Origin of the sequence: Vibrio satsumensis (assembly GCF_050337435.1) — a bacterium.
Lineage (GTDB): Bacteria > Pseudomonadota > Gammaproteobacteria > Enterobacterales > Vibrionaceae > Vibrio > Vibrio satsumensis.
The window spans coordinates 345578-391147 of the sequence record NZ_JAKJSX010000007.1; the positions used below are offsets into that span (position 1 = coordinate 345578).

Consider the following 45570-nt stretch of genomic DNA (forward strand, 5'->3'; position numbering starts at 1 on the left):
GCGAAGATAATCACAAGCCATTGTGGCATCGAAAGTTCTAAGAACTGCCACACAACCTTGCTGCAGTCGCCGTAAGCCTCAAACATCCACGGAGCCCATTGGTTTAAAGGTGCCCAGCTTGGGAAAGTCACGAACAGATCACAAGTCGCAAAAGGAGACGGATTAAACTGGTAGTCAACATGTTCTAAAGCCAGCGTCAAACCTTTGTATGCGCCAAACCCCCAGCCAGCAAGGCCTAACCAACGTGATATTGGGTTATGAGGGGCGATAGCACCAATGATTGCAGCAACACCGATAGCAAGCATCGCAACGCGCTCATAGATGCACATTACGCAAGGGCCAAGCATCATCACGTGTTGGAAGAAGAGAGCGCATGCCTCAAAAAAGACAATAAAAGCCAGCAGTAAAAGCCAAGATAAACGTCCCTTAGAGAAGTCTTTAAGCATTGCAAAAAAGTTCACGAATTTAATCCCGTCTATAAAATAAAAAAGCCCTGATTACTCAGAGCTTTTTATCTTGGATAAGTTTCCTAATCAACTAATATTTTTGATTAGTTAGTTATAGTTATTGTGGTTTGCGACACAGTGTTTAGCTTAGTGACCACCAGAGATAACTGGAGCGACGACTTCACCAGTGCGTTGAATGATCCAACCAGCATCGTAGAACCATGCTGTCATTGGCTCTACGAAGAACACAATGCCTGCTAGGCCAACCAGTGCCAATACGATGGTGTATGGCAGCGCCATGATAACCATGCGACCGTAAGACAATCGAATTAACGGAGCAAGTGCTGATGTTAATAGGAATAGGAATGCAGCTTGGCCATTTGGTGTAGCAACAGAAGGTAGGTTAGTACCAGTGTTGATAGCAACAGCAAGTAGGTCAAACTGGTCACGAGTGATAATGCCTTCAACCAGTGCAGTTTTCACTTCGTTGATGTAAACCGTACCTACGAATACGTTATCTGAAACCATCGACAAGATACCGTTGGCAACATAGAAGAGTGCGAGCTGTGCGCCTTTATCTTCAACGTGAAGTACAGCATCGATTACTGGCTTAAATAGAGCTTGGTCGATGATTACAGCAACAACCGCGAAAAAGACGGCAAGAAGTGCGGTAAATGGCAGTGCTTCTTCAAAGGCTTTACCCATTGAGTGCTCTTCGATAACGCCAGTAAATGCCGTTGCCAAGATGATCACTGAAAGGCCAATCAAACCTACTTCAGCGACGTGAAGCGCAAGGCCAACAATCAGCCAAACTGCGATTGCACTCTGAACCCATAGTTTTGCTACGTCTTGCTTTGTACGGTTTGCACGTTCTTTGTTGTCAAACTCAACTAAGATTTGGCGAACATTCGTTGGCAGTTCTGCACCGTAACCAAACACTTTGAATTTTTCGACAAGTGCGCAAGTTAGAATACCGCAGAAGAAAACAGGCAGTGTTACTGGCAGCATACGGATGATAAATTCACCGAACTCCCAACCCGCTTGCTTAGCAATTACTAAGTTTTGTGGTTCACCTACCATGGTCATTACGCCACCCAGTGCAGTACCAACACCGGCGTGCATAAGTAGTGAGCGTAGGAAAGCACGGTAGTTTTCTAGGTCATCACGAGTTAGCTCTGAGATCTCTTCATCATGAGTATGATCGTGCGCAGATGTTGTGCCTTTGCCCGATGCAACTTTGTGGTAGATAGAGTAGAAGCCTACCGCAACGCTAATAACTACAGCGATTACTGTCAGCGCATCTAGGAAGGCAGACAAAAACGCTGCAGCGACACAGAAAGCGACAGAGAGTAAGATTTTTGATTGGATGCCGAGCAGGATCTTCGTGAAAATGAACAGAAGTAGTTCTTTCATGAAGTAGATACCAGCAACCATGAATACAAGTAAGAGTAATACTGGAAGGTTTGCTTGTAGCTCGTGATAAACCATTTCTGGTTTGGTCATGCCAATGGCGACGGCTTGAATTGCCAATAAGCCACCCGGTTGAAGAGGGTAGCACTTTAGAGCCATAGCTAGAGTGAAAATAAACTCAACCACCAACAGCCAGCCCGCAACAAATGGGTCAACTAGGAAGAAAACAAACGGGTTGATGATTAAAAAGGAAATGATGGCAAGTTTATACCAATCAGGAGCTTTACCAAGGAAGTTCTTGATAAAAGCGTTTCCGAGAGACATCGGCATGTTAATACTCTTTTATGTTGATTATGAATAGACAAGCAATACAACATTTTGAGAATCGAGCTATAGAAATTGTTAAAAACTATAACTAACAGTGACTTAGAAAAACTACATTCCATGTAATGTTCTGTGGTCTTGCCAAGTCACTCCCTTAGAAACTCAAGCACTGCTTATTTTTGAGCGCAACTCTACTCTTAGATAACATTTAGTCAACAGGAAAAGCCCTGTAGCCCTAAAAATACCTCTTTTTTGTTGAGAAACGCGATCAAAGTAGCGCAAGCATACCACTTAAAATGTGATAAAAACCGACTAGAATCAATATTTCAGCGAAATGATTGAAATTTACAGAATAACGACGGTTTATATATGATTATTACAACTTAATATTGCAAATTAATAACTTTGAAAATATGACCAATCTCGTTGATTTAAAAGAAAATTTGTTGTGTTAATGATTTGTTGAAATGGTAGTTTGTAGTCGCTTGCTTTCTAAATCTAGGGTGCAAAGGTGTGCTGAACTTTAGAGTTTTAACTCTACTGCTATTTTGAGTGAGTAAAATTTTTGCGGGTGTTTCCGCTAGGTGTGAACTAGTGGTATGATGAGTAAATTAGAACAGAATAATTAAATTGGATTGAAGTGTAGATGGTCATTAAGGCGAAGAGCCCGGCAGGATTTGCAGAAAAGTATATCATTGAAAGTATTTGGAATGGCCGTTTCCCTCCAGGTTCTATCTTGCCCGCAGAGCGTGAGCTTTCTGAGCTGATTGGTGTTACACGTACTACGCTTCGTGAAGTACTACAACGTCTTGCTCGCGACGGTTGGTTGACAATCCAACACGGCAAGCCAACTAAAGTTAATCAGTTTATGGAAACCTCAGGTCTTCATATCCTAGATACGTTAATGACGTTAGACGTTGATAACGCAAGCAAAATGGTAGAAGACTTGCTTGCTGCGCGCACGAATATCAGCCCGATTTTTATGCGTTATGCATTTAAAGCAAATAAAGAAGCTTCAGAACGTACGATCAGTAACGTGATTGAATCTTGTGAAGCGCTACTTGCGGCACCGACTTGGGATGAGTTCTTAGAATCATCGCCATACGCTGACAAGATCAAACAAGCGGTAAAAGAAGATTCGGAAAAAGATGAAGCGAAACGTCAGACGATTTTAATCGCGAAGACTTTCAACTTCTATGACTACATGCTTTTCCAGCGTTTGGCATTTCACTCAGGCAACCAGATTTACGGCCTGATCTTTAACGGTGTGCGTAAACTGTATGACCGTATCGGTAGCTACTACTTCTCTAACCCAGAAGCACGACGTTTAGCGATGGACTTTTATAAAGAGTTGTTCATTATCTGTGAAAGTGGCGAGCGCGAAACTTTGCCATTAGTGATTCGTAACTACGGTATCGCAAGTGCGCAAATTTGGAATGAAATGAAAACGACATTGCCAACGAATTTTACAGAAGACGACAGCTAAGTCTTTTCATTAAAGTACGGTTAGGTTGGTTTACTTATTAAGTAAACGACGTAAAGAAAGCAAAAAAGCGGCGAGATAATTTGATTATCTCGCCGCTTTTTATTTATTGATAGTTGCTAGAACTTACCAGTGGGGCAGATACTTACCTATAAATAGTAACTTATCTATGAGTAGCAACTTACCCCGCAAACTCTTCTGAGTCTGGGCGGTTGGTAAATTGCACACCGTTTAGAAAATCGCAAAGTAGTTGGTCTTCACACACTTTGTAGTTTTTGTTTTCTGGTTTGCGGAAGTAAGCACCGATTTCGTACTTGCTCAAGTTAATGCCAACCACTTCTAGTACGTCCAAAACATCTTCCGCTTTCATGTTTAATGCAATTCGAAGCTTCATGAAAATCATGTTGTTAGTCAGTGCAACTTCAGGTTTAGGTTGTTCGCCTTCTTTTTTACCACGCTTAAGGTTGATGAAACCATTTAGGAATACTGCTAACTCTTTATCTTTCATCTTAGAGCATGACTTGTCGTTGTCGTCTTTTAGCCAGTTAATCACTTGGTCATGAGCAACGGTTACATCAGCTTGTTCAATTGCTTTGATGATTTGTGCATTTTTAAGGTTTAGTGCGTGTTGAATACGACGCAAGATTTCGTTGTTAGTCACTGGGGATTCCTAAAAAGGGTTTTAGAGTAAAGAGGTGTTGGTTAGTCCATTATCGTCGACAAACCAATTTCTACTCTACATAGCATAGTTGACGGCGACTCTAACAGAGAACGCTTATTTTCGGTAGATATAAAAAATCCCCAATGCTTATTAACTCTTTCAAGTTAAAAGTGCATTAGGGATTTAGTTATGAGTGCTAGTTATCTGACTGAAATCAGAATTACATTACACGCATACCAGGTTGAGCACCTTCGTGTGGCTCAAGGATCCATAGGTCGCTGCCGCCAGGGCCCGCTGCTAGGATCATGCCTTCCGACATACCAAACTTCATCTTACGAGGTTTTAGGTTTGCTACCATTACGGTTAGCTTGCCTTCTAGCTCTTCAGGTTTGTATGCTGACTTGATGCCAGAGAATACTTGGCGAGTCTCACCACCGATGTCCAGCTGGAACTTCAGTAGTTTGTTCGCTTTTGGTACTTCTTCACAAGAGATGATACGAGCAATACGCATGTCTACTGCTGCAAAGGCATCGAACTCAATCTCGTCTGCGATTGGTTCTTTGTCTAGCTCAGTTTGACTTGCTTGTTCTTTTTCAGCTTCTGCTTTTTCTTTCGCTGCTGCTTCAGCGGCTGCATCTTCTTTAGAAGACTCAACCATTGCTTCCACTTTCTTAGGATCAATACGGTTGAATAGTGCTTTGAACTTAGTGATCTCGTGATCAGTTAGTGGAGTCGCAATCGCTTCCCACGTGAGCTCTTCGTTTAGGAAAGCTTCAGTGCGAGCTGCAAGCTCTGGCATCACTGGTTTCAGGTAAGCCATCAGTACGCGGAATAGGTTAATACCTACAGAAGACACTTGTTGAAGCTCAGCTTCTTTGCCTTCTTCTTTTGCAAGAACCCAAGGTGCTTTTTCATCGATGTACTGGTTAGCTTTATCCGCTAGTGCGGTGATTTCACGAATAGCACGGCTGAATTCACGAGATTCGTATAGCTCACCGATACGCTCAGCGGCAGCAACGAATTCGTTGTAAAGCTCTGGTTCTGCAAATTCAGCAGCTAGCTTGCCTTCGAAGCGCTTAGTGATGAAACCTGCGTTACGAGAAGCTAGGTTAACAATCTTGTTTACTACGTCAGCGTTTACACGTTGAGTGAAGTCTTCAAGGTTAAGGTCTAAATCATCGATACGGCTGTTTAGTTTCGCAGCGTAGTAGTAACGCAGACACTCAGGGTCTAGGTGGTTTAGGTACGTGCTCGCTTTGATGAATGTGCCTTTCGACTTAGACATCTTCGCGCCGTTTACTGTTACGTAGCCGTGTACGAATACGTTGTTTGGTTTACGGAAACCTGCGCCGTCTAGCATTGCTGGCCAGAATAGGCTGTGGAAGTAAACGATGTCTTTACCGATGAAGTGGTAAAGCTCAGTTGTGCTGTCTTTCTTCCAGTATTCATCGAAGTTTAGATCGTCACGCTTGTCACATAGGTTCTTGAAAGAAGCCATGTAGCCAACAGGTGCGTCTAGCCATACGTAGAAGAACTTGTCTTTTTCGCCTGGGATTTCAAAGCCAAAGTAAGGTGCATCACGTGAGATATCCCATTGTTGCAGACCAGACTCAAACCATTCCTGCATTTTGTTTGCAGTTTCATTCTGTAGAGAGCCAGAACGAGTCCACTCTTTAAGCATGCTTTCGAATTGAGGTAGGTCGAAGAAGAAGTGCTCAGAGTCTTTCATTACTGGAGTTGCGCCAGAAACCGCTGATTTAGGGTTAATCAGTTCAGTTGGGCTGTATGTCTCACCACAGTTATCACAGTTATCACCATACTGGTCTTCTGACTTACACTTAGGGCAAGTACCTTTTACGAAGCGATCTGGTAGGAACATCTCTTTCTCAGGGTCGAAAAGCTGAGAAATAGTACGGCTAGAAATGAAGCCGTTCTTTTTAAGTTCTAGGTAGATGTGTGAAGCCAGTTCACGGTTCTCTTCGCTGTGTGTGCTGTGGTAGTTATCAAAGCTGATATCAAAGCCAGCGAAGTCTTTTTGGTGCTCTTCACTAACAGCAGCGATCATCTCTTCTGGCGTGATACCCATCTGTTGAGCTTTAAGCATAATTGGCGTGCCGTGAGCATCGTCAGCACAGATGAAGTTTACAGTGTTGCCACGCAGACGCTGGTATCGAACCCAGATATCAGCTTGGATATGCTCAAGCATATGGCCAAGGTGAATAGAGCCGTTAGCGTACGGAAGCGCACAAGTTACCAAAAGTTGTCTTGGATCAGTTGCCATACTTAATAATTCGCTTTTTTGATAGGTATAAATTTGAGAGGTAATACTACTTTATAACGTGTGATACGCCAAGGTATCAGACAAAGGATTCCCTTAGTTTTTTAGGGGTTCAGTCTTCATCTCGTGGGTGATAGCATAAATAAAAAAAGGAGCCCCAATGCGTAACTTTACTTCTAAGCAAGATTTCTGTTCATGGTTGAATGAGTTCGAGTCACCAATCCTCATCCCAGAGTGGGCGCTACACCAAAATATTGTCTCGGTTGATCCGCGTGGATCATTTGTTATCACCTTACCTTTTGCTGCTAATCAGCTCGCGGTTGAATTGGAACAGTGGATCCACTCTCAGATTGAACAACAACTTGTTAGCGCTTTTCAGTTTGAAGTAAAAGTGAAGCCGTCTGCGCTGGAAACCACTGTCGCGACGCCATTGAAGGGGGTTAAGAATATAATCGCCGTCACGTCGGCAAAGGGTGGGGTGGGTAAATCGACGACGTCAGTTAACCTTGCGCTTGCGTTATCTAAGTCTGGTTCAAAAGTGGGTTTGTTGGATGCGGATATCTACGGCCCATCAGTGCCTATGATGCTCGGCCAGCTAGACGCAAAACCAGAAGTACAGAACAACAAATGGATGATGCCAATCGAAGCACATGGCATTTTCACTCACTCTATTGGCTATCTTGTGTCGAAAGACGATGCGGCAATCTGGCGAGGCCCAATGGCAGCTAAGGCTTTGGGGCAGCTTGTTAATGAAACCGTATGGCCAGAGTTGGATTACCTTGTTATCGACATGCCACCTGGTACGGGTGATATTCAACTGACATTGTCACAACAGATCCCAGTGACAGGCGCGGTAGTGGTGACTACACCTCAAGATTTGGCATTAGCGGATGCGCGTAAAGGCGTAGCGATGTTTGATAAGGTGAGTGTGCCAGTCGCAGGCTTAGTTGAAAACATGAGCTATCATATTTGTAGTCACTGTGGTGAGAAAGAGCATATCTTTGGTGCTGGTGGTGCTGAAGCCATGTCAGAAGAGTTTTACCTCGATATTTTGGCACAGATCCCTCTTCATATTGATGTGCGAGAAGACATCGATGCAGGTTGTCCGACGGTGATTCGTCGTCCAGATAGTGAACATACACGTCATTACTTAGAGCTTGCTGAGAATGTGGCTGCGAAGATGTTCTGGACCGGCAAGGCGAGACCAGAAGTGATTAACTTCTCGATGGTTGAATAAAGTTAGCCACTCTTAATGTCGTGTAAATCGTGTTGGATTAGATAAACAGCGGTTGGATTTAGGCTGATAGCCATTGGGGTTGTGCAAATAGTTGTAGGCAAGTTATTTGAAAGCAAACGATTGTCTTAAGTAAATGTATTAAGATCATCAATTTGACTGCAATTAGCTAAAATCGCGACTAGAATCTATGTGCTTTAGCCCCTATAATCAGGCGGTTTATCTCTTCCCACCACCAAACCATATCGGGTGCAAAATTAATGTCTGATAATAATCAATGTGTCATCGTAGGTATCGCTGGCGCTTCAGCTTCAGGAAAAAGTCTGATTGCTAGTACAATTTATAATGAATTGCGCGAAAAAGTAGGCGACCATCAAATTGGTGTTATCACGGAAGATTGCTATTACAGCGACCAAAGCCACTTGAGTATGGAAGAGCGTGTTAAAACTAACTACGATCACCCAAATGCACTAGATCATGATCTTTTATGTGAACATCTACAGCAGCTAATGAGTGGCAACTCCGTAGAAGTTCCTGAATACAGCTACACAGAGCACACACGTACTTCTGAAACGACTACACTTACTCCTAAGAAAGTGATCATTTTAGAGGGTATTCTGCTTCTAACAGACCCGCGTCTTCGTAAACTAATGCACGCAAGTGTGTTTATGGATACACCATTAGACATCTGTCTACTACGCCGTGTTAAGCGTGATGTAGAAGAGCGTGGTCGTACAATGGACACTGTACTTAAGCAATACCAACAAACAGTACGTCCAATGTTCATGCAGTTTATCGAGCCTTCAAAACAACATGCAGACATCATCGTTCCTCGTGGTGGTAAAAACCGTATTGCGATTGATGTGCTAAAAGCGCACATTGCGAAGTTGTTGAAGTCTTAATCGAATAAAATTTTGCCTAAGTGACTCACTTAGCTTTATTTTTTACCGAATCAGTGGCACTTTTATAGTGCCACTTTCTTTTGGAATCTAAGCAAGGAATATGCGGATGAAGAAACTACTCATTTTCATAGCTGTACCAGTGTCTGTTGTCATTGCAGCAATTCTGGCACTAGTGCTGTTAGTGAATCCCAACCAATTTAAGCCATTAATTGTCGAACAAGCCCAAAAACACACTGGCCTAGAGCTCGTGATCGAGGGCGATATCAGCTGGCAATTCTTCCCATCTATTGGCTTTGAACTTGGTCAAACTGAATTACGTAACCCAGAAGGGTTCACTCAACCAAATCTATTCAAGGTTGATACCGTTGGCGTTGATGTTTCGGTTACTCCGCTATTTAGCAACCAACTAGAGATCGGCAACATCACTCTAGACGGTGCAGAATTTTATTTAGAAACGCTTAAAGATGGTCGCAAGAACATTGATGCGTTAACACAAGCGTCAGCGCCTCAAGAGTCTGAACCAGCTGCAGATACCAATACTGAATCAGCTCCAGCACCTCAAGAACAAAGCGCAACGGAAGCATCTGGTTGGACGATTAACCTAGCAGGTGTCACTGTATCAAACGCACTGTTTGAAATGGACGACAAGCAAGCGGGTTCATTCACTAAGTTATACGATGTGTCTTTGAACTTATCTGAGTTCGCTGTGGATACATGGACAACGGCAACCTTCGCCGCTTCTGGTGAAAACAATCAACAGAAATTCTCTGCACAAGGCAGTGCAGAATTCAAGTTAGCTGAAGGCTTCGCAAGTTACGCACTTCGTAATATTGACTTAAACGCTAAGTTCAATGATCCATCGACGTCGATTGAGTCAGCAAAAATTGGCTTGAATACGTTTGAGTTCGATAAGGTAAACCAACTGACTTACGCTGTAATCGGTAACGCGGCTGGCCTTGACCTTGATCTTAAAGGTGGCGGTGAACTTACTGTTGATAGCGCGATTTCAAAAGTAACGCTGAACAAATTAACGTTAGACTCAACATTCAAAGGCGACACGCTTCCTCAGTCTCCAATGAAAGTCGACATGCTGTCTGACTTAAGCTTCGATCTTAACAAGAGCCACCTGAGCTTTGTGTTAGAGAAGCTACAAGCTAACGCTATTGCATTAGATGGTAAAGCAGACGTAACCCTATCTGAAATACCAAAGGTTCGTTTCTCTCTTCATAGCCCGAATATTGATTTGGACGAGTTCCTAGGCTTAGGCAATACAACAGAAACAGCGAGCACTGCTCCTTCTGGTTCTGCTGGTGGCTCAACGTCAAACTCTGGTAGTTCAGCTCCAGCTAAAGAAGTGGAACCTGATCTGTCGGCTCTGAAAACGTTAGACGTGAAAGGTGACATCACGATTGATAAGTTCAAGGCGAACAACGCGAAAATGCAGAATGTTAAAACGGCATTTTCAGTTAACCGCGGTGTGGCTGAATTGACTTCATTCACATCGAATCTTTACCAAGGTTCTATTTCAGCTACGGCTAAGCTAGACGCTCGTAAAACACCGGCGACTTACACGGCTAAGAAGAAAATCAAAGGCGTGAAAGTACAACCGTTACTGATTGATGTTGCGGATAACGATATGCTGGAAGGTACGGGCAATATCGATGTTAATGTGAAAGGTAAGAGCCTGACTCCGACGGGTATTAAGAAGAACCTAGTTGGTACTATCGCGATTAACTTTGAAGATGGTGCAGTTAACGGCATCAACGTAGCTCAACTGATTCGAGAAAACTACGCTAAGATCAAGGGCGAGAAAGTTGAAAGCACAAATGAAGCTCAAAAAACGGACTTCAGTGCAATGAAAGCGACGCTGAAAGTGGATAAAGGTTGGGTTTCAACTAACGACTTATCAGCACAGTCGCCATTGTTACGCGTGACAGGTCAAGGTAAAGCAAACTTCATCAATGAAACGGTCGATTTCCTGGTGCGTACATCAATTGTGGGTTCACTTGAAGGTCAGGGCGGTAAGAGTATTGACGATCTGAAAGATGTGACAATCCCAATTAAGGTAACTGGCCAGTGGGCTGACCCGAAATTCGCACTTGTTTTTGATGATGTGTTGAAGCAGAAAGCACAGAAAGAAATTGACCGTGGTGTGAACAAGCTAACGGACAAGATCAAAGACGAGAAAACTAAAGAAGCAGTTGATGGTTTATTGAAAGGTTTCTTTAACTAAACGTTTTTAACTCGTATATAAAAGAAGCGCCATTCCTACGGTAGGAATGGCGCTTTTGTTTGGGTGCTTATAATACTTTCGAAAGATTCTCTATGACACGCGTCACTCGCTCTAGGGAATGACGATAGGTGGTTAAGAGCGTGACAGTCTAGTGGGCGTCATCCTCGAGAGGGAAGAATGAGCGAGAAGGGGATCTCTGGTTTAATGTGATTACCAGTCAACGCCTTGCAGAGCTTTAACTCCAGACTCGAAAGCGTGCTTTACGTTACGAACTTCAGACACGGTATCGGCCATGTCCGTTAAAGTGCGATGTGCTCCACGGCCAGTAATGATCACGGATTGCATTTTCGGACGGTTATTCAGTGCTTCTACCACTTCATCCAGTTCAATGTAGCCGTAACTCACCATGTAAGTCAGTTCATCAAACAGAATCACATCAATCGACTCATCGGCTAGCATGCGTTGGCACTCTTTCCACACGCGCTGTGCGGCTTCGATATCTTGAGCCTTGTTTTGAGTTTCCCAAGTAAAGCCAGTACCCATCACTTGAAACTCTACATCGAGCTTTTGCAGGACATTCTTTTCGCCGTTATCCCAAGTTCCTTTTACAAACTGAGCGACGGCACACTTCTTACCATGGCCGACTGCACGTGTAATCGTACCAAAACCGGATGTTGATTTACCTTTACCGTTACCAGTAATAACCAACAATAGGCCTTTTACTTCTTGTGCTGCAGCGACACGAGCATCGACTTGTTCTTTTACTTTCTGTTGTCTTGCTTTGTGGCGTTGTTCTTTGTTGTCTTCAGTCGACATAACAAATCCTTTTAAGTTGTGATTGCGCCTATCATAGCCTAACTTAACGATAGCAAAAACCATCGGAAGAACAGGTGATTAGGGATGAAAAAGATACTTGTGGTTTGTATGGGGAATATTTGCCGTTCGCCAACAGGTGAAGCGGTACTAAGGAAGAAAGCGCAACAACTGGATATTGACGTTGTGGTTGACTCTGCAGGGACGATTGGTTTTCATCAAGGCAACCCGCCAGACTCGCGTTCGAAATCTGCAGGAGAGAAGCGAGGCTACAGCTTTAAGGGGATTATTTCTCGTAAAGTGGTTGATAATGACTTCGAAGAATTTGACCTGATACTCGCGGCAGATAGAGCCAATTTAGACGACTTAATGAGCCAGTGTCCAGCTCACTTCCAATACAAGCTTGCGTTATTTTTAAGCTTTGGAGAGTCACAATATCAAGAGGTCCCCGATCCCTATTATGGTGAGGGAAATGGCTTTGAATTGGTGTTGGATTTAATCGAAGAGTCTAGCGAAGCGATATTGCGTTCATTGTAGTGTGTAATCACGCTGAGTACGCTTAACGTAGGTAGTATTTGAAGTAGTCATAATTCGTCCTCAATGTGTAAACACATTTTAGGACGGGACATAGATATAAAAAAAAGCCGACATTGAATGCCGGCCTTTCTAAATCTAACTTAAAGCTACTGCTAAGATTACTTAGACATTACTTTGTAGATTGGGTCTTCTGCAACGTTCGCTTCAACTAAGCTACCTGCTTTGTGCAGCATAGCAACACAGTCTTGGCTTAGGTGGCGAAGGTGAAGTGTTTTACCTAATGCCGCGTAACGTTCAGCAATCGTATCGATCGCTTCAATTGCAGAGTGGTCAGTAACGCGTGAGTTTGCGAAATCAACGACTACATCTTGTGGATCGTTATATGCGTCAAACAACTCTAGGAAGTTAGCCGTTGAACCAAAGAAGATTGGACCGTTAACTTTGTACTCTTTAGAGCCTTCAGCGTTTACAGACGTGTCTGCGTAGATGTGTTTAGCATGTTGCCAAGCAAACATCAGCGCTGAAGCTACAACACCCACACCTACTGCGACAGCAAGGTCGGTCAGTACTGTTACTACGGTAACAAGAACGATAACGAAGAAGTCTTGCTTAGGAACGCGACGTGCAAGCTTGAAGGTTGCCCACTCAAATGTACCGATAACAACCATGAACATTACGCCCACAAGTGCTGCTAGAGGAATCATTTCAATCAGTGCAGAACCGAACAGGATGAACATGAGTAGTGCAACTGCCGCTACAATACCTGAAAGGCGACCACGACCGCCTGAGTTTACGTTGATCATCGATTGACCGATCATCGCACAACCACCCATCGCGCCAAATACTGAACACGTTACGTTAGCCATACCTTGACCAACACATTCACGGTTAGATTGACCACGAGTGTTTGTCATTTCATCTAGTACTGTCAGTGTCAGTAGAGACTCGATCAGGCCGATAGCCGCAAGAATAATTGCGTAAGGCAGGATGATCTGTAGTGTCTCAAAAGAAAACGGAACAGCAGGAATAGAGAACGTTGGTAGAGAACCCGCTAGCGTTGCAGCTTCGTCACCAGACATCGTACGTAGGAAGTCGACAACAGTTCGAGTTTCAAGGTCAAGACCTACAACCAAAGCTGTTACTGTAACAATAGCAACCAATGAAGATGGTACCGCTGTTGTTAGCTTAGGTAGGAAGTGGATGATAGCCATTGTAAGGGCTACTAGACCCAGCATTAGTGTCATTTGACCGCTTGGTAACCAAGTTAGTGCACCTGTTACGTCTGGTGCTTTAAATTGACCAAGCTGAGCTAGGAAGATAACAATTGCCAAACCGTTCACGAAACCAATCATTACTGGGTGTGGAACGATACGGATAAATTTACCTAGCTTAAATACACCCGCTGCAATTTGCAGAAGGCCGGCTAGCATAACTGCCGCAAATAGGTATTGAACGCCATGGGTTGCCACTAGGCTCACCATTACAACAGCCATTGCGCCAGTTGCACCAGAAATCATACCTGGACGACCGCCGAAGACAGAAGTAATTAAACCTACGATGAATGCTGCGTATAGACCAACCATTGGGTCAACGCCTGCAACAAAGGCGAATGCTACGGCTTCAGGTACCAGAGCTAGGGCTACTGTAAGACCTGAAAGCACATCATTCTTTACAGAGTGCTTTGAAAATTGTGGGAATTCGAACATGTTTGCTCAGCTATGCTTAAGATGGATTTACCGACACGGGTGTATTGCGTAGCCAAACAGTGATGGAAAAGAGCGGCAATAGCGAAGTGTCGAAAAGATAAGTGCGCGAATGCTACCCAAAAATGTGATTAAGTTCAAGGTTGAACCTAACTTTGAGTAATATATCTGTTAATTTTTATTCGATTATTAGATATGAAAAAGGCTGCTTTAATAAGCAGCCTTTGATTCTATTTACTTGCGATTATCTATCAGTAATCACTAGTAGTTTGGCTTTGTCATCGCCGCGCCAGCTTTGTTCGACGCTGCCTGACTGCCTGCACCTTTCGATACAAAACGTTCAGTGCGGAACGGAGCTGCAATCACTTCAATCTCTTTGATCTCTTGAGGACCAGGAGCTTTAGTCATTGGTGAACCGGCTTGTTTCTTAGCAACTGCTGCCTTTGGTGCCGCTTTAGGAGCTTCTGTTTTTACAACAGGTGCTTCTTCAACTTTTGCACTTTCAGCTTTAGGCGCTTCAGCTTCAACAACTGGTGCTGCTTCTGCTACAACAGGCGCTTCAACTTTCGTCGCTTCTGCAATCACTGGAGCTTCAACTTTCGCAGTTTCAACGACCACTGGTGCTTCTTCAACGACTGCAGGAGCTTCAACAGCAGCTTCTTCGCGACGGATAATCACTTTGCCCATAGCTAGTTCAGGACATGCGAAGCCGCCAGCCATTGCTACGTTGCTTTGTGGTGCCGTCTCTAGAGCAACACTCTGCTCTTGAACAGATGTTTGAGCTTCAGCTACTACTTGAACTTCAGCCACTTCAGGTTTTGTCTGCTTGTGGTGAGGTTTTGGAATGAAGCGAGGCATCACTTTACCCATAGCCATCTCTGGAGAAGCTACACCACCTTTACGTAGGCGGAATGGGTTAGGGCGACGATCACGACCGCGACGACGACGTTGACCACTTGCACGTAGGTGACGTGGAGAACGACGGTTACGACGTTGTTTCGGCTCTTCCTGTTCAGTTTGCTCTGCATTCGCTTGAGTTGCTTCTACTTGTTCCGCAACTTTTTGCTCTTGAGCTACTGATTGTTCTTTTGAAACAGATAGTTCTTTAGCAGCAACTTGCTCTTTTGAAGCATTATCTTCAGCTTGAGCTTGCTGGTCTTTAACACGAACTTGCTTGTTCAGTTTACGACGCTGACGACGCTCTTTAATCTTAGCTGCTTTCGCTTCAGGCTTAGCCTTAGGCGCTTCCGGTTTTCCAGCTTGTGCTTCTGCCGCTAGCTGTAGACCTTCTTCTGCTAATTTAGATGGTGCTTGCTCTTCGCGTTGCTTCTGTTCATCACGTGGCTTATTGCGACGGTCTTGCTTAGGCTTACGAGGCTGACGATTTTGCTGTGGAGCTGCCTCTTTCTGCTCTTCAGGTTTCTCATCACGTGCAGGCTTACGACGACGTTTGTTGTCACGGTTTTCGTTACGATTGTCACCACGCTCACCACGTTGGTTACGACGACGGTTATCGTTACGATCACGGCGTTGACGGTTGCCGTTGTTGCGATTGTTTTTAGGTTTTTCTTCTTGCTTCTCTTCTTCTTTCTTCTCTTCTTGAGTTGAAGAGCCAAATAAGAAGCTACCGATAGCTTTGAAGAAACGACCAATTAGACCTGATTCTTGAGTTGCTGATGGCTCAGCTTTTTTCTCTTCTACAGCTTTAGGTGCTGGAGCGGGAGTTGGTGCCGATTGAGCCGGAGCTGCAAAGCCTTTCAGAGCAGGTTCTTCGATCTTCTTAGGACGAATAGTCTGTTCAGCTGGCTCTTTGCTTTCCGCTTCTTTTAGAGCTTCTAGCTTGTTAGGCAGCAAGTAAGAGAGTAGATCGAACTCTTCACCTTCACGAACACGGATAACCTCAAAGTGCGGCGTTTCCATGTCTGAGTTAGGAACAACAGTGATCTTAACTTCTTGGTTCTTCTCGATGTGGTTTACTGAGCGACGTTTTTCGTTCAGAAGGTAAGAAGCGATTGGAACAGGTACAACAGCAAGTACTTGTGCTGTGTTGTCTTTTAGAGCTTCTTCTTCAATCAAACGTAGAACAGAAAGTGCTAGAGATTCGTTATCACGAACAACACCAGTACCTGTACAACGAGGACAAATGTGGTGGCTTGCTTCTGCTAGTGATGGGCTCAAACGTTGACGAGACATCTCTAGAAGACCAAAGCGAGAAATACGACCAATCTGAACACGTGCGCGATCTAAACGAACGGCATCACGTAGACGGCTTTCTACTTCGCGTTGGTGACGAACCGGAGTCATATCGATAAAGTCGATTACAACAAGGCCACCTAGGTCACGCAGACGTAATTGACGGGCAATTTCATCAGCTGCTTCTAGGTTAGTGTTAAGTGCTGTTTCTTCAATATCGCCGCCCTTTGTTGCACGAGCAGAGTTGATATCGATAGAAGTCAGTGCTTCTGTTGGGTCGATTACGATAGAACCACCAGATGGAAGACGAACTTCACGTTGGAAAGCAGATTCAATCTGGCTTTCAATCTGGTAATGGCTGAATAGTGGCACTTCACCATCGTATTTCTTAACGCGATTCATGAAATCTGGGCGTATTAATTGAATGTGCGCTTGTGCACGTTCAAAAATAGTATTGCTGTCGATTAGAATCTCGCCAATATCACGACGTAGGTAGTCACGAATCGCACGAACGATAACGTTACTCTCTTGGTGAATTAAGAAAGGAGCTGCATTTGAATCAGAAGCTTGCTTGATAGCGCCCCAGTGATTCAGTAGTACGTTTAGGTCCCACTCTAGCTCTTCTGCACTTTTACCAACACCCGCTGTACGCACGATTAGGCCCATACCTTGAGGAAGCTCAAGAGTGCTTAATGCTGCTTTCAGTTGAGTGCGTTCATCACCTTCGATACGACGAGAAATACCGCCTGCACGAGGGTTATTAGGCATAAGAACTAAGTAACTACCAGCCAAAGAGATGAAAGTTGTCAGTGCAGCACCTTTGCTACCACGTTCTTCTTTCTCTACTTGTACGATTACTTCTTGGCCTTCTTTTAGCACTTCTTTAATGCTAGGACGGCCTTGGTATGTATAACCTTCAGGGAAGTATTCGCGGGCAATTTCTTTAAGAGGGAGGAAACCGTGACGTTCTGCGCCGTAATCAACGAATGCCGCTTCTAGGCTTGGTTCAATACGGGTAATACGTCCTTTGTAGATATTCGCTTTCTTTGACTCGTGACCTGGACTTTCGATATCTAGATCGAACAGTCGCTGGCCATCAACCAAAGCGACACGCAACTCTTCTTTTTGAGTTGCGTTAATTAACATTCTTTTCATTTAGAAATTCTCATTGTCTTTTCTTATTTTCATCATTGTTCTTATCGCTTTATTTCGTTTCTCATGGTGCCAGATCCCATGGCTTTATCGGTGCAGCCTCCCGGCTGGAGAGGGATGCTCTGGGGCACGTCAGTCATCATAGGGAGTTAGCCTATGATCCGCGATGTGGCGGTGAATACTCAACATGAGCGTACGTGAGTAGAGCGATAAGGAACCCAGTTGACCGTGTCTTACGCCGATTGCAGCACTGTCTAATCTGAGTTATCTACTCATTTACTTGCTTATGAATGGTTAGCTGTTTAAATAATAGTCAAACCACTGATAGCAGCTGTGAACTATAGCAGCGGTCGGTAAACACAGCAATCTGCTTTGTCGGAATGCTGTAAAAAAAACAGTTTTTGTTTGGGTTTTGATAGCTCTAACTCACTGTCTATAAATAATTTATCAATTGATATTTTAATTTGCAGGAATCTTGGTGCTTTTTTGTTCGAAGAATCAAAGAAATATAGAACTTCAACGAGCATTTGAGGATAGATCGGCAGGGATTAAGGATAAATAAGTTCGGAATAGAGCTAAGAAAATCTCAATTATCAAAAGTGACAGTGATACAATAGCCCAATGAGCGAAATTAGAACCCAAGTCCAATTCGTCGACATTGACGAAGATATGGCTGGTCAGCGTATTGATAACTTCTTACGCAACCAATTAAAAAACATCCCGAAAAGCATGATTTACCGAATCGTGCGTAAAGGCGAAGTCCGCGTAAACAAAAAACGCATCAAGGCTGAGTACAAACTAAAAGCTGGTGATTTAGTTCGTATTCCGCCAGTTACCATTGAAGAGAAAGTTGAAGAGAACGTGCCAAGCACGAAACTCAACAAGGTTTCAGAATTGGAACAGTGCATCATCTATGAAGATGATCACATGCTGATTTTGAATAAACCATCAGGTACTGCGGTTCATGGTGGTAGTGGACTTAAGTTCGGCGCAATTGAAGCGTTAAGAGCACTTCGTCCCGATGCTCGCTTTCTTGAATTAGTGCACCGTATCGATAGAGATACGTCTGGCATTTTGCTTGTTGCTAAGAAGCGCTCGGCGCTAAGACACCTTCAAGCACAGTTCCGTGAAAAAACCGTACAGAAGTATTACTTTGCTTTAGTGATGGGTGAGTGGAAGAACAGCTGTAAGGTTGTAAATGCTCCATTGCTAAAAAATGAAGTAAACAGCATTGTTCGCGTGAACCCAAACGGCAAAGCTTCTGAAACCCGCTTTAAGGTTTTAGAGAAATTCCAAGAGGCGACGTTGATTCAAGCTAGTCCAATTACAGGCCGTACACACCAAATCCGTGTGCACGCTCAGTATACTGGTCACCCAATTGCTTGGGATGATCGCTACGGTGATCGTCGTTTTGACGCTTACACGGGCAAGGTTGGTCTTGATCGTCTGTTCTTACATGCCGCGAACATCAAGTTTACGCACCCAGGTAGTGAAGAGAAGATGGATATCTCGGCGCCAATGGAAAGAAGGTTAGAGAAAGCCCTCACTGGATTACGTAAGATCTAAGAAGATACGAGATACGAAAAGAAGATATTCTTTTTAAATCGAGTGTGTACATAGAATCATAAAGGTTGGCGAATATCGTCAACCTTTTTTGTTTTCTGCTGGAGAAGTTCCTTCAACTCGCTCGCTCCTCGCTCTTGAGGATGACGATTTTTCCTGAGTAAAGTCAGTCCGTGTTGCTATCGAGTTAATCAATTAGCTGATTGGATAATGTAGCGATTTGAGTGATTCCCTAGACTGACGAAGGAGAGAGTAGGGAATCTCTAACAAAAGAGAGAGTATCCATTATAGCACATTCATTCCTTGCACTTCTAACATATCGACTAGATCGATCAGCGGTAAACCGATCAAAGTATTTGGGTCTTTGCCTTCCATCTGTTTAAACAACGCGATGCCTAACCCTTCACACATAAAACTACCGGCGCAGTAATAAGGCTGTTCTTTCTCAACATAACTAATGATCTGTTGCTCTGTTAAATCGCGGAAATGCACTACGAAGGTGTCGAGACGCGTGTCAGCTTTGTTAGCCTCACTGTTCCAAACCGAAAGCCCGGTATAAAAAGTAATACTCTTGCCGCTTTGGCGAGATAATTGCTCGATCGCTTTTTCTCGAGTACGAGGCTTACCTATGATCTCTCCGTCAATCACACAAACCTGATCAGAGCCAATGACTAAGCTAGGCAGCTCCACAGCACAAGACTTAGCTTTGGTCTCAGCAAGGCGCATCACCAACTGTTGAGGTGTCTCTTCGGGAAGCGGCGTTTCATCGCAGTCAGGCTTAGCTGTGACAAAGTTTAACTGTAGTTTTTTGAGGATCTCTTGCCTAAATGGAGACGTAGAAGCTAAAACTAGTTGGTAATTTCTCATTTTAATTTACAATTCGAGTAAGCATTTAGTTCAGGATAACGTAACTTATCCTGCTATTCATAATGCTCTGAACAGGAAAGGTAGGAAAGTACATTTTTTTTGCCATTTCCTTTGACTAAACATGATTTGGAAGATAAGATTCGCGCCCTATGCAAAAGGAAAAAATACCGCGTACAGTTGATCCGGCAAGAACGGCTCAAAAACGACTTGATGTGAATGGTATCATTCAGGTCAGTCTTTTAAAGCGTTTAACCGAAGCAACTGAAGGCGTAAAACGTGACGCGCAAGTCTCAATGTCATTTGGGCTTGATGAACAACGATTAGTCGTTATCTCTGGTAAAGCTAACGTCGAAGTCGATTTAGAGTGTCAACGTTGTAATGAGGTTTTCGCACATGAGTGCGATGTCCAATTTACTTATACTCCTGTTTACAGTGAGAAAAGTGAAGAGGAAGCACCGGAAGAGTACGATTTGGTAGATCTGAACGAGTACGGTGAGTTAGACCTGATTCAATTAGTTGAAGACGAGTTCATCCTTGGATTGCCACAAATAGCAATGCACGACGATGCGGACTGTAGCGTTAACTCAAATAATTTGGTATTTGGTGAACTTCCTGAAGAAATTGAGGAAGATAAAAAGCCGAATCCATTTGATGTTTTAAAAAACTTAAAGAAGTAACTTATTAATAAGTATCTTTAAGAATTTACATAGGAGTAGGGTCAATGGCCGTACAAAAGAGCAAGAAATCACGTTCAATGCGTGGCATGCGTCGTTCACACGATGCACTAACTACAGCTGCACTTTCTGTAGACGCAACTTCAGGTGAAACTCACCTACGTCACAACGTGACTGCCGAAGGTTTCTACCGCGGCAAAAAGGTTATCAACAAGTAAGGTTGACCTTTGCAAAATCTAACCGTTGCGCTTGATGCAATGGGCGGGGACTTCGGTCCTCGTGTAACAGTGCCTGCCGCCGTGCAGGCACTGTCGTATTTCCCAGAGCTAAAAGTCATTCTCATAGGTGATCGAACCGCGATCACATCTCAATTATCTTCATTAGGTCGAATGCCTGATTCTCGTTTGAGTATCCAGCATTGTGATCGAGTTATTTCCAATTCTGAAAAACCGTCACTAGCCTTACGTAACAGTCAGGGTAGCTCTATGCGTGCTGCTATTGATTTGGTTGCTGAATCACAGGCTGATGCTTGTGTGAGTGGTGGTAACACCGGCGCACTGATGGCGCTATCTCGTTTCAGACTCAAACTTCTTCCCGGCATTGATAGGCCTGCATTGGTTTCAGCTTTGCCTACTGCTTCTGGCAACCGTACATGGATGCTTGATTTAGGGGCGAACGTTTCTAGTGACGCAGATTCACTGTTTCAGTTTGCCGTAATGGGCAGTGCATTAGCCGAACAACATTTAGGTCGCGCGCCACGTGTCGCTATCTTGAATATCGGCGCAGAAGAAATTAAAGGCAATGACCTTGTAAAACGATGCGCTGAAATGTTGTCGAATACTCAGTCTGTGAATTTCATAGGCTATATTGAAGGTAATCAATTACTTCAAGATGCTGCTGATGTCGTCGTATGTGATGGTTTTGTGGGCAATGTCTGCTTAAAAACGTGCGAAGGTACGGCTCAGCTCTTTATTGATAAGCTAAAAACGCGCATGATGGCTTCAACAATAAAGGGTTGGATAGCCAGAATGTTGTTTTCTGAGCTATTTACTGAATTAAAAACCTTGAACCCCGACCAGTATAACGGCGCAAGTTTGTTAGGATTGCGCGGCATTGTCATTAAAAGTCATGGAAGTGCTGATGTGTCTGCAGTCGTCAACGCGATTGGTGAGGCAGTACACGAGGTCAAACGACAAGTCCCCAGCCGCATTAGCGATCGTTTGGAAGCGGTTTTACTCGAGAGGCATTATTAGTCTTCATGTATAGCAAAATTTTAGGTACTGGCAGCTACTTGCCATCTCAGGTGCGTACAAACGCAGACTTAGAGAAAATGGTAGAGACTAGCGATGAGTGGATTGTTGCTAGAACAGGTATTAAAGAGCGTCGTATTTCAGCGGAAAACGAAACCGTTGCTGATATGGCGTTTTACGCTGCTGAGAATGCCATTGAAATGGCAGGTATCGACAAAGAAGATATTGATTTAATCATCGTTGCGACAACCAGCAGTAGCCACACATTCCCGTCTTCGGCATGTCAGGTACAAGGTAAGCTTGGAATTAAAGGCTGCCCTGCGTTTGATTTGGCTGCAGCGTGTTCTGGTTTTGTTTACGCACTGTCTGTTGCTGATCAACACATCAAGACTGGCATGTGTAAGAACGTTTTGGTAATTGGTGCTGATGCACTGTCAAAAACCTGTGATCCGACTGACCGCTCTACTATCATCTTATTTGGTGATGCAGCAGGCGCGGTGGTTGTAGGCGCAAGCGAAGAGCCAGGTATTTTGTCTACTCACATTTACTCTGATGGTAAATACGGTGAGCTTCTAAGCCTAGAAGTACCAGAGCGCGGCGGTGATGCTGACAAATGGCTGCACATGGCAGGCAACGAAGTATTCAAAGTGGCGGTAACTCAGCTTTCTAAGCTAGTTAAAGACACATTAGCTGCGAATAATATGGATAAGTCAGAGCTTGATTGGTTAGTTCCACACCAAGCGAACTACCGTATTATCTCGGCAACGGCTAAAAAGCTGACAATGTCGCTTGATCAAGTAGTTATTACTCTTGATAAGCACGGTAATACGTCAGCAGCTACCGTGCCAACAGCACTCGATGAGGCTGTTCGCGACGGGCGAATTAAACGTGGTCAAACGCTTCTTCTTGAAGCCTTTGGTGGCGGCTTCACTTGGGGTTCTGCGTTAGTTAAATTCTAACCTCAAGCGATAATCAACAAACAAGGCACATAACTTATGTGCCTTATTCAATTTTTTGCTTTGCTTAAAGGATAATTACAATGAGCAAGTTTGCTATCGTATTCCCAGGCCAAGGCTCTCAAGCTATCGGTATGCTTGCTGACCTAGGCGAACAGTATGATGTTGTTAAACAGACATTTGCTGAAGCTTCAGAAGCACTTGGTTACGATCTATGGGCATTGGTTCAAGATGGTCCAGTAGAAAATCTAAATGAAACTTTCCGCACTCAACCGGCTCTATTAACAGCGTCTGTTGCTATTTGGCGTGTATGGCAAGAACTTGGCCTAGAGCAACCTGTAAATCTAGCAGGTCACAGCCTAGGCGAATACTCTGCACTAGTATGTGCAGGCGTTATCGACTTTAAAGAAGCGATCAAGTTGGTTGAACTACGTGGTCAACTGATGCAAGAAGCGGTTCCTGCAGGTGTTGGTGCAATGTACGCAATCATCGGTCTAGACGATGAAGCGATTGCTAAGGCGTGTGAAGAAGCTGCGCAAGACGAAGTTGTGTCTCCAGTTAACTTTAACTCTCCTGGCCAAGTTGTTATCGCGGGTAACAAAGCGGCAGTAGAGCGTGCTGGTGCACTTTGTAAAGAAGCGGGCGCTAAGCGTGCACTTCCGTTACCTGTTTCTGTGCCGTCTCACTGTGCACTGATGAAGCCAGCAGCAGACAAGCTAGCGGTGGCTCTAGAAGCTCTAGAGTTCAACACGCCAGCACTGCCTGTTATCAATAACGTTGATGTTATTGCTGAAACAGACCCTGCAAAAATTAAAGACGCACTTGTTCGTCAGCTATACAGCCCAGTTCGTTGGACTGAAGGTGTACAAGCGATGAACGAGCAAGGTGTTGAGAAGCTACTTGAATTAGGCCCTGGTAAAGTTCTTACTGGTCTAACAAAACGAATCGTAAAAACTATGACAGCTGCTGCAGTTAATGACACTGCATCACTAGAAGCTGCTAAGTAATAACCACTTAATAGAGAAGTTATGATGAATTTAGAAGGCAAAGTTGCACTAGTTACAGGCGCAAGCCGTGGCATCGGTCGTGCAATCGCTGAACTTTTAGTTGAGCGTGGTGCTAAAGTTATCGGTACTGCTACATCTGAAGGCGGCGCAGCTGCAATTAGCGAGTACCTTGGTGAGAACGGTAAAGGTCTTGCTCTTAATGTAACTGATACTGACTCAATTGCTGCTACACTGAAAACCATCAACGATGAATTCGGTGCGATTGACATTCTAGTTAACAACGCAGGTATCACTCGTGATAACCTACTTATGCGTATGAAAGACGACGAGTGGAATGACATCATCGATACTAACCTAACGCCTATCTTCCGCATGTCTAAAGCTGTATTGCGTGGCATGATGAAGAAGCGTCAAGGTCGTATCGTAAACGTTGGTTCTGTAGTAGGTACTATGGGTAACGCTGGTCAAGCTAACTACGCAGCTGCAAAAGCAGGCGTAATTGGTTTTACTAAATCAATGGCTCGTGAAGTTGCGTCTCGTGGCGTTACAGTGAACACTGTAGCTCCTGGTTTCATCGAAACTGACATGACTAAAGCGCTAAATGATGACCAACGTGCAGCAACTTTGGCGAATGTACCAGCAGGTCGACTAGGTGACCCTCGCGAAATCGCTGAAGCTGTGGTATTTTTGGCGTCACCTGCGGCAGCTTATATCACAGGTGAAACACTTCACGTCAATGGCGGTATGTACATGGTGTAAATTATGTGCAACATTTGTGCATGATTTAAGTCAAGATCATACGTAATTTCGGTTAAAATCGTGAAAATTGTGGTTTGACCAGAAAAGTTGACCTTGCAACTTTCAATAGATTGAATAAACTACGGAAAACATCGCATAAAGCGAACTCTGTAAAGGAAAAGAAAAAATGAGCAACCTCGAAGAACGCGTAAAGAAAATCATTGTTGAACAGCTAGGTGTAGACGAAGCTGAAGTTAAAAACGAAGCTTCTTTCGTTGATGACCTAGGTGCAGATTCTCTAGACACAGTTGAGCTAGTAATGGCTCTAGAAGAAGAATTCGACACTGAAATCCCAGATGAAGAAGCTGAGAAAATTACTACTGTTCAAGCAGCTATCGATTACGTAACTAGCGCTCAGTAATAATCTCTCCCAGGCGGTCACCTCGACCGCCTGTGTTTTATCTAACTCATCTATCCTCATCTTAAATCACCTCAATCCCCGGAGTGTAAAATCGTGTCCAAGCGTCGTGTAGTTGTCACTGGCATGGGTATGTTGTCACCGGTAGGCAACACTGTAGAATCTTCTTGGAAAGCCCTGCTAGCTGGTCAAAGTGGTATCGTTAATATCGAGCACTTTGATGCAACCAATTTCTCAACTCGTTTTGCAGGTCTAGTTAAAGACTTTAACTGCGAAGAGTATATGACTAAAAAAGATGCTCGTAAGATGGACTTGTTCATCCAGTACGGCGTCGCAGCAGGTATTCAAGCTTTAGATGATTCAGCCCTAACTATTACTGAAGAAAACGCTCCACGTGTGGGTGTTGCTATCGGTTCTGGTATTGGTGGTCTTGGTTTGATCGAAGCCGGTCACCAAGCTCTAACTGAAAAAGGTCCTCGTAAGATCAGCCCGTTCTTCGTACCGTCGACGATCGTGAATATGATTGCTGGTCACATGTCTATCATGCGTGGTCTACGCGGTCCAAACATCGCGATTTCTACTGCATGTACGACTGGCCTACATAACATTGGTCACGCGGCTCGTATGATTGCATACGGCGATGCTGACGCAATGCTAGCGGGTGGTGCTGAAAAAGCATCAACGCCACTAGGTATGGGTGGTTTTGGTGCGGCTAAAGCACTGTCTACTCGTAACGATGAGCCTCAAAAAGCTTCTCGTCCATGGGACAAAGGCCGTGACGGCTTCGTTCTTGGTGACGGTGCAGGCATGATGGTTCTTGAAGAGTACGAACATGCGAAAGCTCGTGGCGCTAAGATTTACTGTGAGCTAGTTGGCTTCGGTATGTCGGGTGACGCTTACCACATGACATCTCCAAGTGAAGATGGCTCAGGTGGTGCACTAGCAATGGAAGCTGCTATGCGTGATGCTGGCATTACTGGTGAACAAATCGGTTATGTAAACGCACACGGTACTTCGACTCCTGCTGGTGACGTAGCGGAAGTTAAGGGCATCAAGCGTGCTCTTGGCGAAGCAGGCAGCAAGCAAGTATTGGTTTCTTCTACGAAATCAATGACAGGTCACCTTCTAGGTGCTGCTGGTTCTGCTGAAGCTATCATCACGGCAATGTCTCTGGTTGACCAAATTGTTCCACCAACAATCAACCTAGATGACCCTGAAGAAGGCTTAGATATTGACTTAGTACCTCACACTGCGCGTGAAGTTAGCAACATGGAATATGCTGCATGTAACTCATTCGGTTTCGGTGGTACAAACGGCTGTTTGATCTTCAAAAAGATTTAATCATCTTATTAAAGACGTAAACACTCGTAGATAGTCACAATTAGACTTGTTTTTAAACGGCTTGATGCTTTAGCATTGAGCCGTTTCTTTTTATGGGGAAAAACATGTTTTGGGTTGATGGAGAAAGCCAGCAAACTATCGATATCTTGGACCGCTCGTTTCAGTACGGAGACGGCTGCTTTACAACAATGCTTGTGAGTGATGGTGAGATACAACATTTTCATGATCATCAGCACCGTGTCGACGAATGCCTTAAAGCGCTACGTATTTCCGCTCTTGATTGGGATGTAGTTGGTCTTTGGCTCGATAGTGCACTTCAACATATCCAACACAACGGTCTTCATGAAACAAAGAACCTCCACAAGACAAACAAGCCTCATAATGAAAAAGCAGGGATCAAGCTGCACGTTAGCCGTGGAGCGGGTGGGCGTGGCTACAGTACCAAGAATATCGCCAAGCCGACAATCACCATCAGTACCTTTGATTACCCAAGTCATTATTCAGCGTGGCAAGGCTCCGGTGTTGAACTCGGTATCTGCCATCAAGCGTTAGGTTTGAGCCCACTACTTGCTGGCCATAAGCACAATAATCGTCTTGAGCAGATTTTGATGAAAGATGAAATGGATCAAGCTAATGAAGTGGATGGTGTGGTGCTTGATATTTCGGGTAATGTGATTGAAACCACCATGGCCAATCTGTTTTGGCGCAAAGGTCAGGCGATATACACACCTCAACTCACTCAAAGTGGTGTAGCAGGGGTTATGCGTAAGCAAGTGTTAACCGCGCTGAATCAAGCTGAACTTTCCGTTACAATTAGTGACTACTGCTTATCTCAACTCATGCAAGCTGATGAGGTTTTCATGACCAACTCCATTTTAGGGGTTGCCCCAGTTACCCGTATTAGTGATACCCAATTTAACATTGGAACCGTTACTCGTAGCCTTCAAGGACAACTAAACTCGTGATCAAAAAGTTATTTATTTTTATTATCTTGTGCTTAATCGCAGCCGGTGCTGCTGGTTTTTATGTTTACAACCAAGCACAAGATAACTTGAAACAAGTTATTCAATTAGAAAAACCACAAGTCGTGACTGTTGCTTCAGGTAGCAGCTTTAACCGCGTTCTAGCCCAGTTGATTAACGAGGGGCTTTTTGAGGCTTCTCCTTACGAGAAATTAATCCGTAAGTTACATCCTGAGCTTGTAGACGTAAAAGCGGGAACTTTCCTGCTTGAACCGGGTTTAACCTTAGAGCAAGCGCTACAGGTGCTTGTAGAAGGGAAAGAGCACCAGTTTACCATTACCTTTGTTGAAGGCAGTCGTTTTGACGAATGGCTTGTCCAGCTAAAAGACAACGAATTCATTCAACAGACGTTGGATGGCGTCTCTGAAAAAGAGATTGCTGAAAAGTTGGGTATTGAAAACGAAAAGTTAGAAGGCCTTTTCTTAGCAGAAACGTATCACTATACCTACGGCACCACTGATTTAGATTTGTTGAAGCGGGCGCATCGAGACCTAATGAACGTGGTGAATGAAGAGTGGGAAAATCGAGCGGATAAACTGCCTCTTAAATCGCCATACGAAGCGTTAATTCTTGCATCTATCATTGAGAAAGAGACCGCTGTTGCGTCAGAACGTGAGCGTGTCTCTTCTGTGTTCGTTAACCGTCTGAACAAGCGTATGCGTTTGCAAACTGATCCTACGGTTATCTATGGAATGGGTGAGAGCTACGATGGCAATATCCGTAAGAAAGACTTACGTACGCCAACGCCATACAACACCTATACAATGAGTGGCTTGCCACCGACACCTATCGCTATGGCAGGCAAAGCTTCTATCAACGCGGCGTTGAATCCAGAGAAGAGCAACTACTTGTATTTCGTTGCGAGTGGAACAGGTGGTCACGTATTTTCAAAGAGTTTGACTGAGCATAACCGTGCAGTGCGAGCTTACTTAAAGCAATTAAGAAAAAACAGATAAAGAAATAATTATGAATCAGTCGAAATTTATCGTGGTTGAAGGCCTTGAAGGCGCTGGCAAAAGCACAGCAATCAATGCCATCGTTGAGACATTAAAAGCGTCGGGTGTCGAGGATATTGTTAATACTCGCGAGCCGGGTGGTACAGTCTTAGCTGAAAAGATGCGCTCATTGGTTAAAGAAGAGCACGAAGGCGAGAAGCTTCAAGACATGACTGAATTGCTGCTGATGTACGCAGCACGTGTTCAATTAGTAGAGAACGTCATCAAGCCCGCACTCGACAGTGGTAAATGGGTCTTGGGTGATCGTCATGATATGTCTTCACAGGCTTACCAAGGTGGTGGTCGTCAGATTGCACGCACGACAATGGAATCACTGAAAGCAACCACGCTAGGCGGCTTTAAGCCCGATCTAACGCTATATTTGGACCTAGACCCTAGAGTAGGGCTAGAGCGTGCTAGAGGCCGTGGTGAGCTTGATAGAATTGAAAAAATGGACATCTCATTTTTCGACCGCACGCGTGAGCGCTATTTAGAAATTGCAGAACAAGATGATTCTGTACTTGTGATTAATGCGCAGCAAGAAATTGAGCAAGTAGCCACTGATATTAAAGTTGCGCTAACTGCTTGGCTCGACAAACAGTAGGTAGTCATGGCTGAAGTGTATTCTTGGCTCACACCGGTATGGAGTGAGTGGAAAAAAAGTCTCGATGCGGAGCGTTTTCCTAACTCTGTGATTGTTAATGCGCCGCAAGGGCTCGGCGTTGATGCGTTGATTAACCAACTTACCGACGCATTGATGTGTACGAATTATGAAAGCGAGTCGTGCGGGTTTTGCCACAGCTGTGAATTAATGAAGTCGGGCAGTCATCCTGATTTTCATGTGATCTCACCAGAGAAAGAAGGTAAGTCGATCACAGTTGATCAAGTGCGTGCCAGCAACCGCTGGGCTCAAGAGTCTTCTCAGTTAGGTGGTTTGCGCGTTATCTTGCTTAACCCTGCTGAAGCAATGAACGAATCGGCTTCCAATGCACTACTGAAAACTCTGGAAGAGCCATCAAGCAAGTGTATTTTCATTCTGTCTACTCGCAACAGTAATCGCTTAATGCCGACTATTATCAGCCGTTGTCAGCAATTCAACGTGGTTAGCCCGCAGTTAGAGGCAGGTTCGGCGTGGTTAGATGGGGAAGTGGGCAAAGCGGTACCGCAGTATATTTTAGCACTCAATGACAACGCGCCTTTAAAAGCAAAAGCGATGTTTGAGCAAGGTGGCGTTGAAGCATCAACAAAAGCGCTCGATGGCTTTGTGAATGTGATAAAAGGCACTCAACCTGACATGCTAAAGTTCTCTACAGAGCTTAGCAAAGACCCTTTAATTCAACTTGGCTGGCTTTGGCATTTATTGTCGGATGTACAGAAGCTGCATTTTGGTTTGGCGAATCAGGCTATCACTCCGAGTGCAAAAGCACTGTGTGAGGTGATGTCTTACCAAAGTGCTTATGCAGCATCGAATAAACTGCTGATATTGATTGAGCAGTTAAAGCAACACCCTGGGCTCAATACGGAGCTACTCATAATGAATTGGCTAATAGCCACTTGCGAGGAAACATGTTCGTAGATTCCCACTGTCACTTAGACAAACTGGATTACCAAGATTTACACACCAGCGTAGAAGATGTGGTTAACAAGGCGAAGGCTGCCAATGTAGACCAATTGCTTTCTGTCGGTGTGACACTAGATTCGTTTGAAAACATGCTCGAGATGATCTCGCCGTTTGATAACGTCAAAGCCTCCTGTGGCGTTCATCCTCTCGATGTTGAAAGTGATTTCTGCCTAGAGACAATGCGTGAGTACGTGAGCAATCCCAAGGTTGTAGCGATTGGTGAGACAGGTTTAGATTATCACTACCAACCAGAGACTGCGGAGCTACAACAGCTACGATTTAAGCAGCATGTTGAATTGGCCGTTGAGCTTAATAAACCTTTGATCATCCATACTCGTAACGCACGTGAAGACACATTGGCTATTTTACGTGATGGCGGAGCTGAGAAGTGTGGTGGCGTGATTCACTGCTTTACTGAAGATCAAGCGTTCGCTGAAGCGGCAATGGAGCTAGGTTTTTATATCTCAATTTCAGGTATCGTGACCTTCAAACAAGCAACAGAACTCAAAGAAGTTGTTAGGAAGCTTCCTCTCGATAGGCTATTGATCGAGACAGATTCTCCATATTTGGCGCCAATTCCATATCGTGGTAAGCAGAATCAGCCTGCATATGTTGTAGAAGTTGCAGCCTATATTGCACAATTGAAAGGCTTGTCAATGAAAGAGGTTGCTGAACAAACAACCAAAAATTATCAAAAACTTTTTTTGCGATAAAAAACGAAGTAAACAAATAAAAGGGAGCGAAAGCTCCCTTTTTGTGTTTTTGATCACCAAAAATGCTTTTTTTTTTAATGTTTACTAATTATGTTGAACTTGAGATGGCTATTTATAACATTTGTAATTTTGTTACTAAAAATAACATTAGCTCCTATTTTATTTACCCAGTAAAATAATAGGTCTCATTGAAAATGCCCTTTATTTTCAATGAATTAAATAATTGTAAAGCATTGCATTTCTAGATTTGACATGTGATCCAAGACGTGTTTTGAAACTAAATTTCGTAAGTGACTAGAAAGTTAGTTCCCCATCAATATATATTTAGCGGCAGAAAATATAATGCAATACATGGTTACATTTTCACTGGGTGCTAACATATAGGCTACGGGGGTGTGCCGTTAGAACCCATATAATTATTTTATCTTTATCAGGAGCATAAACATGTTTAAGAACCTTTTTGCTAGCCTGCAGAAAGTTGGTAAGTCTCTGATGCTTCCAGTATCAGTTTTACCAGTTGCGGGTATTTTGCTAGGTGTCGGTGCAGCAGATCTTCCTTTCATTCCAGAAATCGTTTCAAACCTAATGGAACAAGCTGGTGGTTCAGTATTCGGTCAAATGGCACTACTGTTCGCAGTAGGTGTTGCACTTGGCTTTACTAACAACGATGGTGTGGCTGGTCTAGCTGCTATCGTTGGTTACGGCATCATGACTGCTACACTTGGCGTAATGGCTGGTGTAATGGGCGTTGATAAAATCGATACTGGTGTACTAGGTGGTATCCTAGTCGGTGGTGTTGCTGCTTGGGCATTCAACCGTTTCTTCCGTATTCAACTACCAGAGTACCTTGGCTTCTTCGCTGGTAAGCGTGCAGTGCCAATTATCACAGGTTTCTCTGCGATTGGTCTAGCAATCCTACTATCTGTAGTATGGCCACCAGTTGGCGGCGCTATCTCTGCGTTCTCTGATTGGGCTGCTCACCAAAACCCACAAGTGGCGTTTGGTATCTACGGTATCGTTGAGCGTTCTCTAATTCCATTTGGTCTTCACCACGTTTGGAACGTACCTTTCTTCTTTGAAGCTGGTACTTGTGTAAACGCTGCTGGTGAAACTCAAAATGGTGTTCTTACTTGTTACCTAGTTGCTGATGACGCATCTCGTGCAGCGGGCAATGGCTTCGGTCAGCTAGCTGGTGGTTACATGTTCAAGATGTTCGGCCTACCTGCTGCTGCAATCGCGATTGCACACTCAGCTAAGCCTGAAAACCGCGCTAAAGTAATGGGCATCATGGCTTCTGCTGCGTTGACTTCATTCCTAACGGGTATCACTGAACCAATCGAATTCTCTTTCCTATTCGTTGCTCCAGTACTGTACGCAATCCACGCTCTACTAGCTGGTTCTGCATACGTTCTTGCGAACACTCTAGGTTTTGTACACGGTACATCTTTCTCACACGGTCTAATCGACTTCCTAGTTCTATCTGGCAATGCGTCTAAGATGGGCCTAATGGTTGTATGTGGTATTGCTTACGCTGCAATTTACTACATCGTATTCCGCACTGTGATTAAAGCTCTAGACCTTAAAACTCCAGGCCGTGAAGACGAGACTGAAGAAGAGTCAGTTGCGACTGGTTCTGAACTTGCTGGTGAGCTAGTTGCTGCATTCGGCGGCAAAGCGAACATCACTGGTCTTGACGCTTGTATTACTCGTCTACGTGTTGCTGTAGCTGATACAGCTCTTGTTGACCAAGACAAACTGAAGAAACTAGGCGCTGCAGGTGTTGTTGTTGTTGCTGGTGGCGTACAAGCTATCTTCGGTACTAAGTCTGACAACCTTAAGACAGACATGGATGAGTGGATCCGTAACAACGGTTAATTCTCTGATTCAATAAATTGAAAGGAGGCCGAAAGGCCTCCTTTTTTGTTTTCTGCTTTATGAAAGACTTTCCTGTCTTTAATCTTTTTTAACTCAGAGAGTTACCGTTCGGCTCGATGCGCTGATGTTCGTTCTCAAATTTTTCATATCTTTTATCTTTTACCTAGCGATGACACCTTTAGCTGTTATTCCAGTAAACTACCGTTTTTTAAACACAGTCTGAGAATATTATGAAACATCGTTACTTGATCGGCCTTATGTGCTGCAGTGGAGCCTCTTTTGCCCACGCTTCTGAAGCTCCAGCTTTGGAAGTTGGACTCGCCATTGACCAAGACCTGAGTGTCGTTGTGGAATTTGATCAGAAATACCGTGCTACGATTGGCAATGATGGTGCTGCATTTGACTACATCTGGAAGCGCGGTCAGTTCGAGACTGAAGCTCCGTTGAGCTGGTACGTCGGCGCTGGTGCTTGGGCTGAATGGAATGATGACTTTGGTTTACGCTTGCCGTTAGGTGTGAAGGTGAACTTCTATGAAGGTTGGAATGCTTACGCGCAAGTTCACCCTGAGCTCGACATGTACAAAGGGGTTGAGTTGCAAGTAGGCGGTGCTCTGGGTATTACATACAAGTTCTAACTCGAACCAAAAAACGTTTTTATAATGACAAAGCCAGCATTTAGCTGGCTTTGTCGTTAAATCAGACATCCAGATTTTCTTCTAACTCATTTCGCTTGAGAACAGGCGTTGACTTAGAAAGTAAAACTGAGTCCGATATTGGCCTGGAATTGGTTCATCCAATCGGTATCAAAGCGGATAATGCAGTCTTGCCCAGTGCTTGGCACGCTACAAACACCGGATGTGTCGTTATCGACAACCGTACCTAGCCAGCGTATTTGAGTATTTAAAGCTAAGCGGTCACTAAATTTGTATTCTAAACCACCAAAGATAGAGGTGGAGAATCCATACTTGTCTTTCGCCCAGTCAACATCAACGTAAGACGCCCCAAGACCTAGCCCTAGATAGCCGGACAATACAGGAGAAGCAGGGTAGTAGATACTGCTTTGAAAGTGCAGGTATTGGATGGAGGAACTTAAGTTGAGTGTTTCTAACTCAGAGCTCTGATTGGAATAGAAAAAGCCGATGCGTCCTTTTTCAAGTGGCGTTTCAATTGCAAAAGTGTAGTTTTCAGAGCCTTTCATGTCATAAGTTTTTCCATCCTGGTCTTCGACACTGCCACCGCCGGTATAACCCACCATCGGAGTAATGATGATCTCCGGCGAAGCATTCGCGCTTGAAATGGAAAGAAGCGTAACCAGTGCCATTATATTTGCTTTGTTATTCATGAGTATATCCTTGTCCATACACTTACTAATTGTGATGGTTACATCAATATTGTGCGACTAATTTCAACGATTCTTGAAGATACTTCACACACCTGATAGTACTTAAATAGAGACTCGACAAATTAATAATAAGCCAGAGGTGTCTATGGACCATAATCTGAAAAATGCTCTACAAATAACAGCGTTTATCTACACAATCATTCTTTCATTTGGCTTTATTGCGATTGGTAGCTAATACCATTTATTGCGAGGCTGAGTTTTTGTGCTCAGGGAATAATGAATAGTGGGATTATAACCAATATTGATACAGCAATAGACTTGGACTATTACGCTAAGTTTATTGCTGGAAAAACAGCACTGGTCGCTCAAGGTGGCGGACAGAGAAGTATTTTTACTTCGGGAGTGCTGGATGCCTTTCTTCTTTCTAATTTTGACCCCTTCGACGAATTTTTTGGTACCTCAGCAGGTGCCCTCAACTTATGCGCTTATCTGTGCCGTGATAAAGGCCTTGGGCGTTCTTTTGTTCTCGACCTCACTACCTCACCAGAATTCTTCAATCTTTTTTCTTATATACGACACCGAAAGAATCTAGGCCTCGAATGGGCTTTAGAGCAAATTATGGCTTATCCCTATAAGCTCGATCTGGATTTGGGACGACAAACGTTAGGCGATCGCCATTTTTATGCGGCAGTGACGGACTCTAAAGATTTACGAGATCACTACTTCCCATTATTGGGCGACGACTGGTACAAAGTGATGATTGCGACCTGCGCCATTCCTCGTTTGTACAATGACGAAATTTTCATTGGTGACAGTGCTTATGTGGACGGTGGTGTATCAGCATGTATACCGGTTCAAGAAGCATGGCGCAGACAAGCTCGTTCTATTGTCGTGATTCGTACTGAGCCCGTGGTAGAGGAAGGGGATGGACATTTAGCGGGCTCTCAGGTGAATAAACCTTCAATAAAAGCACCTAAACCGATATCCGCCGAAGAGCTGGAATGGTTTCGTGAATCTTTCGACAGTGTTCAAGGCCACTGGCAACAGAAAGTGGAGCAGTGGAAAACCGACTGGACCTCTTTCTTCCAACAACAAATTATGCGCTCAAAAGAGCAAAAGCGTGACCGCGGGCATTTGGATCTGCTTAATGGTGGCCGATGGTTATTTGGTGCGGATGATATCTATCGCTTAAGTCATTTAATCGGTGATAAGTTTGATTCAGGCTTGGCTGACATGCTGATGGTGCATTACCAAACCTACTCACTGACACAAGACTTTTTGAATTCTCCACCGGATGATGCGTTTGTAGTGCAGATAGCACCAAGTCAGCCGCTGAAATCGAGTTCACTAATGAGTGATAAAGAGGATCTGTTACACGATTACGAATTGGGCTTAGAAGCCGGTTACCGATTTGTAGAAACCTACACATCAACGGAAAACGCTCGCAATTCACACATTCCACAGTTAGCAACCATTGCTGCTGGCAAGTAATTCTTGAAGTTGATGAGTTAGCATGCTGTTAGCTCTTATATCGTTAATGATTCAGTGTTCTGAAATGAAAAAGGGTTATTGAACTTGGTTCAATAACCCTTTTTTGCCTTGAGATTAGGCAAATCGTTTTGCCTTACGGGCAAACATTAGGTGACAGGCAAGATTCTCATACAGTTGGTTGATCCCGCCACATCCATAATGTCGCCTTGAGTGACGATAACGAGATCGCCAAACTTAAGATGCTCTTGCTCTTTTAGGCAGGTGAGCGTAGATAGGGCAATGTCAAAACTGTCTTTGGCTTCTGTCTCGAAGTAGATAGGTGTCACACCTCGGTACAAGGTGCAGCGATTAAGTGTTCCTTCGTTACGAGACAGCGCGTATATAGGCATGTCAGCACTTAGACGAGACATCATCAGTGCAGTACGGCCTGATTCAGTTAGAGTGACTACTCCTTTAATGCCTTCCATATGGTTTGCTGAGTAGATGGTCGCCATAGAAACAGTTTCTTCTGCGGTAACGAAGGTGCGGTCAATACGGTAATTAGATTGGTTAACCCCCGCCATCTTCTCAGCACCAATACAGACTTCTGCCATTGATTTTACGGTTTCGACTGGGTAATCACCCGCAGCGGTTTCACCTGAAAGCATCACTGCGTCGGTGCCATCGAGTACCGCATTGGCAACGTCCATGACTTCGGCACGGGTTGGCATTGGCGCAGAAATCATTGATTCCATCATTTGAGTCGCGGTGATCACCGTTCGGTTAAGCGCTCTAGCACGGCGTATAAGCTGTTTTTGTACACCGACCAACTCTGGGTCTCCAATTTCTACTCCGAGGTCACCACGAGCCACCATGACCACATCTGAGGCCATTATGATGTCATCCATATTCTCAACAGTGGCGACTGTCTCTGCTCGTTCCACTTTTGCGACGAGGTGAGCTTCTAAGCCAGCTTCTCGTGCAAGCTGACGAGCGTAGTGCATGTCTTCGCCATTGCGAGGGAAAGATACGGCGAGGTAATCCACTTTGATTTGTGCTGCGGTGACGATGTCGCGCTTGTCTTTTTCTGTTAGCGCTTCTGCTGAAAGGCCACCGCCTTTTTTATTGATGCCTTTGTTATTTGAGAGTGGGCCACCAATGATAACTTCGGTGTGAACACGGCAGCCTTCCACTTTGGTTACTTTCAGTTGAACACGACCATCGTCAAGCAACAGGATATCGCCGGAGGATACGTCGTTAGGCAGCTCTTTATAATCAAGGCCAACCGCTTGTTGGTTGCCTTCACCTAAACCTAAGCTACTGTCGAGAGTAAATAGATCACCGACAGCAAGTTGGATCTTACCTTCTTTGAATGTCGACACTCGAATCTTGGGACCCTGTAAGTCCCCGAGAATGGCGATTTGAGTGCCGAGTCTTTTGGCTATCGCTCGGACATTTTCTGCACGTTGGATATGGTCTTCGCTGGTGCCATGAGAGAAGTTCATACGGACGATATTGGCACCGGCTTTGATGATCTCTTCAAGCACGTTACCTTTATCAGTAGAAGGGCCTAGCGTTGTGACGATTTTCGTTTTTCTTAATTCGGCTGTCATGAATACTCCTAGAGTGAGGCCAAGTAATCTTTTAAAAGACTGAATTAAGTATATGCATTAATTGATAATTTATTGGGAGCTAGGGGGATATTTCTTGATTTGCCTCTAATTATTGAATTCAGGGCTCAAACGCGATGTTTTATTCTGAAAATTAAGTCGTAAATTATCGATGTGGGTGTTAATTTTCCTCGAACTATTTGACTCGATACACAAAGATTCATGTATATACGTGATACTGGTCACGGCGATATACCAAGTGACTTCACAATTACTTCGCAAAGTAAAAAAATTACCTCGTTGATGATTTCTGGAGCGTAAAATGTACATGGCTCAACCGGGCCATATTGATCATATCAAACAGGTCAATGCTGGTCGTGTATATAAACTAATTGACCTTAAAGGTCCTATTTCTCGTATCGATTTGTCCAAGCAAAGTGAGTTGGCTCCGGCGAGTATTACTAAAATTACCCGTGAACTCATTGAAGCTCACCTGATTCACGAAACGACGGTTCAAGAAGCCACGACTCGTGGGCGTCCTGCTGTCGGTCTGCAAACCAATAACGAAGGTTGGCAGTTTCTGTCGATGCGTCTTGGTCGCGGATACTTGACGATCGCGCTCCATGAATTGGGCGGTGACGTGCTTATCGATACCAAAATTGATATCCATGAACGCGATCAAGATGATGTGCTTGCGCGTCTTCTCCATGAAATCGATGAGTTCTTCCAAACCTATGCTGAGCAACTCGACAGGGTGACGAGTATCGCTATCACGCTGCCAGGTCTGGTGAATTCAGAGCAAGGTATTGTGCTGCAGATGCCGCACTACAACGTTGAAAACTTGGCGTTGGGGCCGGAGATCTACAAAGAAACCGGCCTACCAGTTTTTATTGCCAATGATACCCGAGCATGGGCATTAGCAGAGAAGCTGTTTGGTAACTCACAAGATAACGACAACTCTGTTCTTATCTCGATTCACCACGGTTTAGGTGCCGGGATCATTCTTGATGGTCGCGTTCTGCAAGGGCGTCACGGTAACATCGGTGAGTTGGGTCATATTCAGATCGATAAAGAAGGCAAGCTTTGTCATTGTGGTAACCGAGGTTGCTTAGAAACGGTCGCGAGTTCTCAAGCGATCCGTGAGCAAGTCAAAGAGCGACTGGCAAATGGTGAAGAATCAACGCTTACTGTGTTTGAAGATGTCACAATTGAACAGATCTGCGCGGCTGCTGCTGATGGGGATCCATTGGCTGTCGAAGTGATTGAACAGCTAGGCCGTTACTTAGGCTCTGCGATTGCGATTGTGATTAACTTATTCAACCCAGAGAAAATTTTGGTGGGTGGTGTTATCAATCAGGCGAAGAGCGTGTTATACCCGGCGATTCAAAAGTGCATCGAAGAGCAGAGTCTATCGGTTTACCATAAAGACTTAGAGCTGGTGGAATCTCGTTTTTATAAGCAGGCAACCATGCCAGGTGCTGCGCTCATCAAGCAGGCCTTATACGATGGCCAACTGTTAATGAAAGTTATTGAAGGTTAACCTCTTTTCTCGTCTTGTAGCCTTACCCTGAACCTTTCCATGTACTTAAGCTTTGTATAACATCATTTGTTGTACTTAGTTTAAGCATTCTGTGCATTGGCGCTTTGCTTTAACCTATTGAAGTAGGCTATTGTAGCCACAGTTATTATTTGTCACTAAGGTGTTGTATGTCTGGCGTTTTAAATTCGGTTGATCAGAGAACCAAACTGGTCGGTGAAAATCGTCTGGAGCTCTTATTATTCAGCTTAAACAGTCGTCAACTATTTGCGATTAACGTATTTAAAGTGAAAGAAGTCCTAAAAGTGCCAGTGCTCACTCGCTTACCTGGCTCTCACCATCATATTACGGGTGTGGCTTCTTTACGTGGTGAATCGGTGCCTGTTATTGATTTGCGCAGCGCGATTGGCTTTCCGCCATCTCGTGCGGAATCTCAAGAGAGCAACCTAATTATTACGGAATACAACCGAACCGTACAAGGTTTCTTGGTTGGACAAGTTCGTAATATCGTGAACACGACATGGACAGAAATTCAACCGCCGCCAAAGACAACAGGCCGTGCAAACTACCTAACCGCTATCACGCATATTCAAGAAGAAGAGCAGCACAAAATTGTTGAGATCATCGATGTTGAGAAAGTGTTGGCTGAGATCATTGATTACGATGTCTCGATCTCTGAAGGCGTTTTAGACGAACAATTAGCTCAGGAGATGATAGGACGTAATGTGCTTATCGTTGATGACTCTTCAACAGCGCGTAACCAAATCAAAGGTACCTTGTCGCAGTTGGGTTTGAACATTATTGAGTGTTGTGATGGCTTAGAAGCACTGACCTTACTTAAGGGCTGGTGTGATGAAGGCAAAGACATCAATCAAGAAATATTGCTGATGATCACCGATGCTGAAATGCCTGAAATGGACGGCTATAAGCTGACACACGAAGTACGTACTGACCCTAGAATGCATGACCTGTTTATTACGCTAAATACTTCATTAAGTGGAAGTTTTAATGAAGCTATGGTTGAGAAAGTAGGGTGTAACCGCTTTATTTCCAAGTTCCAGCCGGACCTCTTGGTTGAAGTGACTCAAGAGCGAATGCGTCAGATTTTATAATTAATGCTGTTGTACGGTTTGTTTTGAGTGACCTTATAGAAAACGTTTGCTAATATTCACGCAGCATATTTTTCTTAACGAAATATGCTCAACTACTAGCGTAACTTTTCACACACAATCTAAGGTAGTTCCTCTTAATGATATGGTTAACGTCTAAAGTTGTCATGACTTTGAGCTTATTACTGTATAGGGAATTTAAGAAAAGACGTACGGAAGCTGAAGTTGAGTCATAACTCAACAATTGGAATCGAAGGGAAGCGGATGCTTCCCTTTTTCGTTGCTCTTTCTCTCGTTCCTCCTTTAGCCAGTGACCTATTGAGAACAGTTGGTACTTCGCTAATGAAAATCCCGAGATTTGGTTTTCAAGCCAACAATTTCACCGGTAATATCGATAAGTTTCCCCGCAATAACATGCACGACTTCTCCTTCTTTTTCTAATATCCCTTGTACCTTTAACGCCTTGGCTGTCAGATAAGCTTGCTGTTGAGCGCGCGCGGTTGCTCCCCATACCACGACATTAATATTGCCAGTGCTATCCTCCAGCGTGACAAAGGTGACACCTGCCGCGGTTCCGGGAGATTGTTTGCCTGTGACTAATCCGACAACGGTGACCATAGATTTGTGTCTTTGTTGTATTAAATCTTTCATATGTGTGAATCGACCTAATCGCCCCGCTTCCTCGAGCAAAGTGATTGGGTGCTTGTTCAATGAAATTCCGACACTGGTGAAGTCTTCGAGTAGATCTTGCATCTCATTAGGCTTGTGCAGTACATGTTCGTCATGTCTATCCTCAGCATCGTCATAGATTTGGCTAAACAGAGGTAGATCTGACGCCGAGTCCATGATCGCCCAGCGAGTCTGGAAGCGGTCTCCCGAGACGTTATGTAGCGCATTGGCCGATGCCAGTAGCTCGATATCTTTCTTATTCATCGATAACTGTTTTACCTGACTAGGGTGGCGATAACCGGATTGTGGGCGATTGGCGAGCACGCTTTGAATTCCATGCTCGCTGAATCCTTTGATTTGTCGCAGCCCTAAGCGAATCGCTAAACCATTCTGATGTTCAACGACTATATGATTGTCTTGTGAGGCGTTCACACAGACTGGAAGTATCACCACATTATGTCGTTGTGCGTCTTGTACCAATTGTGATGGGCTATAAAAGCCCATGGGTTGGCTATTGAGCAAAGAAGCGTAGAAACACTCTGGGTAGTAACATTTCAGCCAAGCAGAGCAATAAGCTAATACCGCAAATGAAGCCGAGTGGCTTTCAGGAAAACCGTACTCGCCAAAGCCGCATATCTGTTTAAAGATCTGCTCAGCAAACTCTGTCTCATAACCGCGCTTTTGCATGCCTTCGATGAGTTTGGTTTTGAACTTAAATACGTTGCCATTTTTCTTCCAAGCGGCCATCGCTCGTCTGAGTTGATCTGCTTCACCACCAGTAAATCCTGCAGCTACCATCGCGAGTTTGATCACTTGCTCTTGGAAGATAGGAACACCTAAGGTGCGCGACAGTACCGACTCCACATCTTTAGATGGATAACTGATTGGCTCAATGCCATCTCGACGCTTGAGAAACGGATGAACCATATCGCCCTGAATAGGACCAGGGCGTACGATAGCGATTTGAATCACCAAGTCGTAATAAGCCTTTGGCCTAAGCCTTGGTAGCATGCTCATTTGTGCACGTGACTCAATTTGGAATATCCCGACCGTGTCTGCTCGCTGAATCATGCCATAAACCTGAGGATCGTCCTTAAGGCGAGTGATCTCCGCAATTGTCAGTGATCGCCCATGAATACGTTTGATCAGGTCGAAACATTTACGAATTGCAGAGAGCATACCAAGCGCGAGCACATCAACTTTCAGCAAGCCTAAGGTTTCTAGATCATCCTTATCCCATTGAATAATGGTTCGGTCGTGCATCGCGGCATTCTCGACGGGAACCAGTTCATACAGAGGTCCTGAGGATATGACAAAGCCACCGACGTGTTGAGATAGGTGGCGTGGAAAGCCGATGATCTCATTGACCAAATGGATAAATTGTTGCCCCTTCAAAGAATCAGGTTGTAGTCCTAATTGAGTTAACTGAGCCTGCCAACCTAAGCTTTTGTCTCTGCGATTGGTGTTTTTGATGAAGTAATCGAGCTGAGTTTCTTGTAGCCCTAATGCTTTACCGACATCTCTTACTGCACTTTTAAAGCGATAAGAAATGACCGTTGCAGCCAGTGCAGCACGTTCTCTACCGTACTTTTGGTAGATATATTGAATAACCTCTTCTCGGCGTTCATGCTCAAAATCGACATCAATATCAGGCGGCTCATCGCGCTCTTTACTGATAAAACGCTCAAACAGTACCGAGATTTGTCTTGGGTCGACAGAGGTGATTTCTAAGCAATAACAGACCACGGAATTGGCCGCTGAACCTCGACCTTGGTAAAGAATACCTTGGTTTTTGGCAAACATCACGATGTCGTGGATGGTGAGAAAAAAGAAAGGGTAGTCGAGCTCACCAATCAGCCCCAGCTCCTTATCGATGATTTGTTGAATGTCATTAGGGACACCTTGTGGAAAGCGAGCCTGTTTTCCTTTTTCAACCAACATACGTAGATAGCTCATGGGCGTCTCACCCTGAGGAATCAACTCACTTGGGTATTCGTAACGTAGACTACCTAAGTCAAATTCGCACAGTTCAGAAATTCGGTTGCTCTCTTCTAGCCACTCCGCTTTGAAGATATGAGAGAGCTTATTGATGCTTCGCAAACAGCGCTCGGCATTCGCCAGTAAGTGACCGCCAACTTCGGTCACTGGTTTTTGATATTTAATCGCGGTGAGTGAGTGCTGTAAGGGCAAGCGATTAGCATTGTGCATTAACACGCCACCACAAGCTGTAATCGGCAGGTGGTGATGCTGTGACAGCTCAACGCAGTAATCCGTGTATTGTTGGTCGGTCTGTTTGAGGTGTCGTTGTAAGCCAATCCACAACCGACCGGAATGATGTTGAGAAAGCCATTGTCCCCAATGCGCGTCTTCATTTTTTTGCTGAGGTAGCCACAGGATGAAGCAGTGCTTAGCCGACATAATATCCCACTCAGAGAGCTGATAATGCCCTTTGCTGCTACGACGTCTCGCGTTGGTAATAATGCGGCACAGCTCGGCATAGGCTTGTCTATTTGGGCATAGTAAAACCACTTGGCATTCTTCATTTAACCAAAACATGCTCCCGACAATTTGCTTGAGCGACAGTTTATGTTGCTTGATTGCAGAGTGGACTTTCACGATGCCCGCGACCGAGCACTCATCAGTAACAGCGAGTGCTTTGTAACGTAAAAAGTCGGCCTGTAAAACCAGCTCTTCCGCGTGTGAAGCTCCCTCAAGAAAGGAGTAATTACTTTGGCAGAAAAGCTCTGAGTATTGCTGAGACATAACGTAATCTCACTTAATCATTGCGAGTAAACATGATTGAAAAGGGATGTTGAAATAGAGTACGTGGAACGGGTGACTTAACTAAATTGTCTTGCTGACTAGCTAAATAAGCCGTGCAAAAACCACTGTTTATCTGGCGTTCTAAAGACCCATAGCCATCGACCGTTTTCACTGTGAGCAATAAAGTAGTCACGAATGATTTTTTCGCCATCCCACCACCCAGAAACAATACGCTCAGGGCCCTGAGATAAGGTGACGCTTTCGGTTAAGGCTTCGGGCTCTGGTAGTAAAATACTGGGCCTGAGTTGCTGTTGGTTGATGTTGGAAGCTGTCATAGTTTGTTGCGCGATATCTTGGGAAATTTGTCCCTTTTTTACCGTATTCCCCAGTGTCGGTAGTAAATATTGGTTGGCCTTCTCTGGTCTTGGGTCGTGCTGTATTTTCGGTGTTTGAATGCAGGCTTGCCCTAATTTAGCTCGCAGTAATGAGATCAAATCTAACGCGGCAAGTGTTCCTGTATTGCCATCGAAAAGATCATGGTAGGCGACTTGCGGTTCTCCATGACGAATCAAAGAGAGAGTCAGCCCTTGAACCGGTGCTGTGAGCTTTAGTGACTCTAAAGTTAGATGGGTAAGGCTTGCCCATTTTTCAGCAAGGTAATCACCTTGTGCCGAATAGAAAGAGACAGGATGATCGTCTTTATCCCTAAGATGCAGAATCAGCGTTAATTCAAACGCTACTCGGTCACGTAGCTTCAAAAAGCATTCCAGTTGATTCAACAATTTCAGCAGCGGCTTTTCGATAAATAGGATGTTTTCAATATCAAACAATAGCTCGAGATATTGCTGAAAATTCTCCGGTGGATGATAGAAATCAATCGGGTGCTTGAACTGTCCGTTAAGGCGACCAACATAATTCACCAAATCGATATCAAAGCGACGTGCGACATCTTGCAAAGGCAGTTTCAATAGGTCATCCACTAAGTTAATGCCGACGCGGTTCAGACGCTCCACTTGCTTAGTTGGCAGCTCGCTGGAACTTAATGCTTGTTGATTAACCCATGCTTTCATTTGCTCAACATTATTAGTGACTTGGTTGATGGATTGCTTGCCCAAAAGGATCGCAGAAAGTGGCGAGTAACCCGTCGCGAAGCTGAACTGGATATTGAGCGTTTCTAAATGACTTTTGAGTTCATGCCAGTAGTTATCTAGCCCATCGTAAAGTGACAGCATATTAGAAGCTTTAATCAACAAACCATTGGGTGGCAATAACGCCATGTCAGAAGTGACCAAATACGCCCATTGAGCGATCTCTTTGAGCTTGCTTTTTTCTAGCTCAATACTGTAAGGGTGGACGTGTAAGTTATGGCAAAGCGCCGCCGCAGACCCTAGCCCCATACCAAGTGAAATTCCCGATTGCATAGCAGCTTGGTTAGCTTGCAGCACACGGTGATCTTTTTCATCCACGATGATAATAGGTTGCTCGTGTGCTTCTTCGTTCGAACCCAATTCATTAGAGTTAAATAAGGTATCCAACTGCAGAGATGGAAAGTGCAGATAAAGCCACAGCATGCGCTAACCTTGCTTCGCAATAGGGAAGGCCAACACAGTATTATCTGACAGATTGTGATGTGAACTGTCGATGCTGATGACTTTTTCTGTCAGTAACGGCCAATTGTGGGTCATATCGAGAATAAAGCTGCCATACGACCAACTGCCTTTTCTTTTTGTCACTTCAACCTTTAACCCCTGCGCGTGAGAAGAGAGCTTCATGCTTAAAGAAACGGGCAGGGATAATTGATTATGTCTAGTGGCTTTAAAGTGAAATTGCAGGCACTTGCCCGTTTCACTTGCGGCTTGTAGGCGTTTGGTTTGGTGGATTTCGAGATCGGCTCCCCATAACAATACAGAATGACAAGCACCACTCTTGAGGCATTGCTCGGCTGCCCATAATGCATCGAGGTCGCGTTGAGGCTCGATCACCAAGATGTTATCGAGCTCAATCCCTTGGCTGCTAAAAAACTCGGCACAGATCTTCCCTGGCGGGTTAATGAATATGGCCAGCTTCTGTGAGTTTTGCTGAGCTAAATAGGGGGTAAGCAGGCGCAGTTCGCCAATCCCTTGTTGTGATTCAACTTCAATAACGCCGTGCGTCAGGAAGCCGCCATCAAGCTGTTTATCCAATTGCGGATAGCCTGTCGAAGTGGTAGTTCCTTGCGTTGTTGATTGTAGCCCTTTCCAGATTAGCTGGCGGTCTTGTAAGTTTTTTATTAGTTCATGCATAATTAAATACCTGTATATTTGTACAGTATATTTAACAATGAAAAAGATGCAAAGCAAAATGATGATAATTAGCGGAAGTAAGTGCTAGTTGATTGATTTAGTGACCCGTCCTGATATGGGTTGACACTTGATTGACTAAAACGCTCGATGTATTTCATCGGGCGTTTTGTATTTTAGAGCTGTGTGAGGCCTATATTCATTATAGATTTTTACTGATTCAGCGACCATTTTCTTTGCTTCATCTAAATCATTCGGTTTATTCAACAGATACTCCATCTTCAATATTCCGTTGATCCTCTCTGCCAACGCATTCTGATAACAGTCATAGCCATCAGTCATTGAGCAAGATACATCATACTGCCGATGCAACTCTTGGTAT

39 protein-coding genes (1 of these 39 running past the window's edge) are annotated in these 45570 nt (G+C 44.3%); 25 read left to right on the forward strand and 14 right to left on the reverse strand.

Going from position 1 to position 45570, the window contains the following annotated elements; translation table 11 throughout:
* Both dsbB and nhaB read right to left on the reverse strand, forming a co-directional pair.
* Positions 1 to 446, reverse strand: the 5' portion of a protein-coding gene (gene dsbB, locus L4C44_RS10840) for a disulfide bond formation protein DsbB (protein WP_428805017.1). It extends 64 nt beyond the left edge of the window; 446 of the gene's 510 nt are visible here — the first part of the coding sequence; its start codon is at positions 444 to 446; its stop codon lies beyond the left edge, outside the window.
* A 147-nt stretch (positions 447 to 593) separates the two neighbouring features.
* The gene (gene nhaB, locus L4C44_RS10845) at positions 594 to 2186 is read right to left on the reverse strand and encodes a Na(+)/H(+) antiporter NhaB (protein WP_048659726.1); all 1593 of its coding nucleotides are present in this window, start codon (positions 2184 to 2186) and stop codon (positions 594 to 596) included.
* A 640-nt stretch (positions 2187 to 2826) separates the two neighbouring features.
* Between nhaB and fadR the strand changes: the two genes are divergently transcribed.
* On the forward strand, positions 2827 to 3666 hold the full coding sequence (gene fadR / locus L4C44_RS10850) for a fatty acid metabolism transcriptional regulator FadR (RefSeq protein ID WP_060982306.1): 840 nt from the start codon (positions 2827 to 2829) through the stop codon (positions 3664 to 3666).
* Positions 3667 to 3844: 178 nt separating this feature from the next.
* Here fadR and L4C44_RS10855 read toward each other — a convergent pair whose 3' ends face one another.
* On the reverse strand, positions 3845 to 4324 hold the full coding sequence (locus L4C44_RS10855; RefSeq protein ID WP_285953207.1) for a YehS family protein: 480 nt from the start codon (positions 4322 to 4324) through the stop codon (positions 3845 to 3847).
* Positions 4325 to 4544: 220 nt separating this feature from the next.
* Entirely contained in the window at positions 4545 to 6605 is a 2061-nt protein-coding gene (metG, locus tag L4C44_RS10860) for a methionine--tRNA ligase (protein WP_146492228.1), read from the reverse strand.
* A 157-nt stretch (positions 6606 to 6762) separates the two neighbouring features.
* Between metG and apbC the strand changes: the two genes are divergently transcribed.
* The 3 genes from apbC (at position 6763) to L4C44_RS10875 (ending at position 10971) form a co-directional block, all read left to right on the forward strand.
* Complete coding sequence (gene apbC, locus L4C44_RS10865; RefSeq protein WP_428805004.1) at positions 6763 to 7839, forward strand: iron-sulfur cluster carrier protein ApbC; 1077 nt, start codon at positions 6763 to 6765, stop codon at positions 7837 to 7839.
* A gap of 257 nt (positions 7840 to 8096) precedes the next feature.
* Positions 8097 to 8738 (forward strand): uridine kinase, encoded by a 642-nt coding sequence (udk, locus tag L4C44_RS10870; protein ID WP_086712923.1) that lies wholly within the window; start codon positions 8097 to 8099, stop codon positions 8736 to 8738.
* A 106-nt stretch (positions 8739 to 8844) separates the two neighbouring features.
* Positions 8845 to 10971 (forward strand): AsmA family protein, encoded by a 2127-nt coding sequence (locus tag L4C44_RS10875; RefSeq protein ID WP_327783656.1) that lies wholly within the window; start codon positions 8845 to 8847, stop codon positions 10969 to 10971.
* Positions 10972 to 11181: 210 nt separating this feature from the next.
* Here L4C44_RS10875 and cobO read toward each other — a convergent pair whose 3' ends face one another.
* Positions 11182 to 11787: a cob(I)yrinic acid a,c-diamide adenosyltransferase gene (gene cobO / locus L4C44_RS10880; RefSeq protein WP_048610567.1), complete on the reverse strand. Its 606-nt coding sequence runs from the start codon at positions 11785 to 11787 to the stop codon at positions 11182 to 11184.
* A gap of 84 nt (positions 11788 to 11871) precedes the next feature.
* Between cobO and L4C44_RS10885 the strand changes: the two genes are divergently transcribed.
* Complete coding sequence (locus L4C44_RS10885; RefSeq protein WP_146492225.1) at positions 11872 to 12321, forward strand: low molecular weight protein-tyrosine-phosphatase; 450 nt, start codon at positions 11872 to 11874, stop codon at positions 12319 to 12321.
* Between the two features lie 158 nt (positions 12322 to 12479).
* On the opposite strand, the gene L4C44_RS10890 is transcribed toward L4C44_RS10885, so the two are convergent.
* Both L4C44_RS10890 and rne read right to left on the reverse strand, forming a co-directional pair.
* Positions 12480 to 14027 carry a SulP family inorganic anion transporter gene (locus L4C44_RS10890; protein ID WP_060982310.1) on the reverse strand — a complete coding sequence of 516 codons (1548 nt, stop codon included), beginning with the start codon at positions 14025 to 14027 and terminating at the stop codon, positions 12480 to 12482.
* 258 nt (positions 14028 to 14285) lie between these two features.
* Entirely contained in the window at positions 14286 to 17372 is a 3087-nt protein-coding gene (gene rne, locus L4C44_RS10895; RefSeq protein ID WP_428805005.1) for a ribonuclease E, read from the reverse strand.
* Between the two features lie 618 nt (positions 17373 to 17990).
* Between rne and rluC the strand changes: the two genes are divergently transcribed.
* Positions 17991 to 18935 carry a 23S rRNA pseudouridine(955/2504/2580) synthase RluC gene (rluC, locus tag L4C44_RS10900; RefSeq protein WP_146492223.1) on the forward strand — a complete coding sequence of 315 codons (945 nt, stop codon included), beginning with the start codon at positions 17991 to 17993 and terminating at the stop codon, positions 18933 to 18935.
* 282 nt (positions 18936 to 19217) lie between these two features.
* Here rluC and L4C44_RS10905 read toward each other — a convergent pair whose 3' ends face one another.
* Entirely contained in the window at positions 19218 to 19799 is a 582-nt protein-coding gene (locus tag L4C44_RS10905; protein WP_428805006.1) for a Maf family protein, read from the reverse strand.
* 149 nt (positions 19800 to 19948) lie between these two features.
* On the opposite strand from L4C44_RS10905, the gene yceD reads away from it, so the two are divergent.
* The 15 genes from yceD (at position 19949) to L4C44_RS10980 (ending at position 33044) form a co-directional block, all read left to right on the forward strand.
* Positions 19949 to 20476 carry a 23S rRNA accumulation protein YceD gene (gene yceD, locus L4C44_RS10910; RefSeq protein WP_428805007.1) on the forward strand — a complete coding sequence of 176 codons (528 nt, stop codon included), beginning with the start codon at positions 19949 to 19951 and terminating at the stop codon, positions 20474 to 20476.
* A 44-nt stretch (positions 20477 to 20520) separates the two neighbouring features.
* On the forward strand, positions 20521 to 20691 hold the full coding sequence (rpmF, locus tag L4C44_RS10915; protein WP_004737376.1) for a 50S ribosomal protein L32: 171 nt from the start codon (positions 20521 to 20523) through the stop codon (positions 20689 to 20691).
* Between the two features lie 9 nt (positions 20692 to 20700).
* Entirely contained in the window at positions 20701 to 21726 is a 1026-nt protein-coding gene (plsX, locus tag L4C44_RS10920) for a phosphate acyltransferase PlsX (protein ID WP_065605496.1), read from the forward strand.
* Between the two features lie 5 nt (positions 21727 to 21731).
* Positions 21732 to 22682, forward strand: a complete 951-nt coding sequence (locus L4C44_RS10925; RefSeq protein ID WP_010437276.1) for a beta-ketoacyl-ACP synthase III — start codon at positions 21732 to 21734, stop codon at positions 22680 to 22682.
* Between the two features lie 80 nt (positions 22683 to 22762).
* Entirely contained in the window at positions 22763 to 23686 is a 924-nt protein-coding gene (gene fabD / locus L4C44_RS10930) for an ACP S-malonyltransferase (RefSeq protein ID WP_017630537.1), read from the forward strand.
* A gap of 24 nt (positions 23687 to 23710) precedes the next feature.
* Complete coding sequence (gene fabG / locus L4C44_RS10935; RefSeq protein ID WP_029235138.1) at positions 23711 to 24445, forward strand: 3-oxoacyl-ACP reductase FabG; 735 nt, start codon at positions 23711 to 23713, stop codon at positions 24443 to 24445.
* 166 nt (positions 24446 to 24611) lie between these two features.
* A complete protein-coding gene (gene acpP / locus L4C44_RS10940) occupies positions 24612 to 24845 on the forward strand; it encodes an acyl carrier protein (RefSeq protein ID WP_004737381.1) in 234 nt (77 codons plus the stop codon).
* Between the two features lie 93 nt (positions 24846 to 24938).
* Positions 24939 to 26183 (forward strand): beta-ketoacyl-ACP synthase II, encoded by a 1245-nt coding sequence (gene fabF, locus L4C44_RS10945; protein WP_019821243.1) that lies wholly within the window; start codon positions 24939 to 24941, stop codon positions 26181 to 26183.
* Between the two features lie 104 nt (positions 26184 to 26287).
* Positions 26288 to 27148 (forward strand): aminodeoxychorismate lyase, encoded by an 861-nt coding sequence (pabC, locus tag L4C44_RS10950; protein ID WP_428805008.1) that lies wholly within the window; start codon positions 26288 to 26290, stop codon positions 27146 to 27148.
* Positions 27145 to 28161 carry an endolytic transglycosylase MltG gene (mltG, locus tag L4C44_RS10955; RefSeq protein WP_285953213.1) on the forward strand — a complete coding sequence of 339 codons (1017 nt, stop codon included), beginning with the start codon at positions 27145 to 27147 and terminating at the stop codon, positions 28159 to 28161. The genes pabC and mltG overlap by 4 nt, the downstream gene beginning before the upstream one ends.
* Positions 28162 to 28171: 10 nt before the next feature.
* Positions 28172 to 28804: a dTMP kinase gene (tmk, locus tag L4C44_RS10960; protein WP_146492218.1), complete on the forward strand. Its 633-nt coding sequence runs from the start codon at positions 28172 to 28174 to the stop codon at positions 28802 to 28804.
* Positions 28805 to 28810: 6 nt separating this feature from the next.
* Entirely contained in the window at positions 28811 to 29776 is a 966-nt protein-coding gene (locus L4C44_RS10965; protein ID WP_146492217.1) for a DNA polymerase III subunit delta', read from the forward strand.
* A complete protein-coding gene (locus L4C44_RS10970) occupies positions 29767 to 30534 on the forward strand; it encodes a TatD family hydrolase (protein WP_428805009.1) in 768 nt (255 codons plus the stop codon). The genes L4C44_RS10965 and L4C44_RS10970 overlap by 10 nt, the downstream gene beginning before the upstream one ends.
* Before the next feature lie 444 nt (positions 30535 to 30978).
* Positions 30979 to 32409 (forward strand): PTS glucose transporter subunit IIBC, encoded by a 1431-nt coding sequence (ptsG, locus tag L4C44_RS10975; protein WP_017062145.1) that lies wholly within the window; start codon positions 30979 to 30981, stop codon positions 32407 to 32409.
* Between the two features lie 230 nt (positions 32410 to 32639).
* Positions 32640 to 33044: a hypothetical protein gene (locus L4C44_RS10980; protein ID WP_146492216.1), complete on the forward strand. Its 405-nt coding sequence runs from the start codon at positions 32640 to 32642 to the stop codon at positions 33042 to 33044.
* Between the two features lie 113 nt (positions 33045 to 33157).
* Here L4C44_RS10980 and L4C44_RS10985 read toward each other — a convergent pair whose 3' ends face one another.
* A complete protein-coding gene (locus L4C44_RS10985; protein ID WP_146492215.1) occupies positions 33158 to 33751 on the reverse strand; it encodes a porin family protein in 594 nt (197 codons plus the stop codon).
* Between the two features lie 145 nt (positions 33752 to 33896).
* Here L4C44_RS10985 and cydH point away from each other — a divergent pair, with 145 nt between their 5' ends.
* A complete protein-coding gene (gene cydH / locus L4C44_RS10990; RefSeq protein WP_122053551.1) occupies positions 33897 to 33986 on the forward strand; it encodes a cytochrome bd-I oxidase subunit CydH in 90 nt (29 codons plus the stop codon).
* Positions 33987 to 34027: 41 nt separating this feature from the next.
* A complete protein-coding gene (locus L4C44_RS10995; protein ID WP_146492214.1) occupies positions 34028 to 35242 on the forward strand; it encodes a patatin-like phospholipase family protein in 1215 nt (404 codons plus the stop codon).
* Between the two features lie 146 nt (positions 35243 to 35388).
* Here L4C44_RS10995 and pyk read toward each other — a convergent pair whose 3' ends face one another.
* Complete coding sequence (pyk, locus tag L4C44_RS11000) at positions 35389 to 36834, reverse strand: pyruvate kinase (protein ID WP_146492213.1); 1446 nt, start codon at positions 36832 to 36834, stop codon at positions 35389 to 35391.
* Between the two features lie 319 nt (positions 36835 to 37153).
* Between pyk and mlc the strand changes: the two genes are divergently transcribed.
* Positions 37154 to 38371, forward strand: coding sequence for a sugar metabolism global transcriptional regulator Mlc (mlc, locus tag L4C44_RS11005; protein ID WP_048607464.1), 1218 nt, complete (start codon positions 37154 to 37156; stop codon positions 38369 to 38371).
* A 167-nt stretch (positions 38372 to 38538) separates the two neighbouring features.
* The gene (locus L4C44_RS11010) at positions 38539 to 39480 is read left to right on the forward strand and encodes a chemotaxis protein CheV (RefSeq protein WP_017062139.1); all 942 of its coding nucleotides are present in this window, start codon (positions 38539 to 38541) and stop codon (positions 39478 to 39480) included.
* A gap of 336 nt (positions 39481 to 39816) precedes the next feature.
* Here L4C44_RS11010 and L4C44_RS11015 read toward each other — a convergent pair whose 3' ends face one another.
* The 4 genes from L4C44_RS11015 to L4C44_RS11030 form a co-directional block, all read right to left on the reverse strand.
* Positions 39817 to 42909: an error-prone DNA polymerase gene (locus L4C44_RS11015; RefSeq protein ID WP_428805010.1), complete on the reverse strand. Its 3093-nt coding sequence runs from the start codon at positions 42907 to 42909 to the stop codon at positions 39817 to 39819.
* 98 nt (positions 42910 to 43007) lie between these two features.
* Positions 43008 to 44480, reverse strand: a complete 1473-nt coding sequence (locus L4C44_RS11020; protein WP_428805011.1) for a Y-family DNA polymerase — start codon at positions 44478 to 44480, stop codon at positions 43008 to 43010.
* A 3-nt stretch (positions 44481 to 44483) separates the two neighbouring features.
* Positions 44484 to 45191, reverse strand: coding sequence for a translesion DNA synthesis-associated protein ImuA (gene imuA, locus L4C44_RS11025; RefSeq protein ID WP_428805012.1), 708 nt, complete (start codon positions 45189 to 45191; stop codon positions 44484 to 44486).
* Positions 45192 to 45326: 135 nt separating this feature from the next.
* Positions 45327 to 45570: integrase core domain-containing protein (locus L4C44_RS11030; protein ID WP_428805013.1), on the reverse strand; the 244-nt coding region annotated here is incomplete at its 5' end.

What these genes read in the sequence shown, in the direction of transcription:
- L4C44_RS10965 (WP_146492217.1), top strand. Translation starts at nt 28,811, where the DNA reads ATGGCTGAAGTGTATTCTTGGCTCACACCGGTATGGAGTGAGTGGAAA.
- pyk (WP_146492213.1), bottom strand. Translation starts at nt 36,834, where the DNA reads ATGACAGCCGAATTAAGAAAAACGAAAATCGTCACAACGCTAGGCCCT.
- L4C44_RS10875 (WP_327783656.1), top strand. Translation starts at nt 8,845, where the DNA reads ATGAAGAAACTACTCATTTTCATAGCTGTACCAGTGTCTGTTGTCATT.
- L4C44_RS10925 (WP_010437276.1), top strand. Translation starts at nt 21,732, where the DNA reads ATGTATAGCAAAATTTTAGGTACTGGCAGCTACTTGCCATCTCAGGTG.
- rluC (WP_146492223.1), top strand. Translation starts at nt 17,991, where the DNA reads ATGAGCGAAATTAGAACCCAAGTCCAATTCGTCGACATTGACGAAGAT.
- L4C44_RS10995 (WP_146492214.1), top strand. Translation starts at nt 34,028, where the DNA reads ATGAATAGTGGGATTATAACCAATATTGATACAGCAATAGACTTGGAC.
- cobO (WP_048610567.1), bottom strand. Translation starts at nt 11,787, where the DNA reads ATGTCGACTGAAGACAACAAAGAACAACGCCACAAAGCAAGACAACAG.
- pabC (WP_428805008.1), top strand. Translation starts at nt 26,288, where the DNA reads ATGTTTTGGGTTGATGGAGAAAGCCAGCAAACTATCGATATCTTGGAC.
- metG (WP_146492228.1), bottom strand. Translation starts at nt 6,605, where the DNA reads ATGGCAACTGATCCAAGACAACTTTTGGTAACTTGTGCGCTTCCGTAC.
- rpmF (WP_004737376.1), top strand. Translation starts at nt 20,521, where the DNA reads ATGGCCGTACAAAAGAGCAAGAAATCACGTTCAATGCGTGGCATGCGT.
- ptsG (WP_017062145.1), top strand. Translation starts at nt 30,979, where the DNA reads ATGTTTAAGAACCTTTTTGCTAGCCTGCAGAAAGTTGGTAAGTCTCTG.
- fadR (WP_060982306.1), top strand. Translation starts at nt 2,827, where the DNA reads ATGGTCATTAAGGCGAAGAGCCCGGCAGGATTTGCAGAAAAGTATATC.
- L4C44_RS10885 (WP_146492225.1), top strand. Translation starts at nt 11,872, where the DNA reads ATGAAAAAGATACTTGTGGTTTGTATGGGGAATATTTGCCGTTCGCCA.
- L4C44_RS10980 (WP_146492216.1), top strand. Translation starts at nt 32,640, where the DNA reads ATGAAACATCGTTACTTGATCGGCCTTATGTGCTGCAGTGGAGCCTCT.
- apbC (WP_428805004.1), top strand. Translation starts at nt 6,763, where the DNA reads ATGCGTAACTTTACTTCTAAGCAAGATTTCTGTTCATGGTTGAATGAG.
- L4C44_RS11020 (WP_428805011.1), bottom strand. Translation starts at nt 44,480, where the DNA reads ATGCTGTGGCTTTATCTGCACTTTCCATCTCTGCAGTTGGATACCTTA.
- fabG (WP_029235138.1), top strand. Translation starts at nt 23,711, where the DNA reads ATGAATTTAGAAGGCAAAGTTGCACTAGTTACAGGCGCAAGCCGTGGC.
- nhaB (WP_048659726.1), bottom strand. Translation starts at nt 2,186, where the DNA reads ATGCCGATGTCTCTCGGAAACGCTTTTATCAAGAACTTCCTTGGTAAA.
- tmk (WP_146492218.1), top strand. Translation starts at nt 28,172, where the DNA reads ATGAATCAGTCGAAATTTATCGTGGTTGAAGGCCTTGAAGGCGCTGGC.
- yceD (WP_428805007.1), top strand. Translation starts at nt 19,949, where the DNA reads ATGCAAAAGGAAAAAATACCGCGTACAGTTGATCCGGCAAGAACGGCT.
- fabD (WP_017630537.1), top strand. Translation starts at nt 22,763, where the DNA reads ATGAGCAAGTTTGCTATCGTATTCCCAGGCCAAGGCTCTCAAGCTATC.
- rne (WP_428805005.1), bottom strand. Translation starts at nt 17,372, where the DNA reads ATGAAAAGAATGTTAATTAACGCAACTCAAAAAGAAGAGTTGCGTGTC.
- L4C44_RS10970 (WP_428805009.1), top strand. Translation starts at nt 29,767, where the DNA reads ATGTTCGTAGATTCCCACTGTCACTTAGACAAACTGGATTACCAAGAT.
- acpP (WP_004737381.1), top strand. Translation starts at nt 24,612, where the DNA reads ATGAGCAACCTCGAAGAACGCGTAAAGAAAATCATTGTTGAACAGCTA.
- cydH (WP_122053551.1), top strand. Translation starts at nt 33,897, where the DNA reads ATGGACCATAATCTGAAAAATGCTCTACAAATAACAGCGTTTATCTAC.
- L4C44_RS11015 (WP_428805010.1), bottom strand. Translation starts at nt 42,909, where the DNA reads ATGTCTCAGCAATACTCAGAGCTTTTCTGCCAAAGTAATTACTCCTTT.
- udk (WP_086712923.1), top strand. Translation starts at nt 8,097, where the DNA reads ATGTCTGATAATAATCAATGTGTCATCGTAGGTATCGCTGGCGCTTCA.
- L4C44_RS11010 (WP_017062139.1), top strand. Translation starts at nt 38,539, where the DNA reads ATGTCTGGCGTTTTAAATTCGGTTGATCAGAGAACCAAACTGGTCGGT.
- L4C44_RS10890 (WP_060982310.1), bottom strand. Translation starts at nt 14,027, where the DNA reads ATGTTCGAATTCCCACAATTTTCAAAGCACTCTGTAAAGAATGATGTG.
- L4C44_RS10905 (WP_428805006.1), bottom strand. Translation starts at nt 19,799, where the DNA reads ATGAGAAATTACCAACTAGTTTTAGCTTCTACGTCTCCATTTAGGCAA.
- mlc (WP_048607464.1), top strand. Translation starts at nt 37,154, where the DNA reads ATGTACATGGCTCAACCGGGCCATATTGATCATATCAAACAGGTCAAT.
- L4C44_RS10985 (WP_146492215.1), bottom strand. Translation starts at nt 33,751, where the DNA reads ATGAATAACAAAGCAAATATAATGGCACTGGTTACGCTTCTTTCCATT.
- imuA (WP_428805012.1), bottom strand. Translation starts at nt 45,191, where the DNA reads ATGCATGAACTAATAAAAAACTTACAAGACCGCCAGCTAATCTGGAAA.